46 protein-coding genes and 1 tRNA gene (2 of these 47 cut by a window edge) are annotated in these 57,671 nt (G+C 34.2%); 26 read left to right on the top strand and 21 right to left on the bottom strand.

The annotated features are described in order from the left end of the window. Positions 1-1,422 carry the 3' portion of an LptF/LptG family permease gene (locus VP395_RS00510; protein ID WP_346239737.1) on the top strand. It extends 540 nt beyond the left edge of the window, so 1,422 of the gene's 1,962 nt are visible here — the last part of the coding sequence; its start codon lies beyond the left edge, outside the window; it ends in the stop codon at positions 1,420-1,422. Positions 1,423-1,453: 31 nt separating this feature from the next. Continuing rightward, on the top strand, positions 1,454-2,599 hold the full coding sequence (gene ribB / locus VP395_RS00515; RefSeq protein ID WP_346239738.1) for a 3,4-dihydroxy-2-butanone-4-phosphate synthase: 1,146 nt from the start codon (positions 1,454-1,456) through the stop codon (positions 2,597-2,599). A gap of 2 nt (positions 2,600-2,601) precedes the next feature. Here the strand turns inward: ribB and VP395_RS00520 are convergent, their stop codons facing one another. Further along, positions 2,602-3,795 carry a DegT/DnrJ/EryC1/StrS family aminotransferase gene (locus tag VP395_RS00520; protein WP_346239739.1) on the bottom strand — a complete coding sequence of 398 codons (1,194 nt, stop codon included), beginning with the start codon at positions 3,793-3,795 and terminating at the stop codon, positions 2,602-2,604. 118 nt (positions 3,796-3,913) lie between these two features. Continuing rightward, positions 3,914-4,543 (bottom strand): NAD(P)H-dependent oxidoreductase, encoded by a 630-nt coding sequence (locus VP395_RS00525; protein WP_346239740.1) that lies wholly within the window; start codon positions 4,541-4,543, stop codon positions 3,914-3,916. 144 nt (positions 4,544-4,687) lie between these two features. Here VP395_RS00525 and VP395_RS00530 point away from each other — a divergent pair. The 8 genes from VP395_RS00530 (at position 4,688) to VP395_RS00565 (ending at position 10,965) form a co-directional block, all read left to right on the top strand. Continuing rightward, a tRNA-Ser gene (locus VP395_RS00530) sits at positions 4,688-4,772 on the top strand. 249 nt (positions 4,773-5,021) lie between these two features. Beyond that, positions 5,022-6,269 carry a site-specific integrase gene (locus tag VP395_RS00535; RefSeq protein WP_346239741.1) on the top strand — a complete coding sequence of 416 codons (1,248 nt, stop codon included), beginning with the start codon at positions 5,022-5,024 and terminating at the stop codon, positions 6,267-6,269. 359 nt (positions 6,270-6,628) lie between these two features. Next, on the top strand, positions 6,629-6,895 hold the full coding sequence (locus VP395_RS00540; RefSeq protein WP_346239742.1) for a helix-turn-helix domain-containing protein: 267 nt from the start codon (positions 6,629-6,631) through the stop codon (positions 6,893-6,895). A gap of 88 nt (positions 6,896-6,983) precedes the next feature. Further along, positions 6,984-8,189 (top strand): primase-helicase family protein, encoded by a 1,206-nt coding sequence (locus VP395_RS00545; RefSeq protein ID WP_346239743.1) that lies wholly within the window; start codon positions 6,984-6,986, stop codon positions 8,187-8,189. 207 nt (positions 8,190-8,396) lie between these two features. Beyond that, positions 8,397-9,272: a toprim domain-containing protein gene (locus VP395_RS00550; RefSeq protein WP_346239744.1), complete on the top strand. Its 876-nt coding sequence runs from the start codon at positions 8,397-8,399 to the stop codon at positions 9,270-9,272. Then, positions 9,256-9,774 carry a mobilization protein MbpA gene (mbpA, locus tag VP395_RS00555; protein ID WP_346239745.1) on the top strand — a complete coding sequence of 173 codons (519 nt, stop codon included), beginning with the start codon at positions 9,256-9,258 and terminating at the stop codon, positions 9,772-9,774. Before VP395_RS00550 ends, mbpA begins: the two co-directional genes overlap by 17 nt. Continuing rightward, on the top strand, positions 9,771-10,634 hold the full coding sequence (locus VP395_RS00560) for a relaxase/mobilization nuclease domain-containing protein (RefSeq protein ID WP_346239746.1): 864 nt from the start codon (positions 9,771-9,773) through the stop codon (positions 10,632-10,634). Before mbpA ends, VP395_RS00560 begins: the two co-directional genes overlap by 4 nt. 16 nt (positions 10,635-10,650) lie before the next feature. Beyond that, positions 10,651-10,965, top strand: a complete 315-nt coding sequence (locus tag VP395_RS00565; protein WP_346239747.1) for a DUF6730 family protein — start codon at positions 10,651-10,653, stop codon at positions 10,963-10,965. A gap of 140 nt (positions 10,966-11,105) precedes the next feature. Here the strand turns inward: VP395_RS00565 and VP395_RS00570 are convergent, their stop codons facing one another. The 16 genes from VP395_RS00570 to VP395_RS00645 form a co-directional block, all read right to left on the bottom strand. Then, on the bottom strand, positions 11,106-13,061 hold the full coding sequence (locus VP395_RS00570; RefSeq protein ID WP_346239748.1) for a heavy metal translocating P-type ATPase: 1,956 nt from the start codon (positions 13,059-13,061) through the stop codon (positions 11,106-11,108). 56 nt (positions 13,062-13,117) lie between these two features. After that, positions 13,118-13,534, bottom strand: a complete 417-nt coding sequence (locus VP395_RS00575; protein ID WP_346239749.1) for a Fur family transcriptional regulator — start codon at positions 13,532-13,534, stop codon at positions 13,118-13,120. A gap of 9 nt (positions 13,535-13,543) precedes the next feature. Further along, complete coding sequence (locus VP395_RS00580) at positions 13,544-14,737, bottom strand: efflux RND transporter periplasmic adaptor subunit (protein WP_346239750.1); 1,194 nt, start codon at positions 14,735-14,737, stop codon at positions 13,544-13,546. Positions 14,738-14,740: 3 nt separating this feature from the next. Further along, positions 14,741-19,126 (bottom strand): CusA/CzcA family heavy metal efflux RND transporter, encoded by a 4,386-nt coding sequence (locus VP395_RS00585; protein WP_346239751.1) that lies wholly within the window; start codon positions 19,124-19,126, stop codon positions 14,741-14,743. 124 nt (positions 19,127-19,250) lie between these two features. Continuing rightward, positions 19,251-19,490, bottom strand: coding sequence for a hypothetical protein (locus tag VP395_RS00590; RefSeq protein WP_346239752.1), 240 nt, complete (start codon positions 19,488-19,490; stop codon positions 19,251-19,253). Positions 19,491-19,832: 342 nt separating this feature from the next. After that, positions 19,833-21,605: an efflux RND transporter periplasmic adaptor subunit gene (locus VP395_RS00595; RefSeq protein WP_346239753.1), complete on the bottom strand. Its 1,773-nt coding sequence runs from the start codon at positions 21,603-21,605 to the stop codon at positions 19,833-19,835. Positions 21,606-21,609: 4 nt separating this feature from the next. After that, positions 21,610-24,114, bottom strand: a complete 2,505-nt coding sequence (locus VP395_RS00600; RefSeq protein WP_346239755.1) for a heavy metal translocating P-type ATPase — start codon at positions 24,112-24,114, stop codon at positions 21,610-21,612. A 69-nt stretch (positions 24,115-24,183) separates the two neighbouring features. Further along, positions 24,184-24,741 (bottom strand): helix-turn-helix domain-containing protein, encoded by a 558-nt coding sequence (locus VP395_RS00605; protein WP_346239756.1) that lies wholly within the window; start codon positions 24,739-24,741, stop codon positions 24,184-24,186. Position 24,742: 1 nt separating this feature from the next. Next, positions 24,743-25,195 (bottom strand): heme-binding domain-containing protein, encoded by a 453-nt coding sequence (locus VP395_RS00610; RefSeq protein ID WP_346239757.1) that lies wholly within the window; start codon positions 25,193-25,195, stop codon positions 24,743-24,745. After that, positions 25,196-25,831 carry a DUF3347 domain-containing protein gene (locus tag VP395_RS00615; protein WP_346239758.1) on the bottom strand — a complete coding sequence of 212 codons (636 nt, stop codon included), beginning with the start codon at positions 25,829-25,831 and terminating at the stop codon, positions 25,196-25,198. It lies immediately after the preceding gene. A gap of 28 nt (positions 25,832-25,859) precedes the next feature. Then, a complete protein-coding gene (locus tag VP395_RS00620) occupies positions 25,860-27,101 on the bottom strand; it encodes a TolC family protein (RefSeq protein ID WP_379884134.1) in 1,242 nt (413 codons plus the stop codon). Positions 27,102-27,114: 13 nt separating this feature from the next. Further along, a complete protein-coding gene (locus tag VP395_RS00625; protein WP_346239760.1) occupies positions 27,115-30,858 on the bottom strand; it encodes an efflux RND transporter permease subunit in 3,744 nt (1,247 codons plus the stop codon). A gap of 106 nt (positions 30,859-30,964) precedes the next feature. Beyond that, the gene (locus VP395_RS00630) at positions 30,965-31,381 is read right to left on the bottom strand and encodes an HYC_CC_PP family protein (protein ID WP_428833349.1); all 417 of its coding nucleotides are present in this window, start codon (positions 31,379-31,381) and stop codon (positions 30,965-30,967) included. A gap of 187 nt (positions 31,382-31,568) precedes the next feature. After that, positions 31,569-31,784, bottom strand: a complete 216-nt coding sequence (locus VP395_RS00635) for a hypothetical protein (RefSeq protein ID WP_346239762.1) — start codon at positions 31,782-31,784, stop codon at positions 31,569-31,571. Between the two features lie 122 nt (positions 31,785-31,906). Further along, positions 31,907-32,257, bottom strand: a complete 351-nt coding sequence (locus tag VP395_RS00640; RefSeq protein WP_346239763.1) for a hypothetical protein — start codon at positions 32,255-32,257, stop codon at positions 31,907-31,909. After that, complete coding sequence (locus VP395_RS00645) at positions 32,257-33,438, bottom strand: HEPN domain-containing protein (protein ID WP_346239764.1); 1,182 nt, start codon at positions 33,436-33,438, stop codon at positions 32,257-32,259. Before VP395_RS00645 ends, VP395_RS00640 begins: the two co-directional genes overlap by 1 nt. A gap of 135 nt (positions 33,439-33,573) precedes the next feature. Between VP395_RS00645 and VP395_RS00650 the strand changes: the two genes are divergently transcribed. From VP395_RS00650 to VP395_RS00725, 16 genes are all read left to right on the top strand, one after another. Continuing rightward, positions 33,574-33,792: a helix-turn-helix domain-containing protein gene (locus VP395_RS00650; RefSeq protein WP_346239765.1), complete on the top strand. Its 219-nt coding sequence runs from the start codon at positions 33,574-33,576 to the stop codon at positions 33,790-33,792. A 98-nt stretch (positions 33,793-33,890) separates the two neighbouring features. Next, a complete protein-coding gene (locus VP395_RS00655) occupies positions 33,891-34,952 on the top strand; it encodes a DNA cytosine methyltransferase (RefSeq protein ID WP_346239766.1) in 1,062 nt (353 codons plus the stop codon). Beyond that, positions 34,949-36,019: an HD domain-containing protein gene (locus tag VP395_RS00660; protein ID WP_346239767.1), complete on the top strand. Its 1,071-nt coding sequence runs from the start codon at positions 34,949-34,951 to the stop codon at positions 36,017-36,019. The genes VP395_RS00655 and VP395_RS00660 overlap by 4 nt, the downstream gene beginning before the upstream one ends. Continuing rightward, complete coding sequence (locus VP395_RS00665; protein WP_346239768.1) at positions 36,016-37,812, top strand: ORC-CDC6 family AAA ATPase; 1,797 nt, start codon at positions 36,016-36,018, stop codon at positions 37,810-37,812. The genes VP395_RS00660 and VP395_RS00665 overlap by 4 nt, the downstream gene beginning before the upstream one ends. A gap of 1 nt (position 37,813) precedes the next feature. Further along, positions 37,814-38,767 (top strand): hypothetical protein, encoded by a 954-nt coding sequence (locus tag VP395_RS00670; RefSeq protein WP_346239769.1) that lies wholly within the window; start codon positions 37,814-37,816, stop codon positions 38,765-38,767. 210 nt (positions 38,768-38,977) lie between these two features. Beyond that, entirely contained in the window at positions 38,978-39,265 is a 288-nt protein-coding gene (locus tag VP395_RS00675) for a DUF6922 domain-containing protein (protein WP_346239770.1), read from the top strand. A gap of 3 nt (positions 39,266-39,268) precedes the next feature. Continuing rightward, positions 39,269-40,033, top strand: a complete 765-nt coding sequence (locus VP395_RS00680) for a nucleotidyl transferase AbiEii/AbiGii toxin family protein (RefSeq protein WP_346239771.1) — start codon at positions 39,269-39,271, stop codon at positions 40,031-40,033. A 484-nt stretch (positions 40,034-40,517) separates the two neighbouring features. Further along, positions 40,518-40,652: a hypothetical protein gene (locus VP395_RS00685; RefSeq protein ID WP_346239772.1), complete on the top strand. Its 135-nt coding sequence runs from the start codon at positions 40,518-40,520 to the stop codon at positions 40,650-40,652. An 81-nt stretch (positions 40,653-40,733) separates the two neighbouring features. Then, positions 40,734-41,021, top strand: coding sequence for a helix-turn-helix domain-containing protein (locus VP395_RS00690; protein WP_132215073.1), 288 nt, complete (start codon positions 40,734-40,736; stop codon positions 41,019-41,021). 134 nt (positions 41,022-41,155) lie between these two features. Beyond that, complete coding sequence (locus VP395_RS00695; RefSeq protein WP_346239773.1) at positions 41,156-42,403, top strand: type II toxin-antitoxin system HipA family toxin; 1,248 nt, start codon at positions 41,156-41,158, stop codon at positions 42,401-42,403. A 55-nt stretch (positions 42,404-42,458) separates the two neighbouring features. After that, the gene (locus VP395_RS00700) at positions 42,459-42,851 is read left to right on the top strand and encodes a hypothetical protein (protein WP_346239774.1); all 393 of its coding nucleotides are present in this window, start codon (positions 42,459-42,461) and stop codon (positions 42,849-42,851) included. Positions 42,852-43,009: 158 nt separating this feature from the next. Continuing rightward, the gene (locus VP395_RS00705) at positions 43,010-43,147 is read left to right on the top strand and encodes a hypothetical protein (RefSeq protein ID WP_346239775.1); all 138 of its coding nucleotides are present in this window, start codon (positions 43,010-43,012) and stop codon (positions 43,145-43,147) included. Between the two features lie 2 nt (positions 43,148-43,149). Further along, positions 43,150-43,434 (top strand): helix-turn-helix domain-containing protein, encoded by a 285-nt coding sequence (locus VP395_RS00710; RefSeq protein WP_346239776.1) that lies wholly within the window; start codon positions 43,150-43,152, stop codon positions 43,432-43,434. An 88-nt stretch (positions 43,435-43,522) separates the two neighbouring features. Continuing rightward, positions 43,523-43,978 carry a hypothetical protein gene (locus VP395_RS00715; RefSeq protein ID WP_346239777.1) on the top strand — a complete coding sequence of 152 codons (456 nt, stop codon included), beginning with the start codon at positions 43,523-43,525 and terminating at the stop codon, positions 43,976-43,978. A gap of 1,101 nt (positions 43,979-45,079) precedes the next feature. Further along, on the top strand, positions 45,080-45,373 hold the full coding sequence (locus VP395_RS00720; RefSeq protein WP_346239778.1) for a helix-turn-helix domain-containing protein: 294 nt from the start codon (positions 45,080-45,082) through the stop codon (positions 45,371-45,373). A 68-nt stretch (positions 45,374-45,441) separates the two neighbouring features. Beyond that, positions 45,442-45,810 (top strand): DUF6943 family protein, encoded by a 369-nt coding sequence (locus tag VP395_RS00725; RefSeq protein ID WP_346239779.1) that lies wholly within the window; start codon positions 45,442-45,444, stop codon positions 45,808-45,810. Positions 45,811-46,091: 281 nt separating this feature from the next. Here VP395_RS00725 and VP395_RS00730 read toward each other — a convergent pair whose 3' ends face one another. The 3 genes from VP395_RS00730 to VP395_RS00740 form a co-directional block, all read right to left on the bottom strand. Then, positions 46,092-52,388 carry a pectinesterase family protein gene (locus VP395_RS00730; RefSeq protein ID WP_346239780.1) on the bottom strand — a complete coding sequence of 2,099 codons (6,297 nt, stop codon included), beginning with the start codon at positions 52,386-52,388 and terminating at the stop codon, positions 46,092-46,094. A 299-nt stretch (positions 52,389-52,687) separates the two neighbouring features. After that, the gene (locus VP395_RS00735; RefSeq protein WP_346239781.1) at positions 52,688-56,770 is read right to left on the bottom strand and encodes a hybrid sensor histidine kinase/response regulator; all 4,083 of its coding nucleotides are present in this window, start codon (positions 56,768-56,770) and stop codon (positions 52,688-52,690) included. Positions 56,771-57,098: 328 nt separating this feature from the next. Next, on the bottom strand, positions 57,099-57,671 hold the final stretch of the coding sequence (locus VP395_RS00740; protein ID WP_346239782.1) for a pectinesterase family protein. The gene runs 3,453 nt beyond the window's last position; the window shows 573 of its 4,026 coding nt (coding positions 3,454-4,026); the start codon falls outside the window, past its right edge; it ends in the stop codon at positions 57,099-57,101.

Raw genomic sequence — 57,671 nt, forward strand, 5'->3', positions numbered from 1 at the left:
AGAGATGGCAGAACCAATGCTACAACCATAAAATCTAAAAGTGGAGAGCTTGCCAGTGAAGAAGATTCCAACGTATTAAAACTTATTTTATTAGACGGAAATTATTACAGCGATGTATCTACAAATAGTATAAAATCCAGGAACAAAAAACCTTTTGCTAAAAGCACCTTTGAAAAGTACATTATAAATATCGATTTGTCTCAAATGAACAATGTTGATTTTGATGAACAGTCTCAAACCGATAAATACAACATGCTAGATGTGGTTGGTTTACATAAAACTATTGATTCTTTAGCTAAAAAGGAATTAACATCACATGAAATACTATCTAAAAATTTATTTCAACGTTCAAATATTTTAGTAAACAAAAAAGTTGAAAAAAAAGCTACTGATTCCATATACTTAGGTCCTATTTTGGACATTTTCAGTACTAAAGAAAAGTACGATTTGGTTGATGTTTCTTTAAAAACCACGGCAAGTTCCAAACAAGTTATTACAACAAATGAAGCTACTAGAAAAATTTCTAAAGAATGGCTAAATAAACATATCATTTCATTTCACGAAAAATTCGCCTTAGGTTTTGCCTGTATTATTTTATTCTTTGTAGGTGCGCCACTTGGAGCTTTAATACGTAAAGGTGGTATTGGGCTTCCAATGGTTATAGCTATAATACTGTTTTTAACCTACCATTTTATAGGCATATTCGCTACAAATAGTGCCAAAAACGGAAGTTTTAATCCTATACTGGCAGCTTGGTTTTCAACGCTTATCATGCTACCACTTGGTATCTTTTTAACACGACGTGCTACTGCCGATAAAGGCTTGTTTGAATTTGACAGCCTTATTGACCCCTTTAAAAAAATGTTCAATATAAAGGAAAAAGATGGTGTTGATTATAAATTTCTTTCTTCTTATAAAAATGACGAGTTAATAAATGTTATCAATAACTACGAAACATTGGGGCATTTAGAAGATAGCCGTTATGAATCTATCAAAGTTTTAAATGAGCGTGATATAACAACAAAACAATTGCGAGACGAAGGCTTAGCTATAAATACTAATTACGATAATTCTGAACGTATTGCTAAAAATTATAAAGACCATTCAAATTTTGCTATAACACTATACGGTATTGGTATTGTTTTACTTATTCTTTATTTTATTTTTAAAAACAATAAAATGCCATCATTAGCATCTGCCTCTATACAACTTAGTATCGTATCACTATTTTTATATTTAATTTACTATATAAAATCTTTATTTAACACTTCCAAGTTTTACATCCACATCAACAAAAAAGAGAAAAGACCTAAGCCAATTCTTATAGTTATAGGAATCCCTTTATATTTTATTGCATATTTATTTTTAAACGATAAAATGAAAGAAGACTTAAAGCAAAATTGTTTAGAATCTTTAAAATAAGCAATATCTTTGCAAAATGATTAATGATACCATGACAAAAAACACAACTCCAGAGACTAAACTTGACACCATACATGATGCCATTGAAGCTATTAGAAATGGTGAAGTTATTATAGTTGTTGATGATGAAAACCGCGAAAATGAAGGAGACTTTGTAGCAGCTGCCGATAAAGTAACACCTGAAATGATAAACTTTATGGCGACCCAAGGTAGAGGTCTTATTTGTACACCACTTACCGAAAACCGCTGTAAAGAATTAGAATTAGGCATGATGGTACGTAATAATACCGACCATATGGAAACAGCCTTTACGGTTTCGGTAGATTTAAGAGGTCAAGGTGTTTCTACAGGTATTTCAGCTAGTGATAGGGCTAAAACGGTAAAATCATTAACAGACCCCAACACCAAACCGTTTGATTTAGCTAGACCTGGTCATATTTTCCCTTTAGTTGCTAAGGAAGGTGGTGTATTAAGACGTACAGGGCACACTGAAGCTGCTATAGATTTTGCAAGACTTGCTGGTTTAAAACCTGCTGGAGTAATTGTTGAGATTATGAATGAAGATGGAACCATGGCGCGTTTACCTGAATTAATGAAAGTAGCTGAAAAATTAAATCTTAAAATTGTTTCTATCGAAGATTTAGTGGCTTACAGAATGCAACACGACTCTTTAATTGATAAAAAAGAAGATTTTGAAATCGAGACACGCTTTGGAAGATTTAGATTAAGAGCATACAAACAAACCACTAACAATCAAATACATATCGCCTTAACAAAAGGAACTTGGAAAGACAATGAAAAGGTGCTTACAAGAATAAATTCAACATTAATTAATAATGATATTTTAGGCACACTTACTAATAATGTTGATGCCCAATTAGACAATATGTTCCAGGTGATTAATAATGAAGGTAAAGGAGCTATCATCTTTATCAATCAAGAATCACAATCCATGAACATACTAAACAGGTTGTCTGTAATAAAACAAAACCAACAACCTAATACCATATATAAGGCGCCAAAAATTGATATGGATACCCGCGATTTTGGTATTGGAGCGCAAATATTACATGATTTAAATATTCATAAACTACGCTTAATTTCTAATACCAAACAAACCAAACGTGTTGGTTTAATTGGATATGGATTAGAAATTGTAGAGTATGTAAATTATTAAAACTATAAGGAAGCTTTAATAATTTCAACCATTTTTGAAGCTCTTGCTTTTACTTCGGCTTCCGACCAAGACAATTTTATTAAACAGGAAATGTTTCTACCAATATAATGGTCGGATTGCGGAAACTGTTTGGTTTTAAGATATTCCAATCCTGTTTTAACTTCTGATGAAATTGGGAATAATGATTTTAATTCTTTTAAATGGTTCCATTTGCGAATGTAATGCCAGTTGTTATTATAATACTGGAAGCAAGCATCTACTCCATGTGTTTTAAATGCATTTGAAACTTTTAATGAAGTTTCTAAATCTGGTAAAAAGAAGTTTAAAAAGCTATAGTTTTCTTCGCCACCTTCGGGAACTGTTCTAAAGGTTACTTCGGGAATTTGAGACAAAGCGTCTCGTAAAATGGTATAATTTGTTTGTTGAATTTTTAAAATTTCTGGCAAGCGTTTTATTTGTGCTAGACCTACCGCTGCATGAAGTTCTGAAATCCTGAAGTTATACCCTAAAAACGGGTGTGATTCTGCTCCTCTATCATTACCTATGTGATCGTGACCGTGGTCGCTATAATGGTCGGAATTAATATAATAGTCCTTATTATTTGTTATTACGGCTCCACCTTCGCCACAGGTAATGGTTTTAACAAAATCGAATGAAAAGCAACCTAAATCACCAATGCTTCCAAGTGGTTTGCTTTTATAGGTGGCACCAATAGCTTGACAGGCATCTTCTATTAATAGTAGGCTGTGTTTGCTACAAATATCTTGAAGTGCGTCTAAATGTCCCATACTACCACACATATGCACTACCATAACGGCTTTTGTTTTTGGTGTAATGGCATTTACTACCGCTTTTGGGCAAAGTGTTAAGGTATCGTCTATATCTACCAAAATGGGTACAGCACCAAGCATCATAACAGCCTCAAAACTGGCTACAAAGGTGAAGGTAGGCAAGATAACCTCATCTCCAGCTCCAACGCCTGCTGCTGCCAATGCTACTGATATCGCTGCGGTACCACTTGATACTAATTGGGCATGGTTTACTTTAAAGGTGATTTCTAATGCTTTTTCCATGTCTTTGGCTTTCCAATGGCCATTACGCATCCCATCGAAACCATAGCGCATAAGTACGCCATTATCTAATACATCGTTTACTTCTTTTTTTTCTAAATCTCCAAATAATTCGAATCCTGGCATAGTGGTATGTTTTTAGTGATGGGTTTGCGTTAGGGATTGAGGCATTGTTGGAGCTACTCGCAGAGAGCGACTGCCGAAAGCCCGACCCTTGTGGTAACGCCAAAATATTTTGTGTTAATTATAATTCTATTACTGCTTCGTTTATTGATTTTCTTACTTTAATAAAGTTGGCAAACATATCGGTTTCATCTCTGTAGCCCACGGGAAGTAATAATACTGATTTTAAACCCATTTTGTTTAGCTGTAACACATTATCTACGGCTTGTGGCAAAAAACCTTCCATGGGGCAGGAATCTATTCCCTCTATAGCGCAAACGGTCATTAAATTACCTAGCGCTATGTAGGCTTGGTTTTTTGACCATTGCAGGCGTTCTGGGACCGACATATTTTGCATCGTTTTAATGAGGTCTTCTCTGTAAGGTTTTAAAATGGTTTCGGATGTGCTTCTTGTGGTTTTTATATTGTTGTAATATGCAACAACATCGGTATCTAATATGTCTTCTTGCATACAAATAACCAATAAATGGGAGGCTTCTAAAACTTGTTTTTGGTTGTATGCATGTGCCACCAAGGGCTGTCTTAATGCTTCCTTCTCTACAATTACTAATTTAATGGTTTGCAACCCGAATGATGTTGCTGTTAAATTGAATGCTTGCTTTAAAATATCTAGTTTTTCTGAAGATAGCTTTTTGGTTGCATCGAACTTTTTGGTAGCATAACGCCACTTAAGTTGCTTAATAATATTCATTTTAAAATTTTAATTTTTACAAAAATAAGCTAATAGTAAAAGCATGAAAATTTATTTTCAAAAAAACAGTATTTTATTTGAAAGAATTAAAAAAGGGTTCTATATTTGCACCCGCATTCAGGGAATACCTGATGAGACACTTAAGGAGAAATGGCAGAGTGGTCGAATGCGGCAGTCTTGAAAACTGTTGAGGGTCACACCTCCGGGGGTTCGAATCCCTCTTTCTCCGCTGGAAATGTACCGAATTCCACTAAAACCCTGTAAATTAAATGTTTACAGGGTTTTTAATTTTATTCAATATCAAATAAAACCAAAAAATATCAAATAAAAAGTACGGGATTCGGTGCGTGTTTTTTAAAACAAAATTTACGCACCGAATTGATTATTAAATACTGTAATACAGTAGTTTACAAGCATGTCTTAATTTTTATAATTGATATTTTTTTTGTATTTTGTTGGAGATAAAAAATACGCACCGATGCAAACTACATTCTCCATCCTATTCTACCCACGAGGAAATGACATTGACAAAAACGGTTATGCGCCTATATATGCGCGTATTACTGTAAATGGTAAGCGAAGTGAGTTTAGTATAAGGCGTAAAGTGCAATTAACGCGATGGAATTCTGATGCGGGTAAAATAAGAGGAACTACTCCCGACGTTCGGGAATTGAATAAATATCTTCTCTCTATAGAACTCAAGATTAATAAAATTCAAGAACAGCTATCTGAAAATAACATTTTGATTACATCTGAAAAAATCAAAAACGTCTACTTAGGGAAAAATAGTAATCAAAAGATGCTTTTGGCGATTTTTCAAGAACACAATGATCAAGTTAATGAATTAGTGGGCAAAGATTTTTCAGCTGGAACAGCGGAACGCTATAAAACGGCAATGAAGCATGTTACTGATTATATCCTAAAAGAGTATCAAGTTAAAGATATTCCTGTTAGAGAAGTTGACCTTAAGTTTATTACTGGATTTGAATATTATCTAAAAACCACAAGAAACTGTGCTCATAATTCAGCAATTAAATACATTACGAATTTTAAAAAAATCATTCGCATTGCCTATGCCAATGACTGGATTAACAAAGACCCTTTTATCCATTGGAAAGCCAAACTTAAAATTGTGGACAGGGAATTCCTAACAAGTGAGGAAATTCAAAAGATAGTTGAAAAGGATTTTTCAACTGACCGATTGAATCAAGTTAAAGACATCTTTATTTTTAGTTGCTTTACTGGATTGGCATATGCTGATGTAAAAAAGCTTACCAAAAATGATATTGTTATTGGTATTGATGGCCAAAATTGGATTAAAACCAAAAGAGCAAAAACAGATACCAGAAGTAATATTCCTATTCTTTCAATCCCACAGGCAATTATTGATAAATACAAAACACATGTGGAATCTTTGGGTACTGAACTTTTGCTTCCCGTTTTAAGCAACCAAAAAATGAACGCTTACCTCAAAGAAATTGCAGATTTATGTGAAATAAATAAAAATCTAACCTTCCATTTAGCACGTCACACCTTTGCGACCACTGTAACACTTACAAACGGTGTTCCTATTGAATCAGTTAGCAAAATGCTCGGGCATAAATCTTTGAGAACTACACAGCATTATGCTAAAATAATTGATAAAAAAGTAAGTGAAGATATGAATGCTTTGAGATTGAAAATGGATTCCATTGAACAAAGCAACACAAAAGAATCTATAAATTAATAAGTTTATTTAATGTTTTAAAATGGCAGCGATATAAAATTCAGCACCTTTAAATCCCAAAATCTATCAAAACCTTTGTTTTCTATTGTTAATAACCCATAATCTTATTAAAAACTGTGTTTTTCCCGTCATTTAGTTTCATGCTAAATGATGCCAGATTTTACCAATTAAAATGTTTTTGTTTTATGGTCATAAAGATTAGTTTATTTTGATTTAATATGTTGTTTATCAATTATTTGTGAATAAATAATTATTTTTTTTTCTTCTTTCAACAGCCCCGTTTTATACCTTTATTACCATAATCCCATAAGGGAAAGCAAAAGCGCTTTTGTTCATTTTATTAACCTAAAACAATAAAAATGGACAATATTTTAATACTGGAACGATTGGATCGTTTAGAAAAACTACTTGTAGGAAGCAAAGAGGTATTGACCTTTGATGAAGCCAGTGATTACACGGGTATATCCAGAAGTTATCTTTACAAGCTCACAGCTTCCGGAAAAATTCCCCACTCCAAACCCAACGGAAAAATGGTCTTTTTCGATAAAAAGAAACTTGTGGATTGGCTGCTCCAACATAAGCGAGAACCCGAACTAAAAAATAACGGACAACACCCAAACAAGTAGTCTGGCGAATAAGAATCCCCATTTTTTTAAGCCAAAATCAAACTGTTAGCAATTTGCCATGGTATCTCATGGCATAAAAACACTTCTTATGAAACAGACACCTTATATACGTGTGGGCACGTCCTATTATAAACGCGTCAAAGCCCCAACCATAGCCGGTCACTTTAATGAGATCCTGGTACACTGGAACATGGAAACCATCAAACAAGACCATGGCAAGGACCATTTAAGCAAAATCCCAAAATATGATGGCTTTACCTGCATTCCAAGCCATATAGCATTTAAACAGGAATATTTGGGTTTTTACAATATCTACTCCTCTTTGGGCAAAGTGCCCAAAGTGGGCGACGTTACCTTATCCCTAAAATTCATAAAACACATTTTTGGTAAACATTATGAATTGGGCTTGGACTACCTCCAACTATTGTATCTAAAACCTATTCAGGTATTACCAATATTATGCCTGGTGTCCAAGGAACGCTCCACAGGGAAAAGTACCTTTTTAAAATGGCTCAAGGAAATCTTTGAGAACAACCTGACTTACTTGACCAATGATAGTTTCAGCAGCCAGTTCAATGCCGATTGGGCAAACAAGCTCCTGATATGTATCGATGAAGTCCTTTTCAATAAGGAAGAACTGACCGAACGCATCAAATACCTAAGCACCACCAATATCAATAAATTGGAAGCCAAGGGCAAGGACAAACGGGAAGTTGAGTTTTTTGGCAAGTTTATCCTTTGCAGTAACAATGAAGATAGCTTTATTAAGATTGATTCCAATGAAACCCGTTTTTGGGTGATCAAAGTTCCCGTTCTGGAAACAGAACAGACCAACTATTTGGAAAAATTAATTGAAGAGATCCCAGCCTTCCTTTATTATCTAACAAACCGAAAACTGCATTCAAAGCATTTGACCCGCATGTGGTTCACTGCCCAACAGATCAAGACCAAAGCCTTGATAAAGTTGGTACAGAACAATCGCAATCGGGTTGAAAAGGAACTGGCAAGTATTCTGATGGGAGTGATTGAAAAATTTGATTTGGAATCCGTTGACCTTTGCCCATTGGATGCTCTGTTGGCACTCAACAGGACTCGCATAAAAACGGATCTGACCCAACTGCGGAGGTTACTGAAGAAGGATTGGAGATTGAGCAACAAGGGCAACTCCAATAGCTATCAAAAATTTGTGATTTGGACGGACGGAGATATGACGTTGGTAGATGCCAAGGGGCGCTATTTTACCGTGGAGAAATCATTTTTAACGGAAAATTTTGATGATTTGATGACAGAATAGAAAACCTGCCGTATTTGTTGGGCTAAAGCCGTCATCATCATATCATCATTTAGTCATCAAAAAAAATAATGATGACAGGACAATGCCATAAAAAACCAATAATGATGATTTGATGACATTTTGATGACCCTTAAATCCTACTGTTTATAGGGCTTTACAGTTGAAATCATCAAATCACTAAAAAAACACCCTAAAACACATTGGCTGATGAAAAGAAAAAAAATAAATTGTGAAACAGCCCGTAATTTTTCAGTGGAAAAAGCACTGGAAAAATTAGGGCACTTTCCCAAACGGACTACGGAACAAGAAGCTTGGTTTCTGAGTCCCTTTCGGTCAGAAACCCAAGCCTCTTTGAAAGTCTCCAGGACCAAGAACAGATGGTACGACCACGGCCAGGGCATTGGGGGTAATGTGATCGATTTGGTATGCAGGATTCTAAAATGTTCCATAAAAGAAGCTTTGGAGTTTTTAAGTGATGCCATTCCAATTAACATAATGGAACAACGGTATCAGTGGGATACAACGGCAATTAACATAATCCCATGTACCAATATTAAAATCATTAAAGTCCAAGACATCATGCACCCTGCCCTGATTCAATATTTGAATTCCAGAGGTATTTCATTAATGGTTGCCAATACCTATTGCAAGGAAGTGTGGTACAGATATAAAGACAAAACCTTTTTTGCTATAGGATTAAGGAACCATAAAAATGGTTGGGAATTAAGGAACAAGCTGTTTAAAAACAGCAGCAGTCCCAAATCCTCTACCTATATCCAAAACAACAATAAACAATTAATCATTTTGGAAGGCATGTTCGATCTGTTGTCCTTGGCCATGTTGGATGAAGACCTTTTGGACACATCTGACATTCTGGTTTTAAATTCCATTGCCTTTATTAATGAAGCTGAAAAAAAAATCGAAACCTATGATTTTGTACACCTCTATTTGGATAGGGATGCAGCTGGACAAAAAGCTACCAAGTATTTAATGGATAGGTACAAACATACTATCGATAAAAGTAGCTGCTATATAAACCATAAAGACTTAAACGAATTGATAAACCATGAAAAAGAAAGATGAAAACTATTTTTACTTCAAAGATGAACCGAAGCGGACACTAAAGATTCCTACTGAAGTACTCGGTCAATCCGATAGCTTGGAACTCGATCTGGAAAAGGATCTATCGGAAAACGAAATGCTTATGGGTAGGAACGCGAGATGTGTGCCTGTGGACACATTCTCGTTTGCTCCCGAAGGTCGCAAAGAAAAAAAAAGAGTGTTTAAGGGGAAGGGTGACCTCGTTAAGTTTCGATGCTCCGTTTATGAAAAGAAACTCCTAAAAGTTAAGTCAAAACGCAGTGGATTGACCTTGAGCGAATACATTCGGCGCAGTCTTTTTGAACAGGAAATTACGGAACGTTTTACTGAGGAACATATTAATATTTATAAGATGCTGATCAAATACCACAATAATTTTAAGTCGATTGGGAACATGTACAAAAAACGGAATCCTAAATTGACCCAAGAAGTCTATGAACTTGCAAACCAAATCAAGGCACATCTTAAAAAATTCCAATCATGATAGGAAAGGGCAAAAGCATATCGCATACCATGGCATCCATGTCCTACGGATGGAACCAGGAAAAGGATGCTGAAGTGGTACTCAAGGAATTTCTGCATGGCGATACGCCAAAAGAGATCACCAAAGAGTTCAAAATGCTCCAGGACCAAAATTACCATTGTACTAAAAACACCTTATCCTTTGTGATCAGTCCCACCATTGAAGATGGCAAGCGATTGGATAATGAAGACCTCCATTCCATTACCAAAGGTTTTATACACGAAATGAAATTAGGTGAACGGCAAGCGATTGCCTTTGTACATCAGGATAAGGATCATAAGCACATCCATCTATATGTGAACCGTATTGATTTTAGAGGGGTTGCCTATAACGATAGTTTTATTGGTAAGCGCAGTCAACAGGCTGCTGAAAAGGTAGCGGAGCAGATGGGACTGACCACCGTAAAACAGATCCAGTTTGAAAAGGAGTTCAATCTAAAGGAAATCCGAACGGAAATCAAGCGCCGGCATGATTTGACCATGAAACAGTTCCAACCCAAATCCTTTGATGATTATGTCAAGGCGATGCAGACCAATGGTGTTAAGGTCATCCCGACCATTAACAACCAAAACAAATTGCAGGGCTTTCGGTTTGAGTTTGATGGACATAATCTTAAAGGGAGTGAAGTTCATCGCAATATGTCACTTGGAAATATAGGCAAGCAGATGTCAGGGATTCGAGGTGCTAGTATTTTAAAAGATAATAATGTAAGTATCAAACTGGCTGGTAAAGTGGTTGACCTGACACCTAACCTAGCTCTGAAAATTACGAAGTTCATTATTAAAAAAGCCATTAATAAAGGAATCGATATAGGATATTAAATTAAACATAACACTCATGACAAAATTGGAAGAACTATCAGCTTTACTGGTCAATGAACTCCATGAGTTCAATAAGAACATTGAAAAATTGGAATCGATTAGCCTGCAATTAAATGACCTAAAGGTTAAGATGGACGTGTCCGAATATAAAGCTCTCATCATTGACCATCAAAAACAAATGGCGATACATAAAAACATGATAGAAAGTTTTGAAAGCCGTTTTAATGCTAAAATTGACCAAGCTAAAATTTATCCTACTTGGGCGGTGGTGGTTTTTATTGTTTGTATTGTAGTTATTATCGTATTGGCCTCCTATTTGTTTCTGAAATAATATATTTTCGAAAGAAATCTATCTACATCTATCATTCATGCTTAGCACAATTCTATAATTTTCTTATCTTTAATTAAAGAAACACATTTAAAATCAACTAATAAAATTAGTATTTGGATTCAAAATTTAAACTAAAGAAACTAAATTGACCATTTCATTTTCTGTAACCTTATAGCATTCATAATCGCTAATAAAGCAACCCCTACATCAGCAAACACAGCTTCCCACATAGTTGCTAATCCACCCGCTCCTAAAATCAATACAATGACTTTAACACCAAATGCTAAAATGATATTCTGCCAAACGATTTTTCGTGTAGAACGACTTATTTTAATGGCTCTCACTACTTTTAAAGGTTGGTCAGTTTGAATAATAACATCTGCTGTTTCTATTGCGACATCACTACCTAAACCACCCATTGCAATTCCAACGTTACTTGCTGCTAAAACAGGTGCATCATTAATACCATCACCAATAAAAGCTATTTTATTTTCAGGATTTTTCTTTAAAATTTCAACTTCGTTTAATTTATCTTCTGGCAATAATCCACCTTTAGCATTTTCAATATTCAATTCTTTGGCGACTTGTTGAGTAATGGAATCTTTGTCACCAGAAAGCATCATAATATTTTTGATACCTACATTGTGTAATGCTGTTATAGTTTCTTTTGCATCTTCTTTTAATTCATCTGCTAAGACTACATAACCTGCAAATTGATTATCGATTGCAACTAATACTATCGAATCTACAATAGATTCCGTTTCAGTTGGAATAGCAATTTTATTAGTTCCCATTAAGGCTTTATTACCTACTAAAACTGTTTTACCATTTACAATGCCTCTTAAACCTTTTCCTGCAATTTCAGAAACGTCTTGAGCTTCAAAATCTTCACCTTCTGCATTATACTCTAAAATGGCTTTTGCAATTGGATGTGTGGATTGTTCTTCCATCGCCATTAGGTATTGCATAAATTCAGTTTCACTCCAACCGATTGCTTTTACTTCTTTGATTTTGAAAACACCTTTGGTAACGGTTCCTGTTTTGTCCATTACCAATGTATTTATCTTGGTCATTGCATCTATGAATGAAGCTCCTTTAAACAAAATACCATTCTTAGAGGCTGCACCTAAACCACCAAAATATCCTAAAGGAATGGAGATAACTAATGCACAAGGACAGGATATTACCAAGAAAATTAAGGCTCTATAGAACCAATCTCTTAATATATAATCATCTACAAAAAAATAAGGGATGAAAGTAACTCCAATTGCTAAAAACACCACAATTGGTGTATAGATTCGTGCAAACTGCCTGATAAACAATTCTGTTTTTGATTTACGTGCTGTGGCTTTTTGAACTAAATGCAATATTCTGGCAATTGAACTGTCTTCAAATTTATTGGTTACTTCAACTTCAATCACACTTTCTAAATTGATACTACCTGCATAAACTTTATCATTTTTACTTGCTGAACTGGGCTTACTTTCGCCTGTTAAAGCTGCGGTATTCAATGATGCCTTTTCTGACAACAACACACCATCCAAAGGAATTTTTTCACCAACTCGAATTTGAATTTTTTCAGTAACCTTTACATCTTCGGGAGAAACACTTTTATAATCACCATCACGAAACACATTGGCTTCCTTTGGTCTAACATCCAATAATGCTTTAATATTTCTTTTGGCTCGGTTAACTGCTGCATTTTGAAATAATTCGCCTACTGCATAAAATAACATTACTGCAACGCCTTCGGGGAATTCACCAATAACAAATGCACCAATAGTGGCGACAGCCATTAGAAAGAATTCTGTAAAAACATCGCCTTTTTTAATACTTTCCCATCCTTCTTTTACCACAGGAAGTCCAACAGGTAAATACGCTATACTATACCATAAAATTGCCGACCAATTTTTAAAAAAAGAGACATCAAAATAACTTAATGTTGTTCCTATAATAAGCATTACAAAACTCAAAATTGCTGGAATATAAGCCCTAAAACTATTGGATGTTTTAACGTGATTATGATCATCATCGTGACTATGTTCAGCTTCCGAATCTGGGTTTAAATCTCTTAAATCAACTTTCTTCTTTTTCATTAAAATATGTTTTTAAAGTATAAATATGCAATTAATACCAATGCAATGGAAGTGCATTATTGACCGCTACATTTATAGCAAACACCTTTAACAACTAAGTTTACATTTTCAGATACAAATCCATTAGGCACTTTTATTTGAGGAATTTTATGATCAGTTAAACACACTGTTTCATTACAGTTATTGCAGTGAAAATGCAAGTGTAAATCAGTTTCAATTTCACAGTTGCATCCGCGTTCACATAATGCATATTTAGTTACACCCCTACCATCGTCTATTTGATGCACTATTAATTTTTCTTCGAAAGTTTTAATAGTTCTATATAGTGTGGTTCTATCAGCCGTATCAAAAGCATTTTCTATATCGCTTAATGTAACAGCTATTTGCTTTTCTGCAAGAAACTTATAAATTAACATACGCATTGCTGTAATGCGTATGTTTTTTGATTCAAATAATTTTTCTATTTCATTCATAGCTCCATATTAATGTCCATGCCCTCCACCCTCTTCTTCACTGTTTTTTGCTTTAGCCAAAAGGATGAAAGCATCTTTTAGCACCACATCCATTTGAGTGATATCTTGTGATTTGTCTTCAAAATCAAATGACACAAACCCTTCTTCATCATTCCCCTTAATGATTTCAAGCATTTCAAAATCGTTCATGGTCTCTTCACCTTCTTTTCGTTTACCCAATGACTTAAAAATATAATGTTTACCATCAAAACGCACAATAGCTTCTTCTGGAAGTGCATAGTGTTCAACTGCTTCCACTTCTATAGCTGCGTTTACAAACATTCCTGGTAATAAATCTTCTATATGCTCTTTAAGATACCCATGAATGGTTACAGACCTGTCTTCGCGCACATTGTTACCTATCAAAAACACAACAGCTTCCATCCATTTATCGGGTGCGTTGGCTAATCTAAAACGAATGCGTTGTCCGTTTTTTATTAAAGGTATATCATCTTCATATACTTTTAATTCTACATGCAAATCCGAAGCATCAGTGATATCCATCAACACATCTTGCGGATTAAAATATTTCCCCGTATTAACATACACTTCCCTAACAACACCATTGATTGGTGAATAAATATTTACTACCGAGGAAATTTTTCCATTTTTTACGGTTGATGGATTAATTCCTATCAAACGTAACTTACTTTCCAGTGCCTGAATGTTTGCTTTATTGGTTAGGTAACTGCTTTTGGCTTTTTGAAATACTTTTGTAGAGGACACTTCCTCATCGTTCAAAGTTTGTTGACGTTCAAAATCTGCCTTTAAATAATCATTGTTTGCTAAAACCTCTAAATAATCTCTCTGAAATTCAATAAAATCAGGGTTTTCAACTGTAGCAACTACTTGCCCTTTTTTAATGCGACTACCTGGTAGCATCTCGGTGTATTTCAAGAACCCACCATAAGGGATGGTTACTGAGATATTACCTTGTGGTGGCACATCTATCATACCATTTACCGTAATTTCATGACCCATTTGTCGCTTTTCCACTTTTCCAACAACAATACTGGTTTGTGCTATTTGTGCTTCAGTTAACTCAACAATGTTTTCATTTTCCAAATCGTGGTTATCTTCGTTTGATGGCGCAGATTTATCCTTACATCCCAACATGACAGAAAGCGCAGTAAATAGAATGATTTTATATATATAGTTTTTCATTTTCTAATTATTTGAAGTTAATTGCTCAATTTTAATAAGTGTTTGATTGTATTGATTTACAAATGCCAAATATTTGGTTTGTATGGTTAGTGCACGGTTAATACCTTGAACATATTCTAAATACTCAATTTCTCCCTCTTGAAAACCACGTTGTGAGTATTTTAAAAGTAATTCAGCCTGTGGCAAGGCATTAAGACGGTAAAAGTCCAAATTATTCTGGTCATTTCTTAATGTTTCCAGTGCTGTTTGCAATTGTGATTTTGTGTAATTGACCACAGCTTCAAGTTTAGATTCATACTCCATTTTCTGAATCTTTGCCGCCTTAATTTTTGAGGTGTGTGATTTAAAGAAAATAGGAATGCTTAAACCTAATTGCACTCCTGTAAATCTGTTACCCGCGTCAAACACCGTTGATGAACCATAGGCAGTTTCGCCACTACCTATAAAAGATTGATTAAAATAACCTAATGTAATATTTGGTAACATTTTTGATGATGCCACTGCACGTTCTTTTTCTGATATTTCAACATTCGACTCATAAAATGACACTAACGGATTATGTGAAGTCATAGAAGTATCACCAACCTCTTGGGAAGTCATCATTAGTTTTTGTTCTAAATTCCCAACACTAATATCTACAAGATTTTCTGAGTTCAATAAATTCTGCAATCGTAATTGATAGGTCTTAATGATTGTCGCATTATCTTTCAACGCAATTTGCATATCAGATAGTTCAGCATTTGCTGTTGCTTTTTCCAATGCATTACTTTCACCTGTTTTAAAGCGTAATTCGGCTGCATATTGAAACCGTTCATAAATACTGTCTTGTTCCTGTAAAACGTTTTGTTTGCTTTTTAAATACCACAACTCATAGTATGCCGATTTTACTTGGAAAATCAATTCATTTTCAATTACATCCTGATGTCGTTCACTTGCCTCAATTTTCGCTTTAGATAACTTGTTTTGGTTAGCATACAAGGTTGGAAAAGCAAACGTTTGGTTTATACTGAAACGTGTATCATCGTTAACAACACTATTTGTTTGTCCATATTCTAAACCAAACTCTGTTTTCGGTATGTCCCAACTCGCACCTTTTAAAGCTCGCTGTTGTTCTGCTTGAAACTGAGATGCTTTAATATTCGGATTATTCTTTAAAGCCACTTCAAGAACTTCATTAAGGCTTTTGAATACTTTTACTTCTGTATTATTTTGAGCATTTATAGTATGTATACTGCCTATAAACCCAATAAACAATAGCAATGTGATTTTACTCGGTTTCATTTTTATGTTTTTTTCTGAATAATAATATAGAATTGGTAATACCACTAAAGTTAAAAAGGTTGCCGTAATTAAGCCTCCTATAACCACAGTTGCCAAAGGGCGTTGCACTTCTGCCCCAGATGTTTGCGATAATGCCATAGGTAAAAACCCTAATGAGGCAACAGCTGCGGTCATTAATACGGGACGTAAACGTGTATGTGTCCCTTTGTAGATACGTTCAAAAATATCAGAGACACCATCTTTTTTAAGACGATTAAATTCTGCAATTAAAACGATCCCATTCAATACTGCAACTCCAAAAAGCGCAATAAACCCTACTCCTGCCGAAATACTAAAAGGCAAATCTCTAAGCCAAAGTGCAAAAACACCACCAATTGCCGACAAGGGAATGGCAGTAAAGATTAAGACACCTTGTTTTATAGAACCAAACGTAAAATACAATAATATAAAAATGAGCAACAATGCCATAGGTACTGCAATACCTAAACGCTGTCTTGCCTCAACCAAATTTTCAAACTGACCACCATAGGTAACACTATAACCAGATGCTAAATTCACTTGACTATCAATTTTGTCTCTTATTTCGGCAACAACACTTTCAACATCACGGTTACGCACATTGAAAGCCGTAATAATTCGTCTTCTAGTATTATCCCGTTGAATTTGGTATGGACCATCAATAATTGAAACTGTGGCAACTTGCTGCAATGGTATTTGTTGTCCTTTGCTACCGTTTATATATAAATTTTGAACATCAAAAAGATTTTTCCTGTGGTCTCCTGCCATACGAACGACCAAATCAAACTGTTTTTCCCCTTCATAAACCAACCCTGTTGAAGCTCCTGCAAAAGCAGCTTGAATGGTTTTGTTCACTGATTTAATATTCAAGCCGTATTTCGCTATTTGCGCCCTATTATAATTAACCACAATTTGTGGAATACCCGTTACTTCTTCAACATACACATCAACCGCACCATCAACTGTACCAGCAATTTTGCCTATTTGTGTGGCATATTTTGATAATTGCTCTAAATCTTCACCATATATTTTTATAGCTACATCTTGTCGTACCCCAGTCATCAATTCATTAAAACGCATTTGTATGGGTTGTTGAAAGCCAAAAGTAACACCTGGTATTTCTTCAAGTGCTTCTGCCATTTTGTTAGCCAACTCCTCCCTATTTGAAGCTGAAACCCATTCTGATTTATCTTTTAGAATAATCATCAAATCTGCTGCCTCTACAGGCATTGGGTCAGTTGGAATTTCACCTGAACCAATTTTAGAAACCACCTGTAACACTTCGGGAAAATTATCCAATAAAATCTTTTCTGCTTTGGTAGTCGCTTTAATGGTATTACTCAACGAGCTCCCAGTCATAACACGTGTTTCCACAGCAAAATCACCTTCTTCTAACGTTGGGATAAACTCTCCTCCTAAATTTTTAAAAACAGAAAAGGCTATGATAAACAAAACCAATGTAGAAGCCAAAACTATTCCCCTAGTACACATTGCCCACTTTAAAACAGGCTCATATATGCTATAAAAAAAGTCCATGATTTTATCGGAAATATTTCGCTTATGTTCTGTCTTTTTACTTAATACAAGGGCAGACATCATTGGAATATAAGTAAGAGACAGTATAAATGCACCCAAAATAGCAAAACTCACCGTTTGTGCCATAGGACCGAACATTTTCCCTTCCGTTCCTACTAATGCCAATATGGGCAAATACACAATTAGAATTATAATTTCTCCAAAGGCTGCTGAATTTCTTATTTTACTGGAAGATATGAAGACTTCTTCATCCATCTCTTTTTGAGTAAGTTTCCTTTGAAATTTTTTACTTCCCAAATGAAAGAGCGTTGCTTCTACAATAATAACCGCTCCATCTACAATCAGCCCAAAATCAATAGCCCCAAGACTCATAAGGTTTGCTGACACCCCAAAAAGATGCATCATGCTAAAGGCAAACAATAAGGCTAATGGTATGACAGACGCTGTAATTAATCCCGCACGCCAATTGCCCAAAAGTAACAACAGAATAAAAATAACAATAAGCGCACCTTCAACCAAATTCGTTGTTACTGTACCTATAGCATTGTTTACTAATTTGGTTCTATCTAAAAAAGGTTCAATGACAACACCTTCTGGCAGTGTTTTACTAATGGCATCAATTTTATCTTTTACATCGGCAATAACTTGTGCCGAATTTGCACCTTTAAGCATCATAACAATGGCACTTACAACCTCACCTTCTCCATTTCGAGTGGTTGCACCATAGCGGATTGCTGTACCTGTTTCTACTTTAGCCACATCACTTATGAGAATGGGAATGCCATCATCTGTCTGTTTTACAAGGATATTTTCGATGTCTTTAATTGAACCAACCAATCCCTCACTTCTAATAAATAAAGCTTTATCATTTTTTTCAATATATGCACCACCTGTATTTTGATTGTTTGATTCTAAAGCATCAAATATTTCAGAGATTGAAACCCGCATAGCGTTTAATCGTTCTGGACGAATGGCTATTTCGTATTGTTTAAGGTAGCCTCCAAAACTGCTAACATCGGCAACACCTGGTGTGCCCAATAATTGACGACGAATGACCCAATCTTGAATGGTTCGCAATTCCGCCGCATCGTATTTATCTTCATAGCCAGGTTTAGTTCCTATTACATATTGATAAATTTCCCCAAGACCTGTACTTAAAGGCGCAATACCTGGTTTTCCTATACCGTTAGGTATTTGAGATTGTGCCTCTACAAGGCGTTCATTCACCTGTGCACGTGCCCAATACACATCCACATCTTCTTCAAAAACAATAGTAACCACTGATAAACCAAAACGAGAAAAAGAACGTATTTCTTCTATTTGTGGAATGGTTGCCATGGTGATTTCAATGGGAAACGTTATTAAACGTTCTACTTCTTGAGCTGCAAGTGTAGGTGATGAAGTTATTACTTGCACCTGATTATTTGTGATGTCTGGAACTGCATCTATAGGCAGTTGTTTTAGCGAATAGATCCCTGTTAGAACCAACGCCAAAGTGAGTAATCCTATAACCAATTTATGGGTTATGGAATACTTAATTATTTTATTAAGCATAATTAAATTATATTAATTCCGTTAAAAATTTTCAGAAAAGACACAGCATTTGTGACTAATCGAATCGAAAATGACCTATTAAATAGTATCATAAAGACAGAGTTGTCCTAATATATTAACTGAATTAACCTCGAGGTGGTTGTAACAAAGAATCTAAATACTCAGAAGTAAAACTCTTATTAAAATCTATATATTTTATTCTACTTTTAAATTCAACTGTTCCAAACTGGTAAACAAATGAGGGTGCATAAAACAGGAAGGTATGACTACAAAAATGAGTATTATGAAATGGTAAATCTTCATGACTAGAATCATTCTCTCCATGATGTTCGTTCGTACTATCAGCATGAATGTAGTCTTCCACAAGAAATTGAAAAAAAGTATCATTGTCATATGATTTATGTTCTTTGTAATGTTCAAAAAGATTAGGGAGTTTAATCAGTTCACAAGCAATATCCATATTAGGCAATATAGCCTGAAAAAGAAAAACAAAAGAAAACACTATGGATAACACTCCTTTCATAAAAGCAAATATACAAATAAATTAATGCAATAGGTTTGCAAAGGGCATTACCAAAATTAAGAAACTCAAACATCTATATTACCAAGTTCCTTTTTGAGAAATAATACATTAATAAGGCAATAAATCACACACAAAATCAACCTTCATAAGTGTTGAAAAATTATAGTAAAAGCCTCATTGCAACTATTCTATTACTTGCTTTACTTCTCCGCAGCTAATCATAGATGCTCCAAAATAGGGATTGATTACTTTTTCTTCTTTACTCAACCAATATGCACCTTTGTTATCATCTGCCATGGGACAAAACTGATTATAAACTTTTTCATTAATTCCAAAGCGCAGGATAACACTTCCCAAATGTGTTGACAAATGTTTAAAATGACTTCTCTGCTCCTCTAAATCTGTAGTGGCTATAATTGAATTGGCTGATAATTTCAATTCTTTTTCTAATGACATCCAATGGCTATGTGCATTATTATCCTTCAATAATTTCATATCAATTTTACCTAATTCAGTTAGCAAAATCCTAGATTGTTTAACAACTTCTTTTGAATTGTCCTTTGCCAAACCATCCTTTAAATCAATATAACTGATAAACACTTCTTTTAATTGATTTTGAAAACCATTTGGCACCTTAATCCTTCCATTTACATTGGCATGATTACTTTCCTTGGTAGGCATTGCTTCTTCCATTCTATGATGCCCTTCGTGTCCAGTAGTCGTTTTTCCACCTTTTTGATTCATCATAGATTTTTTGCCTTGTAGTTGCGCTGCGGCATCAACTGTAAAAGCACCATTTGTTACTATCTCATCCCCATTTCTTAAACCATTTGTTACTTGGTAATTATCGCCTATTTTAGCCCCAAGTTCTATTTCTTTCATTTCAAAAATCGGCTCGCTTCCTTTAACTTTAGAATAAACAATAGAGCGCTTACCTGTCCATAATACAGCAGATGTTGGAATTACTAAAGGTTGCTCGCTAGTAGATGTAGTAGTTTGTATTTTCCCTTCCACAAACATACCAGGTTTAAAAACATCATTTTCATTACCAATAACAGCTCTTAGTTTTACAACTCTTGTTTTAGTGTCTAAAATTGGATCTATAAAATCTACTTTCGCTTTAAATTCCTTATTAGGATATGCATTTGTTGTTATAGAAATTTCTTGACCTTTTTTGAAGAGGTTAATTTGGTTCTCGTAAACATCAAAATTTGCCCAAACAGTTTTGAGGTTGGCTATTTTTAATAAAGGTTGCCCTTGTTTAATATAATCGCCCTGTTCTACTAATTTTTCAGTTACAGTACCTGAAACCGTGGCATACACTGGGACATTTTCTTGAACTTTTCCCGATGCTTCTATTTGGTTGATTTGATTTTCCGAAAGTTTCCATAGTTTTAATTTACTACGGACAGCTTTGTACAATGCGGGCTGTGATTCTTTTAAAGAAATTGCGGTAATTAATTCCTGTTGTGCTGCATAAAGTTCGGGTGAATAAATGGTAGCCAATAATTGACCTTTTCTTACGTTTTCACCTGTAAAATTAACATGCAGCCGTTCTATTCTACCAGAAAAATAACTAACTTGAACTGCGTTGGCTTCTTCATTTTCCACAATTTTACCTGATAGTTTTATCGTATTGTCATTCGCAACACTATTACCTACAACAGTGGTTTCTATATTTGCCAATGCCATGGCATTTTCTGTAAGCTTAAATTGGTCTGCTACTAAACCATCTGCGCTGGTTTCCGCTGGGATTAGATCCATACCACAAATAGGGCAATCTCCTGATTCTGGTTGCATTATTTGTGGGTGCATAGAGCATGTCCACATTTGATTGGTTTCTGCTACAGTATCATGATTATGTTCTGTTTCTTCTTTTGATGAGCCACCAAAAAGTAACCATCCTAAAAGCAGACCAATAGCAAGCAAGCCGATGTAAATTATATATTTCTTCATTTTTCTATATTTTAATTGTTCTTAATCGTAATGCGTTACCTATAACCGAAACAGAGCTAAAACTCATTGCCAATGCCGCTATCATGGGCGAGAGTAAAATCCCGAAAAACGGAAATAAAACACCTGCTGCCAATGGAATGCCTAATACATTGTAAATAAGAGCAAAAAACAGGTTTTGCTTAATATTTTTCATAACGGCATGACTCAAATGTTGTGCTTTTACAATACCATGCAAATCACCTTTTACCAAGGTTATCATGGCACTTTCAATGGCTACGTCTGTTCCTGTTCCCATTGCAATACCTACATCGCTTTTTGCCAATGCTGGTGCATCATTAATACCATCGCCAGCCATAGCTACAACTTTTCCTGCGTTTTGTAGTTTCTCAACTTCTTTTAGCTTGTCTTCGGGAAGCATACTTGCTTTAAAATCTGCAAGGTTCAATTCTGAAGCGACTGCTTGAGCTGTATCATGGTTATCGCCTGTTAGCATAATTACCGCAATACCTTTATCTTGAAGTTCTTTGATGGCTTTGGCACTGGAAGACTTGATTTTATCTGCTATTACTACATATCCACAAACATTATGGTCTATGGCTAAAAACGATACGGTTTTCCCCTGTTTTTGATAGGTTTTAGCTTCTTTCTCCATTTTTGAAGTAATTTCAGCTTTAGCGTGCACCATCATTTCTGGGTTTCCTAGCGCCACTTTTTTACCGTTTACTTGTCCTTCAACTCCTTTACCTGTAACTGCACTAAAACCATTTGACTTTAATATTTTAATATTCTGCTCCCTTCCATATTTAACGGTTGCTTCTGCTAACGGATGTTCACTATTGCTATTTAGTGACACAATATATTGTAGAATGCTGTTATTGCTAAAATCATCATTAAAAGTACCTACTGTTTCTACCGTTGGTTTGCCTTCGGTTATCGTTCCTGTTTTGTCAACAATCAGCGTATTTACTTTATCCATCTTCTCTAATGCTTCTGCATTTTTTATTAAAACACCATTTTGAGCACCTTTTCCAACACCAACCATTACAGACATGGGTGTGGCTAAACCTAAAGCACATGGACACGCTATTATTAATACCGCAATGGCATTTACTAATGCGTAAACATAGGCTGGTTCTGGTCCCCAAATAGCCCAAACCGTAAAAGTTATTAATGAAATTACAACCACAACAGGCACAAAATAACCAGATACTTTATCGGCTAAATTTTGAATGGGGGCACGACTACGGCTCGCCTCGTTAACCATATGGATAATTTGAGACAATAGCGTGTCGCTACCTACTTTCTCTGCTTTCATTAAAAAAGATTGGTTGCCATTAATGGTACCACTACTTACCTTATCTCCAACAAGCTTGTTTACAGGAATGGGTTCTCCAGTAATCATAGACTCGTCAATACTGGTTTCCCCTTCAGTTATTGCTCCATCAACCGGAATTTTATCACCAGGTTTTACTTTTAGAATATCGTTTAATTCAATCTTATCAATACTTACCTCAACTTCTTCCCCATTTACTATTTTTACGGCTTTGTTTGGTGCTAATTTTAATAATTCTTTTACTGCTGAATTGGTTTTGCTATGCGCACGTGCTTCCAATAACTGCCCTAATAAAACAAGAGTTAAAATCACCGTAGCGGCTTCAAAATACACATGAACTGCACCAGACTCGGTTTTAAATTGACTTGGAAAAAAGTCTGGAAAAAACAGCCCAAAAACACTAAACAACCAAGCTACACCTGCACCTATACCAATAAGGGTAAACATGTTAAGATTCCAGGTTTTGATACTTTTATAAGCACGTTCAAAAAACATCCAAGTGGCATAAAATACTACTGGAATGGACAACCCAAACTGAATCCAATTCCAATATTTTTGTTCCATAATATTATATAATGGATTATTGTTTATCATTTCACTCATTGCCATTAAGAAAATGGGGAATGTAAAGGCAACGGCGATCCAAAACTTTTTTGACAACTTTTTATAGGTTTTCTCTTCTGCCGAAAGGTCTGGTTGCATGGGTACTAAATCCATTCCGCAAATAGGGCAAGCACCTGCTTCATCTTTTATAACTTCAGGGTGCATGGGACACGTCCATTGCTCTATTGAAGAAATAGATAAGTTTTGTTCTTCAACCAAATCCATTCCGCAAACAGGACAATCATCATGTTTATCATAGGTTTTATCGCCTTCGCAATGCATAGGACAATAGAAAGTTCCGGTACCTTTTCCTTTAGGTTGCTTTTCCTTTTTTTCTTCAGAATGCTTATGATGATGTTCTCCGTTTTTATGAATACTATATCTTCCACCATCATTTTTCAAGGCTTCTTGAAATTTTTCTAATGGAATATGCGATTCCATTTCAATGGTTGCTTCAGCTTTTTCTAAACTAACTGATGCTTGCGATACACCTTCAACTTTTGATAGTGTTCCTTCAACGTGACTACGACAACCGTTACAGGTCATACCGTGTATGTGATAAGTATGTTTCATTTTATATAATTTTATACATCAAAATTAAGCCTCTAATGAATATTTCATTTTTACAATTCTGACTCTTATTTATACAATTCGGTCTAGAGGTTTTCTATCCCAATCTTGTAAATTTTTATAATCGGACATTGACATTCCTGTTATGGTTTTAAATTGCCTTGACAAATGACTGCTTGATTTATAGTTTAAGGTATATGCTATTTCTGAAAAATTTAATTGACCAACCTGTATTAATTCTTTTACTTTTTCAATTTTTAGATTGATGGTGTATTTTTCTAAAGTAATCCCTTCATGTTTACTAAATAACTTACTTATAGCTGTTTCTGTTTTTCCAAATTCATTAGCTAAAATTTTAAACAAATCGTCTGTTTCACCTAATTCAATTTTATTAATGAGCTTTACTTTTATTTGCTCAACCAAGGTATCTGTTTCATTTTCAATAATTTCAAAACCAGTTTTTAAAAGTGCTTTGGATAAATGTTCAATACTACTATTGATACCTTTTACAACTACCACTTTTCCCAACTCTACAGATTCTACTATATAGTTTTCAGTGTTAAAAATGGCTAAAACTGAAGCTATACAACGGTTACAAACCATGTTTTTTATGTAGATTGTTTCTTTCATTTTAAAGATTGTTCTTTAAATGTACCATCCATTGGATGATTGTTGTTTTATCTTCTTCTGAAAATTTGGCGTTCCTATGAATTAACGTATAAGAATCTAAAGGCATTTCACCTTTTTCAATTTGTTTGATAATTGACCTTAGCATGCTTGCTTTCCTTCGGATAGATAAAGCATCCCATTCATTAAAATTTAGCTCAGCTTTTCCTTTTATAATATGGTCTTCTAAAAACCATGCAATGGGTTGAATCTTGTTATACCAAGGATATTGTGTGTTATTACTATGGCAATCGTAACAAGATGCTTGGAGCTTGCTTTTTATATTATTAGGCACCTTATTAACTATCATAAAATCGGTTTCAGGAATGGTATCACTTTGGTTGCGTGTTGTAGGCACAAACTGTATGCCTACAAACACTACCAATAAAACCAACATTATGATTTTAATAATTTTCATTTATTTAATCTCTTTCTTAACGGTACCACATTTCAACATTTTACTTCCGTAATATGGGTTAAGCACTTCTTTATTCATGCTTAACCAAGCACTACCTTTATCGTACATTGGACAGAACTGTTGATACAAAGTATTTGCTGTACCAGTAATGGCTACCATATCGGTTATATCTTTGCTTAAAGTTTTAAAGTGTTCGCGTTGGTGTTCTATAGGGCTTTTTGAAATATGCTCAGCATGTTCCATGGCATCTTCAATAATATCTTTTAATTCTGCTTTTTGTGCATCTGTAAATTTTGAAACATTAAGGGTGCTCAAACTTTTTACTAGGGCTGCGCCCAATTCTTTTGCTTTTGCATTGTTATCTGCCACCAAAGCATCTTTAAGGTTAAAATAATCTTTCAGTACAACTTCTGCATTTACATCTTGATTGTTGCCCACTGCCATTTCTTTTTTCTCAACATTATAATGCCCATCATCATTGTTGTGATTCATTTCTGAATGGTTTTCATTCGCATTCATTTCAGTATGTTGACCATCTACATTATTATTTTCATTTTTTGCATCTTTACAAGACATTGCTGTTAAGCTTAAGAATGACATGGCTAAAATTCCTGTTGTTACTTTTACTTTTTTCATTGTTTTTTTATTTTAAATTATACTTGTTTTATTCTGTTAAATAATTGATAATGGTTGATTGCATATAATAGGTTTTCACAGATTCTATTTGATTTATTTGAAACTTTAATTGGAGCTCCTGAATATCTAAAACATCATTAAAATTAATGGTTCCTGTTTCGTAGCTTTTAATAAGAATTTCTTCAGCATCCTTAGCCTGTTTTAAATTTTTAGCTTGCGTGGTATAACTCATTCTTGATGAAATTCTATCCGTAATAGCTTTGTATAAAAGAGTTTCTAAGGTATTGAACCGCTCTTGTTTTTGGAATTCTATTTCCTGTTGTTGTAATTTATTTTGTTTGGTTTGCGATTTATACTTTTTATTGAATAGTGGTATTGATAGCGAAACCATGGGCATAATGATATCTTTTCCATTATCACTAAAATCCATATTGGGCCGTTGTTCAACATTGATATAATCCAAGCCGAAACCAATCATCGGGCTGCTTTCTTTTTGATTCAATAATTCGGATTTTTCTACGGAAGCAAATAACTTATCATATTTTAACAGCTCTGGATGTAAAGCCAGATTTTCTGTATTAATCTCAAAATTTTCAGAAGGCATCATCAATTCATCTATTACCGAAACCTCTATAGATTTATCACGATTTAAAAGCTTATTAAAATTAGTTTGCTCTGCTAAAAATTGTTGCTCTAAAACATTTAAAAGTTGCGCCATTTCATTCTGTCTCATTTGTAATCGCAATACATCTACCGCCGATGCTTTACCGACTTCTACAGACGTTAAAGCCAAAGTTTCGTATGTTTCAAGCAGTTTTATATTTTCAATCAATACGGTTTGCTTTGCTTTGTTGGCATATAAATTATAATAGGATTGAGATACTGAGGTTATTAGTTTTCGCTTGGCAATAACAATATCTTCATATTTAGCATCAGCCAGAGAACTCATATAGTTTTCACGGGAAGTGATTGTACCAAACCAAGGCACCATCTGTTTTGCCGATAATTTATAACGTTGAGCACCTGTTCGCGTTTCTGGTTCGCTAACAAAATACCCTGCACTAAACTCTGTATTTGGTAGTGTATTAACTTCATTCAACTTTTCAGAAGCAATGTTAAACTGCGTTTGGAATTTTTGAATCTCAGGATTGTTGGCTAAGGCTTCATTTATATATGTTTCTAATTCTTGGCTCCGAACATGAAGAACAAAAAATAAAAAACCAAGAAGTAAAACTCCTTTATATACGCTATGTTTGTTGTAATTTTTCATGGTGTTTTTATATCTATATTCCATTCTCTTTTTTTGCTAATCTCTTCATTTTAAACTCTTCTCTCCAGCTATACAATACAGGTACAATAAAGTAAGAGGTAATATCAATCACCATCCCACCAAAAATGGGAATTGCCATAGGAAGCATAATATCACTTCCTTTTCCTGTAGATGTTAATACTGGCAGCAAAGCCAAAATTGTAGTTACGGTAGTCATTAAACATGGACGAATCCGCTTTTCTGCTGCTTCCAATGCAAAAGTTCTTATGCTCTTTTTATCGGAGGGTTTTTCACGTTCAAAAGTTTGTGTGAGATAGGTTGCCATTACCACACCATCATCTGTAGCGATACCAAATAGCGCAATAAAACCTACCCAAACTGCCACACTTAAGTTAATGGTTTTCATATTGAACAAGTCGCGCATATTCTCACCAAACAAACTAAAATTGAAAAACCAATCTTGTCCATATAACCAAATCATAATAAAACCACCTGCGAAAGCAACCGTGATGCCCGTAAACACCATTAAAGAAGTACTCACAGATTTGAACTGAAAATACAGTATTAAGAAAATAATGGCTAATGCAAGTGGTACCACAACAGAAAGCGTTTTTTCTGCCCGCAACTGATTTTCGTAAGTTCCTGTAAATTTGTAGCTAATGCCCTTAGGAACCGTTAACTCTCCAGAATCTATTTTCTGTTGAAATAAAGCTTGTGCATTTTCTACCACATCTACTTCGGCAAAACCATCAAGTTTATCAAACAAAACATATCCAACTAAAAAGGTGTCTTCACTTTTTATAACTTGTGGCCCTTGTTCATAACGAATACTTGCCAGTTCACTTAATGGCACAGGGCTTCCTTTTTCTACAGGAATATAAATGTCTTTTAAATCCTCTGGATTGCCTCGCAGCTCTCTTGGATAACGAACCCGAACACCGTAACGTTCTCTTCCTTCAACGGTTTGCGTTAATGCCATGCCACCTATAGCGACTTTTAGGACGCTTTGAACGTCTTCGATTGAAACACCATAACGCGCTAATTTTTCTCTATCAATATCAATAAGCAAATAAGGTTTACCTACAATTCTATCGGCAAAAACCGCCTCTATCTTGACGCCTTCGGCTTGCTTTAAAAGATTTTCCAATTTCAATCCAAAAGCTTCAATTTGCTTTAAATCTTGCCCTTTAACTTTAATTCCCATAGGAGCGCGCATACCTGTTTGAAGCATTACCAATCGAGTTTCTATAGGTTGTAATTTAGGTGCCGAAGTAACCCCAGGCAATTTGGAAACCTTTACAATTTCACTCCAAATATCGTTTGGATTCTTTATTTCTGGTCTCCAATTACGGTAAAATTCACCATCATCATCTTCTATCAATTGTAAGTGTTCTACTTTAATAAAAGTGGCATTTTCTGTGTTGTTAGGATTCTCAATAAAACCTCCATCTTTCAGTTCAAAAGCACCAGCATCATTTACTTTATAGCGTTGTCTTTCTCCTTTTGCATTACGCATGTATTCGGATTTATACTGAATCACATTTTCATACATAGATAAGGGTGCTGGATCTAATGCAGATTCCGTTCTACCCGCTTTTCCTACAACAGTTTCAATTTCAGGAATAGTAGCAACGGCCATATCTAATTGTTGAAGGACACGCTTATTTTCTTCAACACCAGCATGTGGTAAAGAGGTTGGCATGAGTAGAAAAGAACCCTCATTTAAAGAAGGCATAAATTCTTTTCCTGTATTGTTCATTATCCACGCTCCAGAAATAAGTACGGTAGTGGGTATAACTAAAAATAATAATTTGTTAGCTAAAGCCCATTTTAAAATCTGACCATAATATCTTCTGAAGATGGAGAATATCCCTAAAATACCAAAGCAAATAATTGCAACAAAAATTAGATTTATAAGGATACTGCGGTCAAAACCTAATGGTCTCCAATATTCGGCAAGTAGAAACACAATAGCCGCCGAAGAAATAATGATGTTGATCAGGTTAACATTTTTCTTGCTTAATTTACCTTTTATACCTAATAAACCTATAACCCCAAAAGCAATAAGGATAGTACCTAACCAATAGCCACTTATTATAATTGCAAGTCCAACGACTATTAAAGTGCTATTTAAGATTTGTTTAAATGATTTTTTGAGCGTAGATTTTCTAAACAAATAAGCTGCAAATGGAGGAATTAAAAACAAAGCTATTACTAAAGATGCTGATAAGGCCATTGTTTTGGTGAAAGCTAATGGCCTGAATAATTTTCCTTCGGCACCAATCATTGTGAAAACTGGCACAAAACTTATAATGGTTGTTAAAACCGCCGTTAATATAGCTCCGGAAACTTCAGCCGTAGCGTTATAAACAACTTCATTTGTGGTAAATTCTGTTCCATCTTCACGTAGTCGTAATTTTTCATCGTCGAGATGCCTAATCATATTTTCGGCAAGTATAACACCTACATCAACCATCGTTCCAATGGCTATGGCTATACCCGAAAGTGCAACAATGTTGGCATCTACATTAAACATTTTCATGGTTACAAAAACCATTAATACCGCAACAGGTAGTAACCCAGAAATTAAAATAGAAGCTCTTAAATTAAAAACCATTACAATAATAACCAGAATGGTAATTAATATTTCTAAGGTTAACGCTTCATTAAGAGTGTATAGCGTTTCTTGAATAAGTTCAGTACGATCGTAAAAAGGAACGACCGTTAATTGGGAAATTCTTCCATCTGCTAATACTTTAGAAGGTAAACCTCCTTTAAGTTCAGCTATTTTTTCTTTTACATTTGTAATAACTTCCATAGGGTTGGCGCCATATCTTGCTACTACAACACCACCAACCACTTCTGCTCCTTCTTTATCCAACATTCCCCTTCTGGTGGCAGGGCCTAAAAATACTTTGGCTATATCCTTAATTTTAACGGATGTATAATCTTCCGAAGTTACCACAGCATTTTCAATATCTTCAATAGATTTTACATAGCCTAAACCACGTACTAAATATTCCGCTTGGTTAATTTCTAAAGTTTGGGCACCAATGTCTTGATTGCTGCTTTTTACAGCTTTTACAACTTGATTTAAGCCTATATTGTACTGGCGCATCAATTCGGGGTTAACATCTACTTGATATTCCTGGACATAACCACCAATAGAAGCTACTTCAGACACACCACTTGCAGAAGATAAGGCATACTTTACATAATAATCTTGTACACTTCGTAGTTCATGTAAATCCCAACCACCAGTAACTTTACCATTTTCATCACGCCCTTCTAAAGTATACCAAAATATTTGTCCTAATCCGGTAGCATCAGGACCTAAAGCGGGGTTTACATCATTTGGCAATAATCCACTGGGCAGTGAATTGAGTTTCTCTAAAATTCTACTGCGACTCCAATAAAACTCAACATCTTCTTCAAAAATGATATAGATGCTTGAAAATCCAAACATAGACGAACTACGAATGGTTTTTACACCTGGAATTCCTAGTAAAGAAGTAGTTAATGGATAGGTAATTTGGTCTTCGATATCTTGTGGAGAGCGACCATCCCACTTAGTGAAAACTATTTGTTGATTTTCGCCAATATCTGGAATAGCATCTACTGCCACAGGATCACTTGGCAAAAAACCAGTGTCCCAATTAAAAGGAGCATTTACAGTTCCCCAACCTATAAAAAGGACAATTAGTAGAACAGCTACAAGTTTGTTTTCTATTAAAAATTTGATGCTTTTATTTAGCATTTGTTTGATATTTAAACAATTAAACATAGGGTGTTAAGAAAACACCAAATACAGCAAATTATCCTAACAGCCAAAGGCCCTAGAATAAAACAGTTTATTGTTTAAATCAAATTAAATAAGATTCGTCAAGCTTGTAGAGTTGCCTTATGACGAGTGGTGATACATAATCTACATATGAAGTAACATTATCGTTTAATCCTTCAAATAGATTGATGTAGGTGTGAAAAAATGAAGCAACAAAAACTTGTTGATCTAAAGTTAATTTATCAAATGATATTTTTAACTCATCCTGCCCAGAAACAGTAATTTGTTCATCGGTACAACAATTCTTTTTTGCAATAGAACATTCTGATGAAGTGTCTGATTTCTGCATATCCATACCACAAGAATCAGCTTCACCAAAAATAGAAGTATCCACTAAAGTATCGCCACAATAGTGCAAATCAATAGTAAATGACATTGTAGAAAATAACACTACAAAAGCCATTAAAATTGATATTGTTTTATGGAATACTTGTTTCATCTTGAAAACAAAGATACAAAATTTCAACAATTCGTTATTTGTTTAACAAAAGTTTAAAAATAAGTAAGCTCTTCATTAAAAATGTTAAAATTTAAAAGTTATGGAGCTATTTGGGTGTCATCTATTTTCTTTATCTATGGAATATTCTGTAATTTATGACATAAGATAAACTCATTATAGTTCCTCTTTATTCCAACTGCTTCAACATAAAATTTACATCATCCAAAAACTCACCTTCATCAAATGGTAAAAGTTTTTGGGCTAATTCTAGGGTTTTCCGGATATCCTTACCGTGATCCTTTATATGGGGAGGGCAATAAGTATCTCCTTGTGTTACCAAAATACTGACATTCATTAAAGCTTCAATAGTAGTAAACAAATCCAAGTATCCTTCAAATTGCAAATATTTGGCTTTAATTTGCCCTTTTGAATATCCGATGGTTGTAAGGTATGTAATTTGTACCTAGCTGATTTTACCAACCTTTCAAGTTCTTTCCGGTTTGTTTTCATATTCGATATTTCAGGTTATTTCTTTTTGAGTCCTTGTTCAGAAAGTATCTCACTAATCTTGTCCAAACAAAACATCTGGTCATGTGGCAAGAGGTCGATAACTATTTCTAAGATCTTGGTCACACTACTTACAGGTGTCTTATTGCTATGCTTGGGATAAACAAAAGTACCATTGCCATCTAAGGCGTAATAGCAAACTTCCAAAAGTGCCGAGATACTGCTTGTGATGTCCTCATTATCGAACACCTCAAATCCGATGGTCTTTCTTGTCCTGTTCCCATGAGCTTCTGTGTTTACCCCAGGTAAGTTTTCAATGTGCTTCTTGATGTCTTTTAATTTCTTATTATATTTCTTTTTTTCTTTCATCAGCCCTTTATTTCTGGTTTTAATGCTAAATCTCTTAATACATCTAATAATTCCATTTCTTCATGAGGTATCAAATCTAATGCGTATCCTAAAACTTCCTTTACATTATGCATGGGATCGGGAATGGAACGTGTAGGTACATACTCGTATTCCATCGCAAGTATGCATACCTTTAATAAATTTGAAATCATAAACGAGGTCTCCAAATATCCTTCCGTTACAATTCCAATGGAGTACAATCCTTTTTTATAAGGATAGGGTTTTAAGGTTAAAAAGTCTTTTGTGGAGAGTAATTTAATGAAATTGGATAGTTCGGTGTCATTTGGCTGAAGGCTTTGGTTTTTAGGCGCATTAACTTCTTTTTGATTTGACTCATGTTTTGTACAAGCATCCATTTTATTTTGAAAAAATAAAGTTGCTATTGATTCAATTGTATTGGCTTTCTCCATTACTTTATTGATTTGGTCTAAATTGATATGATAATTGTTCCCATAGCGGGTGGATATATACGCATCATCCAGCAATTTTAAAAGGTTTTGCTCCTCCTCTATTTCGGTATTGAAAAGATTACCAAGGACAGGTACGAATGGTTTTATATAGGTTTGCAGTTCTTTTATACTATGACTTTTACGCTCCTTGCCCATTTTAAAAAGTGCAGCAAAACGGTACCACAATTCAATAAATTGGTGCAGCATAAAAGCCGCTTGAGAAAGATTGTTTTTTTTAATAAAAAAGGTCGCACCATCTAAAAATGCGGCCATTTTAAGGCGTTCTTTTCCGAAAGATACTTGAATGTTGTTTATTTCTTTTAGAGATATATGGTATTCATAAAAGCTGTCCAATGCTGTATCAGCATCTTTATAGATTAGTTTATCCCAAGTACATCCATAAACAAAGAATAGATTTTCTTCTTTTAACTGTTGCTCGGCATATTCTAATGAAAATATTCGGTATAGAAACTCCGTTTCTTCCTGAAATATTTTAGCGACCATTGACGACAACTCATGTGTTAAGGAAGAACAGTTTCCTTTCAATATCACAATTAATAAAGGCTTAAAGAAACCTTCCTTTTCAGTTCTTGTTTTATAAACATATTTAATTTCTAAAAGAGATTTTAGTTTATCTATAATCTGTTCTTGTTTAGTGTGAATTTCATCATCCATATCTTTTGCTTTTTGCATGTTAGATTTCTTAATAATCCTTTAGACTATCTAAACAAATCTATACATAATCTATCAAAATTCAAAATTAAACTTTAGGAATTCTACATTTTTCTATATTCAAAGTATATTTATCTATAAAAAATCGAAATATTTATGACATCATTAGGGTTATATTTTACTAAAAAGTCCGTGAATAGAGCAATGGTATCGAGGCGTACTGGTATAAGTCAGGCTAGACTTTCTCAACTGAGTTCTAATGAATCTACTAAGCTTCGTGCTGATGAACTTTATTTAATTGCTTTAGCAATTGATGTTGATCCAGGAGAATTATTGAAAGAGGTTAGCAAAGGGCTTGAATTACTTAGAGAATAAGCAGTCCTTATTATTAAATGTATCACTGAGTTTTTCTTAAATCAAGAAATAGATAGTATGTTGATAGACAATTTTAATCCCAAAAATAATGACTTATAATGAACGCTATTGATGTTTTTAGTGGAGCTGGAGGGATGAGTGCAGGCGCTGAACTAGCTGGTATAAATATTAAATTGGCTGTAGAATATAATAAAGAAGCAGCTGAAACATTTAGGAGTAATCACCCTAATGCTAAAGTGTTATGCGAAGATATCAGAAAAGTAAGAATTTCTGATGATGAAAAAAATCCGTTTGTACTATTTGGGGGACCACCTTGTCAAGGCTTTTCTGTCTCCAATACAAAAACTAGAAATTTGAAAAACGATAATAATTCTTTATTTAAAGAGTTTGTTCGTTTTGTTAAAGAGGCAAAACCGAAATGGTTTGTCTTTGAAAATGTTGAGGGATTTGTTTCTTTCCAAAGAGGGTTGGTTTTAAAAGAACTTAAAAAGGAATTTGAAGAATTAGGATATAATACTTCTTATTCTGTTTTAACAGCGTCAGATTATGGTGTGCCTCAGAATAGAAATCGTTTTTTTATGGTTGGAAACATCCTTGATATAGATTTTGTTTTCCCAAATAAAAATGATAAAAAGGTAACTGTTAAGGAAGCAATAAGTGACTTGCCATTGTTAGAGAATGGAGATAGTTTTGATAGATTACCATACATAAAAGGCAGAAACAGTGAATACTCAAAACAAATGAGAAATGGTTGTAAAGTAGCAACTCAAAATTATGTTTCAAAAAATAAAGACTATGTAATCGAGAGGTATAAGCATATCCCAAGAGGACAAAATTGGAAAGCAATACCAAAAGAATTGATGACAAATTATACTGACTTATCTAATTGTCATAGTGGAATATATAAAAGATTAGATGATGAAAAGCCATCTGTTGTAATCGCAAACTACAGAAAAAATATGCTAATACATCCTTATCAGAATAGAGGACTATCAGTAAGAGAAGCAGCTAGACTTCAAAGTTTTCCAGATAGTTTTGAGTTTAAAGGAAGTTTAATGCATATACAACAACAAATAGGAAATGCTGTTCCTCCATTGCTAGCAAAGGCAATCTTCGAACAAATTATACATTTAACAAATAAAAGAGTACTTGACCAGTGAGTGAAATTTACAATATAGAAGAAGAATTTTTAAAAAATTCAAAAAATCTTACAGTGTTTCCTAACAGTAAAGATTATGTTACAACGTATATTCAATTTAAAGATAGGTTTGAAAAAGACATTCACCGTGAAATCAACAGTAAACTAGTTGAATTGGAAAATGAAGGATATTTTAATGATCATGGTGTTAATCACATTATTACTGTAATTAGAAAAACATCAGAATTGATTTTTGTTGAAGGAGGAGAGTCTTTAATTACTCCTTATGAGACGTTCATTTTATTAATGGCAATCCAATTGCACGATACTGGTCATTTAATTTCGTCTCGTCAAGAACATGCTAAAATGGGAAAGGAGATTTTGAGAAAGTTTGACAAATCTAATGTGTTAAGCGCATCTGAAAGGGTTCATATAGGTAATATAGCAAAAGCACATGGAGGAAAAGAAGATCCTATAGGAGATTTGGAGAATATGTGTTATTTGTCAAATCATAAAATTAGGCCACAACTTCTTGCTTCTGTTCTTCGTTTGGGCGACGAATTGGCTGAAGACAGTGAAAGAGCAGCTAATTTTTTAATTGAACTTAATGAAGGACGCCAAAAAGGAGAAAACCCTTATTTGGCACCAACAAGCGAAATTTATCATTTATATTCTGCAAGTATCGATTCATGCAGAATTGATGGAAGTGAGATAATATTAGAGCTTTATCCTGTTGATTATAGATTAGTTAAGAAGTACCCCATGAAAACTAAAAATGGGAAGGAGGAAAAATATTTATTGGATGAAATTTATGACAGGACTTTTAAAACTTTTACTGAAAGTTTATATTGCAATAGGTTTCTTCCAGAAGGTAAAAGAATAAGCACGGTAAGAGTAAGTGTAAATATTGTAACTGACAATGAAAATGAATTAATAAAAAAGATAAGTTATGAGCTTAAAGAAAGTGGTTATCCAATGATGGAAGTTAACGACATTTTTGAGAGATGTAAAAGCCTTAAAGAAAACAATCAAAATATTAATGGAGAGTTTGTAAAAAGACTTATTGAAAATAAAAATAATCAGCTATGAATCCTTTTGATGTAAAAACACCCGAAGACATAAATGCCTCAGAAATTTATGAATTATTTGTAGATGTATTTACAGATTTTGGACAGGTAAAGGAGGTTTTTCATACGTTTTTAAATGGTCCGAGAGGTTCAGGAAAAAGTATGATGTTTAGATATTTGATGCCTGATTGTCAGATGCTTGATAAGAAATGTTCTCTAAATGAATTAGATTTTTTTTCTTTTTACGTACCCATCAAGTTAACAGGAACTAACAATCCTGAATTTGAAAGACTTCAAACAAATTCAATTTCGTTTATTAGCGAACATTTACTTACAACCTTTATTACAGTTAAATGCTTTACAAATTTATTAGAATATTCTGAAATCAACAAGTATAAAGCCGAAATTGAAAAGTTCTATTTTAATAATTTTTTATGGCATGTTGAAGTTTCTGGACAAGATATCTCAAACTACAAGGATAAGTACAAAACTTCTGTAGAATATATTCAGAGTATTATCAACATCACAAATAAGATGCTAATACACTGTAAAATATATTGCTCAAGAATTGCAACAAATCCAAATGCAACAGAAGATTACAAAGGAGCTTTATGTAACTATTTAGACTTTCTTTATCCAATACTACTAGAAATCAAGAAACTTCCCTTTATGCCTCAAGAGAAACCAATTTTCTTATTAATTGATGATGCAGGTTACTTGAGCGGTGTACAAACTAAAATACTCAATACTTGGGTGTCTTATAGAAATTCTACTAAAGTTAGTTTGAAAATTTCAACACAGTTAGATTATAAAGGGTATAAAACTATTACAAACAAAACTATAGACTTTCCCCATGATTATTCTCAAATAAATATTGCAACCATTTATACATCTGCAAATAATAATTATCATTCGAGAATTGAAAATATTGTTACCAAGCGTATTGTAAAATATCTTAAAAGGGAAATAACGCCTCAAGATTTTTTTCCTTACGATGAAGCCCAACAAATTAGAATTAAGGAAATTTATAATAGCATTGAATCTGAACACCACGATCCAAATAAAAAATATACAGGTAAAGATGCCGCAAGAAGATATGCTACCTCAGAATACGCGAAAGAATTAATCAAGAAGAGAGCAACTACAACATACAGTTATGCTGGATTTGATAATTTAGTCAATATTTCTTCTGGGATTATTAGATATTTTTTAGAACCAGCATCAAAAATGTATGCTGAATATTTGAATAAAGAAACTGATGAAGCCAATATTAAAAATATTCCTCATAGTATTCAAAATGATGAGATTCGTAAATTTTCTGAAAAGTTCTTAAAGGATGAATTTGAAAAAATTTTAGAAGAACATGGAGCACTATCAGATAATGAGAGATTTAGTAAGGCGGACAAATTATTTAATTTGATTTCAGGTTTGGGAGGAATGTTTAGGAAATTGTTCGTTTCAGATAGAACTGAAAGAGTTGTTTTTTCTGTTGCATTGAATGACCTTCCTGATAAAGAATTAAAAGATATATTAGATTTAGCAATTCATTATGGTTATATTCACGAAAGTTCAGTTGGAAATAAACAAGGTACTGGACGAAGTAAATTATATATTTTGAGTAGAACTCTTGCGCCTTATTTTAATCTTGACCCGACAGGATTCAAAGGTTATAAATTTATGAATAGTAATACTTTGAAAATTTCATTGTACAGTCCCAATAAATTTATAAAAGAAATCGTTAAGTATTTTGATGTGGAAGAGGAAGATCAAAGTGCTACTGTTAAGCAAACTAATTTATTTGATGAAATAGAATAGAATGAAAATTAACACATCAGAGATAATCAACCATTTTGGAATAATTGACTTATTCTTATGTTCTTCTGGATTTGAGGAAAGGTCAACTTTTTTAGGGAAAAGCTTAGATAACACGAAAGTAGATAAAGCTTATTTATTTCATCTGAAAGATAATTATGTTCAAGCTGAAATAAATTCAGAAGAAATTAATAAAAACCTACCTCATATAACTATAATTACCTACCCTAGGCACAGGGCAATTGAAACATTTGATATTTTTTACCATTTTTTTGATAAACAAATTAATTATAATAAAAACCTTAACGTGGTAATTGATATAACAACATTTACCCGGGAAATACTTTTAGTTTTAGTTAAGATATTGTCATTAGATAGATTTAGAAATGTTTTTTCTATCAATTTAGTCTATACTCCTGCAGAGAACTATCCTAAATGGTTGTCTAAGGGTGTAAGAGATATTCGTTCAATTTTTGGATATTCAGGATTGCACTTGCCTTCAAAAAAGTTAATGCTTATTGTTTTAAATGGTTTTGAAGTTGAAAGGACAAAAGAAATTATAGATTCTTTTGAGCCCAACAGATTATTGCTGGGAAAACCTTCTGAATTAAATTCAATCAATAAAAAGTTAAATAAAATTTCGTGTGAAAGGTTTGAAGAAATTAATGAAAGATACCATTCATTAATTATTGAAGATTTCGAGTTTTCATGTAAAAATGTTTTAGAAACAAAAAAGGTATTAGATAAGTTAGTAAATAAATATCAAAATGATTACAATATTGTAATATCCCCTCTCAATAATAAGATTTCAACTTTATCGGTTGCTTTATTAGCTATAGAAAATGAGAATGTTCAAGTTTGTTATGCTTCCGCTAACCAATATAACATAAAGTCATATTCTAAAAGTTCTGATTATTTTTTTGTATTTAACTTAAATGAGTTATTGCAACAGAACTAGAAGCTTGAACATTTAATTAATTTCTATGTTTTTTTGTCTTTATCTAATTTTTTAGAAAGATGAATAATTAAAAAATAAGGAGATTATATTGTAAATAGTGGTATAGATATTGCTCTTAATAGTTAAAGTAATGTTTTAACAAATAGCCAATTAAATACTATTTTATATATTTGTAATGTACTTAATAGTATAAAAGAAGATAAAGAAGTTTTGAAAACCAAAGTAAACATAGCCAATATAGTTTCCAAAAAAGTGTTTTGGGATATGGATGTCAACAAATTATCTATAAAAAAAGATAAAGAAGTTATCATCCCAAGAATGCTATTGGCTACTAATGAGAAAACTTTTAAAGAAGATATTGCTTCTGTTGAGGAAGTATATACTGCTAATGAAATATATTCAGTACTTAAAAATACTAAAGAACGTATAAGTAACCAAATATGTAGAATGGTTGCTGCTCGTTATAATAAACCTACTTTTTTACGCTATAAGTTTTAGCAAATGAGTACAGTTTCTCCAGTACTCCTAACCACAATCAAAGAATTACAGCAACTTTCTGGATTATCGCAATTTGCATTGGCAGGTGGTACAAATTTGGCTATCCGATTTGGTCATAGAGAATCTCAAGACATTGATTTATTTTGTCCTGAAATTATTGGGATAAAACATTTAGAGCAAATACAAAAAGAAGTCGTTGATTTTTATGGTGAAAAAAACATATCAAGTATTGACTATCCAGCTGGCAAAGAAAGTGAGCAATTTACCTTTTTAAGGTTTTGGGTGACCAAACCTTGTGGCACTATGATTAAAGTTGAGGTTATCCAAAATATGAAAATGATGGATGCCCCAGAAACTATTGATGGAATAAGATTAATTACTACAAAAGATATTGGGCTGTTTAAATTAATAACTGGTTCAAGTAGGGCAGCAAATAAAGATATTTATGATTTAGATTTTATTACTGAGCATATTTCATTGGCAGACCTATTTAAAGGATTAAAAGCTAAAAAGGAAAAATACAACCAAAAGGAACATCAAAGCATATTTGATTTGGATGATGAAGGTTGTCCAACACAAGATCCTTATCTATTATTAAAATTTGATGGAAATGTATCCCAAAGTAAAATTAAGCCCATGCACTCAAACGATAATATTCTAATTCCTGAAGGTGGAAAATCATGGATTAAGGCTAGGACAAGTTGGAGAATGAAGGTAAGGAAATTATTTAGGCATTTGGGTATTGAATTTAACATAAGTAAGGATTGATATTTCTCAAAAAGAGGTTTAAAAAAACGCTGAAAGCTAAACTGAAAGTTGATGTATTTTATTAAAAGTAAACTATTGAGATTATTTTAGAGAAAAATACTTTATAATTTTTGGGGTAATTTATCTCGTTTTGAATACAATTAGATGAATAAATAATATGAGGTGCGTAATTCGGTGCGTATATACCTAAAATGACCTCCCATAAACCCAATAAAATAAGTAAAAATAAGTTTACGGATAGTTCCTCTTTCTCCGCTAATAAAGCTGTCAAAAGACACTTTAAAAGTCAAAACCCTTTAAACATGATGTTTAGAGGGTTTTTTGTTTTTTGGTATATAGTCAAAATACACATTATATATCAAAGTACAGTTACCCTACAAAAACCGAACATATTAGGGTAACTAAATTCTAGGGAATGCTAGGGAATCCCTATCTATACTTCAGTTTTACTAAGATTTTTGTCAAACATTAAAATAGTAAAACTATGATTAAAACTTATTTCTACATTAAAACAGACAAGCAAAATAGTAACGGAGAATCCCCTATTTATGCAAAAATTGAATTACAAGGTAAAACCTCAACATTAAGTACTGGTAAATATATTGCCAAAGACCAATAGGATGCCACAAATAAGCTAAAAAACACAAAATGTTGCATATTATCCACAATTATGCTATTTTTGTAGAAAATAATCAACAAAATGAAATCAAAGAAAAACATAATCTTCCCAAAACATCAGGAAATTATGGAACGTTTGGGAGAAAATATTAAGCTAGCTAGAAAAAGGCGAAAGTTAACAACAACTCAAGTTTCTGAGAGAGCAGATATAGACAGAACAACCTTATATCAAATAGAAAAAGGCAGTTCTAAAGTATCAATAGGCGCCTATTTCAATGTATTAAGAGTATTAGGATTGCAAGACGATTTCTTAAAACTAGCAGCCGATGATGAATTTGGAAGAAAATTACAAGATTTAGAATTATTATAAAAACACCCGTCATTGCGAGCAAATGCGAAGCAATCTCACGAAAAAACCTAATATGCCAACCATTTGATATTAAAAGGAGGACTGCCAGTGGCAGTCAGGTATAATTTAAAGTTAATAAATAAAGTAATCTATAAATGTCCAAAAAACTAGACATATACGTATTCGCCCATTGGAAACCAATGCAAGAACCACAATTAATAGGCACCCTTTCAGCTCTAAATGCGAAAGGCAAAAAGGCCTTTAGTTTCGAGTATGATAAAAACTGGATCAAATCTAAAAACCAACTGCTATTAGATCCAGATATTCAGTTTTATGGTGGTCCGCAATATCCAAATAACAAAGAAAATTTTGGTATCTTTTTAGACAGTATGCCAGATACTTGGGGACGTACACTTATGAAAAGAAGAGCCCTTCAAGAAGCAGCTACAACTGGAGACAAAGCTAAAACACTCTATGAAATCGACTATTTGTTGGGTGTATATGACGAAAGCCGTATGGGTGCTCTAAGATTTAAAACAGACCTAAATGGTCCATTTTTAGATAATAACAACCTAACCCCAACCCCACCTTGGTCATCAATACGAGAACTTCAAGACGCTGCACATAACTTTGAAAATGATACCGACAGCGATGACGCAAGACAATGGTTAGCAATTTTAATGGCACCAGGATCCTCATTAGGTGGTGCCAGACCCAAAGCCAATATTCTAGATAACGATAAAAATTTATGGATAGCTAAATTTCCAGCAAAAAATGATACTACAGATAAAGCTGCTTGGGAATATCTAGCATATCAATTGGCATTAAAAGCAGGTATAAACATGTCTGAATGTAAAATCCAAAAAGTAACCGGAAACTACAATACGTTTTTTACTAAACGATTCGATAGAGAAAATGGCGAAAGAATTCATTTTGCATCTGCTATGACCATGACCAGTAATAACGAAGATACCATCAGAGAGCATCAAGCAAGTTATTTAGAATTAGCAGAATTCATTCAAAACCATGGCAGCAATATAGAAAAGAACCTGGAGCAACTTTGGCGTCGTATTGTTTTTAATATAGCCATTTCAAATACCGATGATCATTTACGCAATCATGGGTTTATAATTAATGAAGACGGTTGGGAGCTCTCCCCTGCTTACGACCTCAACCCGTCTATAGATAAAGATGGTTTAGCAATAAATATAGATATGGATAACAATGCGTTAGATTATGATGTAGCAAAAAGCGTAGGCATGTATTTTCGTTTAGATGAAAACCAAATGAACCGTATTTTAAAAGAGGTTTTAACAGCGGTTGCTTCCTGGAGAGAAATGGCAACTAGAATTGGTATTCCTAATAAAGAAATAGAATTGATGCAAAAAGCGTTTAATGTATAGCACCACATGTAAATACTAAAGTTTATTCCTTACTTTTAATAAAATCATTAACCACATGCAAGCACAAGAACTCATTCAAAAACTCGCAACAAAAGAAACAGTAAAATCATTTCTCATTCAAGTTCTTGAAGCCTTTCAAAATATGGATTACCATAGGTTAAACGAGTTGTTAGAGGATGAAGCCAATTACGACAACATGAAAAAAACGCCATACGTCCATCAACAAATACAAGTCTTTAAGGAATTTAAAGAAAAAGGTGATACACGCCTTCTCCTATCTACAAATATCTGTACCGGTTGTTTGTGCAGCGAACCTGTTTTTGTATTTACTGGCAATACATCCGGCCATAAATATGCTGTATATGTGCAGTTTACAGAAGGCGAAATAACAGATATATTTAGATGTTCAGAACAGTCCGATGGTTTCGACTGCCTACCTCCTTTTTAGAATCATTTTTTATTAAAATTTTGTAAGTTTTTTTTGCGTTAGTTTAAGCACTTTTTATATCTTTAAAACTCAATATTTACAATGAATATGGCTCAAAACGAACCAAATTTAATTGTAATATTTTTTTTTTAATAAAGTAAACCGCATTTAACCATTAAATGAACGTAAAATCTCATTTCATAGTGGCAAATCAACTTACAAAGGCAATTGATACAGCGTTTAAAGACAAAGACATTGTTTGGATTGAAAACGACACGTTGATTGATTGTGATAATAATTTAAAACTTAACTTTTAGTTATGGAATTTCCTAAAAACAACATATTAGATAATTGGTTAGAAACTAGCAAAAACCCTGAAATAGATAGATTTATTGAAAGAAATCTAGCAATAACAGAAAAGGTTTGCAATGTTTTAAAAGAACGAAATATCAAAAAAACAGAATTCGCCAACATGTTAGGCAAATCCCCTTCCGAAGTAACGAAGTGGTTGTCTGGATTACATAACCTGACCCTAAAAAGCATTACTAAAATGGAAGAAGCTTTAGGGATAAACCTCATAAATATTGAACCATTAAACAAATAGAATATGTCTATTTAGGTTCTATTCAAGGGGGTAAATTAACAGAAGCTATTAATGATTACGTAGAAACAACGTACAACGAAGCTGTATAATGAAAAAGGAAGTTGAAATAAATCCTGAAAAAATACACCTGTTCCACATCAATATAGTAGAAAGCTCTATTAAAGATTTACATCAAAAAGGAGAAAACAACTTTAAAATTAATGTGGCCCAAACCACAATGCATAACTTACAAGAAGAAAAGGTTAAAATCGGATTATTTATCGATTTAGAACACGAAGACGTAACTTCAGAAGCTGGTGCACATTTTGTATTAGATTTTCATTTTAAAATTGAAGATTTAAAAAATCACTATGAATTAAAAGAAGATAATGCAATCATTTTTTTAGGAGTTTTTATTGCAACACTTTTAGGTATAAGCTTTTCTACGGCAAGAGGCATTATATATGAACGCATATCAAATACAAATATGCAAGGCATTATACTACCAATCGTATCCCCTCAAAAAATGCTAGTCCAAAAAAAGGAAGAAAGTAAAAATGATTAGTTCTCTTTTAGCTTTATGATTTCATATAAAAACTTCATACCTAAATAAATTACTAAACCCCCAACTAATTGAATATGTAGTGCAGGTAATAAGGTGTTCGTCAGTCGTTCCATTTAGTTCCATAAAACATATCTGCAAGCCATTTCGTCGTTACAACGTCATTGCGAACGCAGTGAAGCAATCTCACAAACAATTAGCATTTCACCTTCAAAGGGCTTGCATATACCATAAATAGTACCACTTCGGCGACACGTCCTTGTTGGTACTATGTATTTGTTTTATTACACACATTCGCTCCTTCCTCACCCGTAGCTACTTTGCACCCTTACCTGCGAAAAGCAGGTACCTAATATGGTGCCTGCAAAAGCAGGCGAAATATTTAAAAGGGTACAACCGCTAATTAATGCTATGCGAGCCTGCGGGTCGCTTCGGGCAAAACCTACATAAATTTTGTTTTATATAAATCTTTAGCATTTTAATTGAACCGTGTGCAATGTTTATTATGTTGTAAATTAAAATATGTAGGTTCACGGGTGTCACATTTTTTGAACTTCCCAAGTTTGCAAATAAGATAACCCTGTCCTCGCGAATGAGGGGACCTCATTAATGCTATCCTACAGCTTCCTAATTTGTGTTTATTAGAATATGTTGGGTTATCCTATTTCGCAAGCAGTACACAAGAGCAACTCATTCAGTCGGTAATTACATCCAATACTTTATAGTTTTTACATTACGGTTTGGCTTTCATTCAATCAAAATTTGTTTTTCCCTGCACATCCTTAAATCCTTCAAATTCTTAAACATATTAATATAACGCCAAACCTTAAATGATAAACGATCTCCAATCCTTCCATGACCTCTTTCATTCCTTGCACTTGCCTAAGCTTTTTATATTTTGTACTACCAATAAAAATCCATCTGATAGAATAATAGAATCAAAAAATCCGCCACCCTTGCGGTAAACCGTTGCTGTGGTACGCCCTTTTGCAGAAATATGCAACGGGCTATTTACCACACCACCCTTGCTCAGCTCGCAGCCGGCTCGCTCGGCTAGATTACCTGCGAAAGAATATCTTTAGATAGCATGAAATACAAAATAAAATGATAACAAAAACAATTCAAATTCAGGAAGTAACAGTTGATGAATTAGCAGAAAAAGTAGCTGATAAACTGCTTTTAAAAATGGAAGGGTATTTAAAACAATTAAGCACTACAAAAGATGAAGGCTTATTAACAAGACAAGAAACAGCCGATTATTTAAAAGTGAGTTTAGTAACAATTGATCAATGGGCTAAATATGGCATTATAAATCGCGTTCATATTGGAAACCGTGTCTATTTTCAAAAACAGGCAATTTTAGATTTAATTGAAAAGCAAACATTAAGAATAAAATAAAAAAAGGAAGCAAATATAAGTGGCTTCCTTAGCCCACCGCACAAGGCTGTCAAGGTTTTTGGATAACTATGTCAACTTTTAAAATCAAAACCCACCGAATCGGAAAAACTTATGCAAACCCTCATTTTTTCATCTTAAACAAAGGTCTTAACAGCGGAAAACCTTTAACAAATCCCTGCCCAAATTGTTTTGTAATTACCACACCATCAGAAGATGATAAAAACACCCTTTTTCACTTGTCAATGATGCTGCTAATCAATGGTAATTACCATTACTATTTAAAAGGGAGTGTTATTCCGTTTATAGCTATCAAAGTCGTTAAAAATCTAATACACACAAAAAAAAACAGTAATTGGCTAAATGAGATAGAGCTCCAGAAGAAAATAGAAACAATAAAAAAAGTGGAAACACTGGAAGTTAACTTTAAAAGCAATTAAAACCCTGTAATAAATTGATTTATAGGGTTTTTTATTTTATTTGTTTTCATTTGATATCAAATAATTACAATCAAAAAGGGGCAAATTCGGTGTCACTTAGTTGTCTAAAAAAGTGTCACCAAAGGCTTACGAAATAGTTTAACTAAATTTATTAGTTATCCAATTATCCAATGAACCCAATACTATTCCAGTTAAAACACAGAATAAAAAAGCCCCACCTCTTTGCAATATGTAAATGCAAAGAGGTGGAACTCAAAAAACCAACATTTTTTAAATCACGCCTATTTAATAACGACCTTAACTAGGCTAGACTTGTCTTTTTCAATTACCTTAAGAAAATAAAGGCCTGAATTATAAGAATCTACTGAAATCAACAGCTCTTTTTCCATCACCGATTCCTTTGCAAAAAGCAACTGTCCTGTAGTTGAGTAAAACAAAACTGTAGCGCCTCTACCCTGTTGACCAAAATTAACACGGAAATTATTATATGTAGGGTTTGGATAAACTAGTAGGGTTTGCTCTTCCTCTGCACTGTTGCTTGATAAAGAAGATTCTTTTGATTTACCTCTTGAAATAGAGCCTGTATTATCATAACTATATACTCCTAACTCATAGATTTCAACGGTTTTGCCATAATAACTGTTGGCAACATACACCCTTACATACCTTGCTTGGAAATCTACATTATAGATATCGGTACCACCGTTGCCGTTATTGATATAAGTATCTGTATTCCAGCTTATATCATCATCGCTATACTCGATGGCGTAAGCCACTCCGTACGAAGGTCCCCAATCAATAGTTACATTACTAACATTTATTGGTTGACCTAAATCTATCCTAATCCATTGCGGCATTCCATTTTTACTTTCCCAATATGTAGAACCAATACCATCATTAGCATATGCTTCTTCACGACCTCCTTTTGATGTCGAAGCCAAAATTGGTTGAGACAAACCAACATTAGAACTCACTGGCGTTACTGTAGAAAACGCAACAGTTTCACTGAATGCTGACTGGTTTCCTGCGGCATCTTTCGCTACTACAGCAACCTTATAGGTAGTACTGTGTCTCAAACCATTTAATGTTGTAGCATTACTAAATACAGAAGAATGATACGCTCCGTTAAGAAAAACTTCATATTCTTGTACCCCCACATTATCAGAAGAAACCTCCCAATTTACATCTGCACTCATCTCAGTTATATTTGACACTGATAAATTCTGTGGAATTGTTGGCGCCGTTGCGTCAAGTGTTGATTTAGTAATTGAGCTACTTGCATCGGAAACGTTCTCTGCATTGTCTTTAGCGGTAACGTAAAATTCGTATGAAGTTGCTTCACTCAAACCGGTTACCGAAATATTGGTGCTTGATGATGTGTCATAAAAATTACCATCAACATAGACATCGTATCCAGTAACGCCCACGTTGTCAGCCGAGGCATCCCAGCTAAGATTTATACTGTTTTTAGTCGCTCCATTGGCCGCAAGATTAGCAGGGGCCGTAGGAGGTGTTCTATCGAGTGTTGTTTCACTAATAGTTTCACTATTTTCAGACACATTTCCAGCATCATCAGTCGCGTTAATGTAAAATGAATAGGTAGTGGCTTCCGATAGTTCAGTAACCGAAGTGAACGTTTCTGCTATAGTTGCATACAGTTCTCCATCTACATATAAATTGTAGCCGGTAACACCCACATTATCCGATGCTGCATCCCAACTCAAATCAATACTGTTTTCAGTTACGTTATTAGCTTGTAGGTTTTCAGGAGCAGACGGAGCCGTTTCATCAGCGCCACTGATAGTTGAAGCGGTAACTACATTACTGCTTTCTGATATATTGCCTGCTGCATCTTTTGCCTGAACATAAAACTCATAAGCGGTTGACTCATTCAATCCAGTAACTGACGCAACAGTATCGGTCACTGTTGTGTAAAGTGCGCTGTCCACATAAACATCATAGCCGGTTACTGCAACATTGTCGGTAGAAGCATCCCAGTTAAGGTCTACGCTGCTTTCCGTAATGTTTGAAGCCATCAGGTTTGCTGGTGCTATTGGAGTAACTGTATCAAGATTATCCTCTGGTTCGGTATAGTTTGCCTCACCATTTTCGTTTTGAGCTTCTGTAATAGGCGCTACCAATTCATTTAGGTAAACTTCTACATTTGTATATATTCCGCTAATTGTTTTAACATTTCCATCATTAGGGTCAGAACTATCCAAACCATGGCTGTCCTCCCAACTATCGGGCATACCATCATTGTCAGAGTCTTGAGGAGCTGGTTCTGAATTATAAGTTGGCCATCCTCCAACATCATTTTGAGTATCTATAAGCCCATTAGTACTTCCATTAGAACCTTCGAACGTATATGTACCCGACAATGTTTCCTCTGTTATTCTTAAATCTACATCGTCACGTTTGTGGCTTGTACCAGCATATTGAAGTACCTGATTGAAAGTCGCCACAGCTGTATGGGTCGTTATTTGTCCTTTATCAAATTCAGTAGATGACTTAAGTTCTTCTTTATCTTTTGAAGAAGGGTTAGGATGTATACCGATCCAATTATCATTAATAACAGGCTGGCTTTCATTCATATAATTCCCATCTACATAAAATACACCCCATACGCCAGGAAGCTGGTTGTTGGATCCTCCATCTGCATTTGGTGAAAATATACGCTCACTTGTATTTGAACTTGTTGCTGGACCTGGCTTGTAATAGTTGTTAACTAAATTATAAGACCCTCCTTCACCGGCATAACCACTGTTGGCACCCCAATTGTAAATTACATTGTTTCTAAAATCCACAATCTCAAGTTCAGGTAAATTTGAATATCGACTTCCATTCAATCTTGCATTACGACTGTCATGATGAGCCAAAAGATTATGATGAAAACTGGCTTTTTTACCTCCCCATATACCACCGTAACCATGTTGCCCTTTTCCGTGAACAGAATTCCTTAAACTTTCGGATAAAATACACCATTGCATAGTAAAGTTTGTATTATCATAAAACGATGAGCATTCATCGGTGCTCCAACTCATAGAACAATGGTCAATAATAATGTTTTGGTTGTTTCTTCCCCAAATGGCATCATTTTCAGCCTGAGCTTCATCACCCATTCTAAATCTCATATATCTGATGATAACGTTATCAGCTCCCACGTAAACCGCATGGTTTTTTATCGCAATTCCATCACCTGGAGCAGACTGTCCTGCTATAGTGATATTGTTGTTGCTAATATTAAGGGTAGATTGCAATTCTATAATTCCAGATACCTTAAACATGACAATTCTAGGACCAGAAGCACTTACAGCTTCCCGAAGACTTCCAGCTCCTGAGTCGTTTAGATTGGTTACATAAATTACTTGACCACCTCTACCACCGGTAGTGAAACGACCATGACCTTCTGCTCCCGGAAATGCCGGTTCCGAGGTAAAAACAGGGAGTTCTACAGTAATTCTTCCAGACTTAGACGCTTGGTTGATACCACCAACAGTAGTAATCGTATAATCGAATGAGCCTACTTCTGAGGGCATTCCGCTGATGTGTACTTCCTGTCCATCATTGTCGATATCAGCACTTACGCCTGAAGGAAGACCATCTACAATTACAGTAACTGCGTTGGTCCATTTGTAATAAAAGGGGGTAATCATAGTGTTTAATTCTACAGTCTGTCTAGATGAGCCAGAACCGTGCTTGGTCATTGTCGCTTCATTAACTCCAAGAACTGTAAATGTCCCGCTTTTTGTAGCCGTGTTAAGCCCGCCAACTGTTGTAATAGTATAATTGAAGGTTCCAGCTTCTGTTGGTGAGCCACTAAAACTAACCTGTCTTAAGTCATTATCAATATCAACAATTATACCTTCAGGAACGTCATTAACCTCTACCGTATCTGCATTTAACCATCTATAATAAAAATCTTGAATAGGAGTCCCTATAACAGTTGTTTGAGACGATCCTCCTGCACCATGCTTGATTAACTCCGCTTGTTCGGTATAATTAACTGTAAAGGTTGCATTTTTAGTTGCTGTAGCTCCGCCACCAACAGTTTCAATTGTATAGGGATATTCGCCTCCTTCAGTTGGAGTTCCGCTAAACGACACTGTTTTGGCTGTATTATCTATCACAACATCAATTCCAGCAGGAAGTCCTGTAACTTTAATTGTACTTGCATTTTTCCATGAATAATAGAAATCTTCAATAGGTGAATTTTGGTCCACTGTTTGTGACGAAGAACCCGAACCATGTTTACTTAGTGTTGCAATCTCTCCATTACCAGAGCCTGCGCCCACAGGGTCCCACCCATCATTGCCTGCTAATACTATGGCTCTTTCATAAAAAGGAGCTTCCTCTTCATTCATAGCTCGTAAACCTGCCCAATCTGCTCGACCACTCATGTCGGCGCCTGGTCCTACATTTTGATATTCGTATAACTCTAATTTATCTGAGGTAGAAGAATAAGTCATATTCCACTCATCACCCCATCCTTCTGGATGAATCATATTAGTCATATTACAATATAACCAACTCACTTTGGGATATTCGTGCCATGGTCGACCAAATCTAATCAAATTACCGTCATCACCAGCTCTTGGACTATTGTTCGCATAAGTTAGGTTACATTCATAAAAAACAAAACCATATTTTTGGTTTTCAGGCGTTGAAGGAGCTGTAATCCAAGCACCTCCCCAACTTCTAATTTCGCATCTGTAAAAGAAATCGATTCCACCACCATATATATAATCAGTTCTTCCACCAATTAAACAGCCTTCAAAATAGCCACGCTTTCCCTCATTCCAAAACCAAATCGTGTCTTGATAAGCCAACAGATCACAATTAATAAATACAATTTTATCTCCTCTTATGGTAAGCGCTTGGGCTTGACCAACTGGACCAGCCGTATTTTGAACAGTGAGATTTTCTCCATGAAAACCATCTGCAATTATGGTAAGTGCAGCAGCTGTTCTCATATTTTCAACAGACCATTTTAAATTTTCTTCTGCTGGACAAATCGGCTGACCACAAGTATAAGTATGGTAGCTTATTATGGTTTCCTTTCTGCTTTCACCTCTAAAGGTTATATTCTTCTTATCGGCAGGCACAATTAATTTTTCTGTGTTGTAAAGTCCGTTTTTAATGTAAATCACCGTTCTACTAGAACTATTGCTTGGTACTGCATCAATAGCTGGTTGTATAGTAGTGTAATCTCCAGAACCATCTTGAGCAACAATAATGTCTGCAAAAACATCTGGGTTTGTTTCGGCTATAGTCGAAGTTGTTAGAGTGTTACTGCTTTCTGAAAGATTTCCTGCAGCATCTTTTGCTTTTACAAAGAAATCGTACGAAGTCGATGGTTCAAGCTCAGATACTGTAGCTGAAAGTCCAGTTACGGTACTGTAAAATGCATTATCTAAAAACACATCATATCCGGTTACCCCAACATTATCATTTGAATTTGCCCAACTAAGATCTATACTGGTTGCTGCTACACCTGAAGCGAAAAGATTAGTTGGTGTAGATGGTGCCTCTGTATCGGGAGTCTCTCCTTCAAGAGGATTCCAACCGCCAAGAACAACTTCCATTTCATATAATGGCGCTTCTTCATCAATTAGCACTCTAATTCCTGCCCAATCGGCACGACCGCTCATATCAGCACCTATTCCTCTATTTTGATATTCATAAAGTTCAAGACTATCCGAAGTTGCAGAATATTCCATATTCCACTCATCACCCCATCCTTCTGGGTGGATTTTATCAGTCATATCACAATAAAGCCATGTCACTTTTGGATATTCGTGCCATGGTCTCCCCAATCTAACTAAATTACCATCATCGCCCGATCTTGGGCTATTGTATGCATAGGTCAGGTCACAGTCGTAAAACACAAAGCCATACTTTTGATCACCCGGCGTGGAAGGAGCTGTAATCCAACCTCCTCCAAAGCTACGGATTTCACATTGATTGAAAAAGTCGATTCCGCCACCATAAATATAGTCTGTACGTCCCTCAATAAGACAGCCTTGAAAATAGGCACGTTTGCCTTCATTCCAAAACCAAACGGTATCTTGATAAGCTTTAATGTCGCAATTGATAAAAGTGGTCTTGTCTCCTCGAATGGTGAGGGCTTGTGCCTGACCAACAGGTCCTGCGGTGTTCTGAACAGTTATGTTCTCTGCACGAAAACCATCCGCGATGATAGTCATTGCTGCGGCAGTAAGCATATTATCAACAGACCATTTTGTATATTCCTCTGTAGGACATATCGCTTGATTGGAACAATTATAAGTATGGTAACTTATAATTGTTTCTGTTCTGCTTTCTCCAATTAAAGTAATATTTTTCTTTTCAGCAGGAATGAATAGCTTTTCGTCATCATAAAGTCCATTCTTAATGTAAATTACTGTTTCTTCCGCACTATTGCTAGGAACAGCATCAATGGCTTGCTGAATCGTCAAGTAATCTCCAGACCCATCCTGTGCGACAATAATGTCGGTGTCTGCGGGTTGTGCATACATGTCACAAGTGGTGAACAAGGACAGCAAAATAATGCAACTAGTTAGTAGTAAATTTTTCATCTTTAGTTTAGTTTATTTTAAATTTATTGTCTTGATGAATGAAATCCATTTTTTAGATAAATAAACGTTCTGTTTATTGTTATTTATTTAATCCAATTAGGCGGTTACTTTTCTAGGATTCTTGAACGTTCACTAAAAAACGAAAGGATTCTTTCATTCTGTTTACACAAAAAAACCATAAATTATTTTACTTATGTTTTTGATATGTTACAAATGATTCAATGGATGTTACACTAAATTTAAAACTCTATAAATCAATAATTTAAACCCTATTAAATTTAATATAAATAAGTACTATTCTAACTAGATGTTTCACTAACCAAGTCATCAACGTAAGCCTTTGGTGATTTTTTATAGTATTTTTTAAAGGTTGTACTAAATGAGCTTGGGGATGAAAACCCCGTCATATATGCCACTTCTGAAATGGTGTAATTATTGGTTTTAATCAAGTCTATAGATCGCTTTAACCTTATAGAATACATAAGCTCATTTGGACTTTGATTAACAAGGTACTTAAGTTTACGAAATAGATGCACTCTACTTAGTCCAAGTTCTTCTGCAAGCTTCTCTACACTAAATTCCTGATTAGAAATATTTACTTCAATTATTTCTTTACATTTAATAAGTAACTCTTTTTCTCGATTATATGTAGGCGGGTCAGAAGGCTGAATTGAAATGCTTTTTTCAAAATATTTTCTTAATCGCATTTGTCTCTTTAAGAGATTTTCCACTTTTGCAACCAATATATCAGAATAAAACGGCTTAAGTACATAGTCATCTGCTCCAACATTTATACCTTTCATTTGATCAGATGTGGTTGTTTTTGCTGTAAGCATCAAAACAGGGATGTGACTTGTTTGAAAATTCCCTTTTATTTCTCTACAAAAAGTCAACCCATCCATTACAGGCATCATAACATCAGAGATAATTAGAGAAGGCTGTGATTTTTGGTTAGCTAATTCCAGACCCTCTTTACCATTGTTGGCAACAATTACCCTATAATCAGAAAACAGTTCTTTAAGTAAATTTTGTATTTCCAAATCGTCCTCTACAACAAGAATTTCTTGATTATTCTTATTTTTTATTGATATGGATTCTTCGGACTGTTCAAATAATATTTGAGCAGTTTCTTCTTCATGACTGATTTCATTTTTTTTAGATTCTTCAACCTCATGACTTGAAACATCAACATTCGATATCGGCAATACCTGTACCCCTTCAACATAATCTAAAGGAATTTCAACTGTAAAAACACTCCCTTTTCCTTCTTCACTATGCACATAAATTATTCCTCCATGGATTTCTACTAAACTTTTTGTTAGTGCTAGCCCAATTCCTGTACCTCTGGAGGTTATTTCAGATTTTGCACGATAAAACCGGTCAAAAATATTTGGCAAATCTTCTGTTGAAACCCCCACACCTGTGTCTTTTACTAAGATTAACAATTTATCCATAGTCGTAGTGCCTGTAATAACCAGTTCTATATGACCATGATTTTGGGTGTATTTGATGGCGTTACTTAATAAGTTAGAAAGTACCTTGTTTAAAATATTGGGGTCAATCATAGCATTAAACTCCGATAAGTTTGTATTAAAATGATAACCAATTTTTTTACTTTCAGCCAAATAGGAAAATTCAGAAAATGTATTGTAACAAAAGTCAATTACTTGTAGTGGCTTTGTAGTTAATATGATGCTACCATTTTCTATCTTACGAAATTCAAGAAGGTCTTCAACAAGACCCATTAGAGCCTTAACATTTCTTAGAATTGATACTCCGTGTTTCTTTACTTCTACAATATTATCCTTTTTAATTTTTACTAATTTTTCTGCAGATGGCAGTATTATTGTTAGTGGAGTTCTGAGCTCATGAGATATATCGGTGAAAAACCTAAGTTTTTCTTCGATGATTTTCTCAGCCTGAGATTTTTCAAGTTTTATAATCTCTAGTTCATGCTTTTTTCTGTCCCGGAAAGCAATAAACCTAATTATTTGATAAATTGCAAATACAATAAAAATGACATATAAAGCTTTGGCTATTTTAGACAACCACCATGGGTCTAAAATCTTGAATGTGACTGTTTGCTGGTTTTTAGACCAAATCCCATCGCTATTAGCTCCTATAACATCCAACTTATAGTCTCCTGGTTTCAAGCTAGCAAACGATATATTATTGTTATTGACTAAGTCTATCCACCCCTTTGTGATGCCCTCCAATCTATATTTGAATTTATTATTTTGTGGGTTAGAGTAATCATTAAGAAAAAAATCAAACGAAATATAAGATCCATATTTAAATTGAAAAACCCCAAGACTTTCTTGAAAAAAATCATCTTTTCCTGGAGACGAAACGGTGATTGCCTTGATTGAAGTGGTTGGGGTAAATAAAATTTTGGAAATACGCTCAGGCTTGAAAAAATTTAAACCTTTATTTCCTCCAAAATAGATATAGCCATTATTTGATTTAAGAAAAGCTGTATTATTGAATACCTCTCCCTGTAAACCATACTGTGTACCAAAATCTCTGGTGGTTTCCAATTGACTATCAAATTCGTGAATTCCTTTATTAGTAGATAACCAAAAAACTCCTGACTTACCTTCAATAATGGAAAAAACGCCTGTACCGTCAAATACGTGTTCAGAGAAAGAATATGATTGTTCATTGTACCCCTTCTCTAATTTTATCATTCCATTTAGTAATGTCCCTATCCAGATATTTCCTTCATGGTCTTGTTGAATTGCTCTGATTGCATTTGAAGGCAACCTGTATCTTTCATCTGTATGCTCTGCATAATAATGCTTGAGAATTCCTTTTTCTGGTGAATATTGGAGAAGCCCAGAATTATTTGTCCCTATCCATAGGTTCTGGTCATTATCAATAAATAAGCTCCTAATATTGTCTTCCAAAGCAGGTACATGAATAAATGGACAGCTAAAAAACTCCTTGAGGGGATCAAAAACGAACAAACCTTTAGAGGTACCCAACCATAGTTGATTCTTTTTATCTATTACGATTGAATGTGTTGGCTTGAAATTATAATTTTTGAACACCTTTGATACTGGTGAAAATTTACTCAAGCCTTTTACAGTGGCCAGCCATATTTCACCAGACCTTTGTTCGGCAAAGCCTTCAACTCTATTATCCCCAATGCTATGCACACTATCAGGATTGTGCGTATAATGTGCTATGTGCTTTCTTTGGGCATCTACAATATTTATCCCACCTTGTCTGGTGCCTACATATAAATTATTATCACTACTTTCAAAAACAGCCAAGATACTACTATTACTAAGCTTAAGCGGGCTACTTGTTGTATTCAGTAATCCAAATGTTTCCATTCTATGATCGTAAATATAAAACCCTTCATCTTTTGTAGCTACCCATATAAGGCCTTGAGAATCTTGAGAAATGCCTCTTATTTGATAAGCATGAAACCCATTTTCATAAAGTGCTTTATTTGAGATAAACTCATAAGATTCACCATTCTTATAGAATATGTAAAGTCCCCTAGAATACGAACCTACCCACATGCGCCCCCACTTGTCACGAAGAACATTGTGAATACCCATGCCGTCAAAATGATAATTTTCATTTAGAACCTCATTGATTTCATGCAATTGCTCTTTATTAAATAAAAATAAACCAGAACGTGTACCAATCCATAGATTGCCATCAACATCTTCATCTATAGAAGTAACCCTTCCCTGAGCATCGTCAACAGCCCAGTAACCTATTTTTTGGTATGCTTCGCTTAATTTAAAAAGTCCTTTGTCAGTTCCTATAAAGTATTGACCAGACTTAAGTTGGTAAATGCAACGAACCGCAGGATCTTTCGAATTAGTAAGTGAAATTTGTTTAAATTGATTATTTGATTCAAGGAGGCATAATCCTTGTCCAGTACCAATTAACAAGTCGGCATTTTTATTTTTGAAAATTTGACAAATGTAATTACTCGGAATCGATGTAGGATTCTCTTCACTATAAAATCGTAAGAAATCCGATTGTATATGATTATTCAGAGTCTTTTTTCTCTTATTAAGTCCATCTATTGTTCCAATCCAAAGATTTCCCTCTCTATCTTCACAAATGCTATTAATTATATTACTAGAAATTGAATTCTCATTTTCCTGATTAAACTCATACTGTTTGAAACTTTTACCATCAAAAGAGACTAAGCCTTTATACTCAACTCCTAGCCACATTAATTCCGATTGGTCTTGATATATCGTTTTTATTGTTTCACCAGGAATACCATTATTACCATCATATTTCTTAAACCGAATGGCATTAGCTTGCTCGAAAACTTGTCCTTCTACAACAAAATTGACAGAAATAGTAATTAGAAAGATTAGGTAATTTTTTTTTATTTTGAAATAATTCATTTGTTTGAGGCAAGGTTTGGGTTAGTCGGTAATTTATAACCATATAATAACCTAAATTCAATAACTGGTTAAATGAATTTAGTTAGAATAAAGGTGGATTTTTTAAGGTCTGTTATAAATTTACAATAATATTATTTGATTGCTGAGAATTTCATAAACAATAGCTGTGATTAGATGTAAATTCCTAATATTGAAGCTTACTTTATTTACAATTACATTGAGGTTTTCTAAAGCGAACTGTTTAATTATAGTAAATATATTTGGGGAACTTGTAACAAAAAAGCCAGTTATAAATTTATAACTGGCTTTTAAATTGCTATTATTTGGTTTAGTTTTTAATTATTTTGGATACTTGAGAACCTTTTTCTGAGTCAACTTTTAATAAATAAACTCCAGAAGGGATTCCAGACATATTAATTAATGTTTTATTGCTCTTAATATTTACTTTCATAATGAGTCTTCCATCCAATCCAAAAAGTGACATAGTTGTATTTACTGATACCGTTGGGATTGATACAAAAACTTCATTATTAAGCACTGGATTTGGATAAACCTTAACGCCTATTAAATTATTTTCTTTAATTCCTAAACTGATATCTACTTGATTTGAAGAAGCTCCTAAACCTCCCATAGCATTAGCTGCTCTTACTGTATAAACACCAATCGTGTTTCCTGTAATGTCATAACTATTGGTTATTACAAAATCTACAAAGACATCATCCTTAAATACTGCCCATCCTAATACATAATTACTATCATCCCAATTAAGGCTTGAACCTGATTTTGACAATACGGGGCCTGAAGCCTGTTCTGTAAATAAGGTTGGTTGCCAAGTATCACCACCACCTAATACATTTTCTATAGTGTATTGGGCTGCTTCACTTTCATCTAATGTTGGATC

This window comes from Mariniflexile soesokkakense (assembly GCF_039650365.1).
Taxonomy (GTDB): Bacteria; Bacteroidota; Bacteroidia; order Flavobacteriales; family Flavobacteriaceae; genus Mariniflexile; species Mariniflexile soesokkakense.

Bases quoted from the DNA above. Each gene is read 5' to 3' on its own strand.
- mbpA (WP_346239745.1), top strand. From the start codon at position 9,256: ATGAAAAAGAAAGATGAAAACTATTTTTACTTCAAAGATGAACCGAAG.
- VP395_RS00715 (WP_346239777.1), top strand. From the start codon at position 43,523: ATGAAAAAGGAAGTTGAAATAAATCCTGAAAAAATACACCTGTTCCAC.
- VP395_RS00655 (WP_346239766.1), top strand. From the start codon at position 33,891: ATGAACGCTATTGATGTTTTTAGTGGAGCTGGAGGGATGAGTGCAGGC.
- VP395_RS00685 (WP_346239772.1), top strand. From the start codon at position 40,518: ATGATTAAAACTTATTTCTACATTAAAACAGACAAGCAAAATAGTAAC.
- VP395_RS00695 (WP_346239773.1), top strand. From the start codon at position 41,156: ATGTCCAAAAAACTAGACATATACGTATTCGCCCATTGGAAACCAATG.
- VP395_RS00625 (WP_346239760.1), bottom strand. From the start codon at position 30,858: ATGCTAAATAAAAGCATCAAATTTTTAATAGAAAACAAACTTGTAGCT.
- VP395_RS00595 (WP_346239753.1), bottom strand. From the start codon at position 21,605: ATGAAGAAATATATAATTTACATCGGCTTGCTTGCTATTGGTCTGCTT.
- VP395_RS00560 (WP_346239746.1), top strand. From the start codon at position 9,771: ATGATAGGAAAGGGCAAAAGCATATCGCATACCATGGCATCCATGTCC.
- VP395_RS00690 (WP_132215073.1), top strand. From the start codon at position 40,734: ATGAAATCAAAGAAAAACATAATCTTCCCAAAACATCAGGAAATTATG.
- VP395_RS00535 (WP_346239741.1), top strand. From the start codon at position 5,022: ATGCAAACTACATTCTCCATCCTATTCTACCCACGAGGAAATGACATT.
- VP395_RS00700 (WP_346239774.1), top strand. From the start codon at position 42,459: ATGCAAGCACAAGAACTCATTCAAAAACTCGCAACAAAAGAAACAGTA.
- VP395_RS00705 (WP_346239775.1), top strand. From the start codon at position 43,010: ATGAACGTAAAATCTCATTTCATAGTGGCAAATCAACTTACAAAGGCA.
- VP395_RS00665 (WP_346239768.1), top strand. From the start codon at position 36,016: ATGAATCCTTTTGATGTAAAAACACCCGAAGACATAAATGCCTCAGAA.
- VP395_RS00640 (WP_346239763.1), bottom strand. From the start codon at position 32,257: ATGAAAGAAAAAAAGAAATATAATAAGAAATTAAAAGACATCAAGAAG.
- VP395_RS00585 (WP_346239751.1), bottom strand. From the start codon at position 19,126: ATGCTTAATAAAATAATTAAGTATTCCATAACCCATAAATTGGTTATA.
- VP395_RS00540 (WP_346239742.1), top strand. From the start codon at position 6,629: ATGGACAATATTTTAATACTGGAACGATTGGATCGTTTAGAAAAACTA.
- VP395_RS00550 (WP_346239744.1), top strand. From the start codon at position 8,397: ATGAAAAGAAAAAAAATAAATTGTGAAACAGCCCGTAATTTTTCAGTG.
- VP395_RS00570 (WP_346239748.1), bottom strand. From the start codon at position 13,061: ATGAAAAAGAAGAAAGTTGATTTAAGAGATTTAAACCCAGATTCGGAA.
- VP395_RS00650 (WP_346239765.1), top strand. From the start codon at position 33,574: ATGACATCATTAGGGTTATATTTTACTAAAAAGTCCGTGAATAGAGCA.
- VP395_RS00580 (WP_346239750.1), bottom strand. From the start codon at position 14,737: ATGAAAAACTATATATATAAAATCATTCTATTTACTGCGCTTTCTGTC.
- ribB (WP_346239738.1), top strand. From the start codon at position 1,454: ATGACAAAAAACACAACTCCAGAGACTAAACTTGACACCATACATGAT.
- VP395_RS00520 (WP_346239739.1), bottom strand. From the start codon at position 3,795: ATGCCAGGATTCGAATTATTTGGAGATTTAGAAAAAAAAGAAGTAAAC.
- VP395_RS00720 (WP_346239778.1), top strand. From the start codon at position 45,080: ATGATAACAAAAACAATTCAAATTCAGGAAGTAACAGTTGATGAATTA.
- VP395_RS00545 (WP_346239743.1), top strand. From the start codon at position 6,984: ATGAAACAGACACCTTATATACGTGTGGGCACGTCCTATTATAAACGC.
- VP395_RS00605 (WP_346239756.1), bottom strand. From the start codon at position 24,741: ATGAAAGAAACAATCTACATAAAAAACATGGTTTGTAACCGTTGTATA.
- VP395_RS00565 (WP_346239747.1), top strand. From the start codon at position 10,651: ATGACAAAATTGGAAGAACTATCAGCTTTACTGGTCAATGAACTCCAT.
- VP395_RS00730 (WP_346239780.1), bottom strand. From the start codon at position 52,388: ATGAAAAATTTACTACTAACTAGTTGCATTATTTTGCTGTCCTTGTTC.
- VP395_RS00610 (WP_346239757.1), bottom strand. From the start codon at position 25,195: ATGAAAATTATTAAAATCATAATGTTGGTTTTATTGGTAGTGTTTGTA.
- VP395_RS00645 (WP_346239764.1), bottom strand. From the start codon at position 33,438: ATGCAAAAAGCAAAAGATATGGATGATGAAATTCACACTAAACAAGAA.
- VP395_RS00575 (WP_346239749.1), bottom strand. From the start codon at position 13,534: ATGAATGAAATAGAAAAATTATTTGAATCAAAAAACATACGCATTACA.
- VP395_RS00710 (WP_346239776.1), top strand. From the start codon at position 43,150: ATGGAATTTCCTAAAAACAACATATTAGATAATTGGTTAGAAACTAGC.
- VP395_RS00615 (WP_346239758.1), bottom strand. From the start codon at position 25,831: ATGAAAAAAGTAAAAGTAACAACAGGAATTTTAGCCATGTCATTCTTA.
- VP395_RS00735 (WP_346239781.1), bottom strand. From the start codon at position 56,770: ATGAATTATTTCAAAATAAAAAAAAATTACCTAATCTTTCTAATTACT.
- VP395_RS00525 (WP_346239740.1), bottom strand. From the start codon at position 4,543: ATGAATATTATTAAGCAACTTAAGTGGCGTTATGCTACCAAAAAGTTC.
- VP395_RS00630 (WP_428833349.1), bottom strand. From the start codon at position 31,381: ATGAAACAAGTATTCCATAAAACAATATCAATTTTAATGGCTTTTGTA.
- VP395_RS00620 (WP_379884134.1), bottom strand. From the start codon at position 27,101: ATGAAAAATTACAACAAACATAGCGTATATAAAGGAGTTTTACTTCTT.
- VP395_RS00600 (WP_346239755.1), bottom strand. From the start codon at position 24,114: ATGAAACATACTTATCACATACACGGTATGACCTGTAACGGTTGTCGT.
- VP395_RS00680 (WP_346239771.1), top strand. From the start codon at position 39,269: ATGAGTACAGTTTCTCCAGTACTCCTAACCACAATCAAAGAATTACAG.
- VP395_RS00725 (WP_346239779.1), top strand. From the start codon at position 45,442: ATGTCAACTTTTAAAATCAAAACCCACCGAATCGGAAAAACTTATGCA.
- VP395_RS00670 (WP_346239769.1), top strand. From the start codon at position 37,814: ATGAAAATTAACACATCAGAGATAATCAACCATTTTGGAATAATTGAC.